This is a genomic window from Rhodococcus sp. SB1D, from assembly GCF_048573875.1.
GTDB lineage: Bacteria > Actinomycetota > Actinomycetes > Mycobacteriales > Mycobacteriaceae > Rhodococcus_F > Rhodococcus_F qingshengii.
This window is the reverse complement of sequence record NZ_JBMAIQ010000009.1, coordinates 169,741-225,527: the sequence shown is the minus strand read 5'-3', so window position 1 is coordinate 225,527 and position 55,787 is coordinate 169,741. Positions and strand designations below refer to the sequence as shown.

Annotated in this window: 58 protein-coding genes (2 of these 58 only partly in view); 26 read left to right on the top strand and 32 right to left on the bottom strand. The window is 62.5% G+C overall.

Annotated elements, in window-relative coordinates:
• On the top strand, nucleotides 1-160 hold the 3' portion of the coding sequence (locus ACN50D_RS20820; protein WP_007726759.1) for a hypothetical protein. The gene continues 284 nt to the left of window position 1, outside the view; only the last 160 of its 444 coding nucleotides appear in the window; its start codon lies off the left edge, out of view; the stop codon is at nucleotides 158-160.
• 4 nt (nucleotides 161-164) lie between these two features.
• Here ACN50D_RS20820 and ACN50D_RS20815 read toward each other — a convergent pair whose 3' ends face one another.
• A complete protein-coding gene (locus ACN50D_RS20815) occupies nucleotides 165-878 on the bottom strand; it encodes a lysoplasmalogenase (protein WP_003944391.1) in 714 nt (237 codons plus the stop codon).
• A gap of 49 nt (nucleotides 879-927) precedes the next feature.
• Nucleotides 928-1,608 carry a lysophospholipid acyltransferase family protein gene (locus ACN50D_RS20810; RefSeq protein ID WP_212633971.1) on the bottom strand — a complete coding sequence of 227 codons (681 nt, stop codon included), beginning with the start codon at nucleotides 1,606-1,608 and terminating at the stop codon, nucleotides 928-930.
• A 63-nt stretch (nucleotides 1,609-1,671) separates the two neighbouring features.
• On the opposite strand from ACN50D_RS20810, the gene ACN50D_RS20805 reads away from it, so the two are divergent.
• Genes ACN50D_RS20805 through ACN50D_RS20795 form a run of 3 tightly spaced genes read left to right on the top strand, consistent with a single transcriptional unit; the run spans nucleotide 1,672 to nucleotide 3,992 of the window.
• Nucleotides 1,672-2,235, top strand: coding sequence for a TetR/AcrR family transcriptional regulator (locus ACN50D_RS20805; RefSeq protein ID WP_212633970.1), 564 nt, complete (start codon nucleotides 1,672-1,674; stop codon nucleotides 2,233-2,235).
• Nucleotides 2,236-2,268: 33 nt separating this feature from the next.
• The gene (locus ACN50D_RS20800) at nucleotides 2,269-2,712 is read left to right on the top strand and encodes a MarR family winged helix-turn-helix transcriptional regulator (RefSeq protein WP_003944339.1); all 444 of its coding nucleotides are present in this window, start codon (nucleotides 2,269-2,271) and stop codon (nucleotides 2,710-2,712) included.
• A gap of 23 nt (nucleotides 2,713-2,735) precedes the next feature.
• Nucleotides 2,736-3,992 carry an MFS transporter gene (locus tag ACN50D_RS20795; RefSeq protein ID WP_212633969.1) on the top strand — a complete coding sequence of 419 codons (1,257 nt, stop codon included), beginning with the start codon at nucleotides 2,736-2,738 and terminating at the stop codon, nucleotides 3,990-3,992.
• 51 nt (nucleotides 3,993-4,043) lie between these two features.
• Here the strand turns inward: ACN50D_RS20795 and pyrE are convergent, their stop codons facing one another.
• The 5 genes from pyrE to clpB all read right to left on the bottom strand — a co-directional run bounded on the left by pyrE (nucleotide 4,044) and on the right by clpB (nucleotide 10,212).
• Nucleotides 4,044-4,577, bottom strand: a complete 534-nt coding sequence (gene pyrE / locus ACN50D_RS20790) for an orotate phosphoribosyltransferase (RefSeq protein ID WP_003944385.1) — start codon at nucleotides 4,575-4,577, stop codon at nucleotides 4,044-4,046.
• 98 nt (nucleotides 4,578-4,675) lie between these two features.
• Nucleotides 4,676-5,476, bottom strand: a complete 801-nt coding sequence (locus tag ACN50D_RS20785) for an SDR family NAD(P)-dependent oxidoreductase (RefSeq protein ID WP_037131478.1) — start codon at nucleotides 5,474-5,476, stop codon at nucleotides 4,676-4,678.
• Between the two features lie 46 nt (nucleotides 5,477-5,522).
• Complete coding sequence (locus ACN50D_RS20780; protein ID WP_075835187.1) at nucleotides 5,523-6,425, bottom strand: hypothetical protein; 903 nt, start codon at nucleotides 6,423-6,425, stop codon at nucleotides 5,523-5,525.
• A gap of 86 nt (nucleotides 6,426-6,511) precedes the next feature.
• Nucleotides 6,512-7,501 carry a hypothetical protein gene (locus tag ACN50D_RS20775; protein WP_212633968.1) on the bottom strand — a complete coding sequence of 330 codons (990 nt, stop codon included), beginning with the start codon at nucleotides 7,499-7,501 and terminating at the stop codon, nucleotides 6,512-6,514.
• 158 nt (nucleotides 7,502-7,659) lie between these two features.
• Nucleotides 7,660-10,212, bottom strand: a complete 2,553-nt coding sequence (gene clpB, locus ACN50D_RS20770) for an ATP-dependent chaperone ClpB (RefSeq protein WP_007726750.1) — start codon at nucleotides 10,210-10,212, stop codon at nucleotides 7,660-7,662.
• A 182-nt stretch (nucleotides 10,213-10,394) separates the two neighbouring features.
• Here clpB and ACN50D_RS20765 point away from each other — a divergent pair, with 182 nt between their 5' ends.
• On the top strand, nucleotides 10,395-11,591 hold the full coding sequence (locus tag ACN50D_RS20765; RefSeq protein ID WP_208689781.1) for an FAD-binding oxidoreductase: 1,197 nt from the start codon (nucleotides 10,395-10,397) through the stop codon (nucleotides 11,589-11,591).
• A gap of 16 nt (nucleotides 11,592-11,607) precedes the next feature.
• Nucleotides 11,608-12,354 (top strand): FAD-binding oxidoreductase, encoded by a 747-nt coding sequence (locus ACN50D_RS20760; RefSeq protein WP_003944435.1) that lies wholly within the window; start codon nucleotides 11,608-11,610, stop codon nucleotides 12,352-12,354.
• Between the two features lie 3 nt (nucleotides 12,355-12,357).
• Here ACN50D_RS20760 and ACN50D_RS20755 read toward each other — a convergent pair whose 3' ends face one another.
• Complete coding sequence (locus ACN50D_RS20755; RefSeq protein WP_003944359.1) at nucleotides 12,358-13,518, bottom strand: globin domain-containing protein; 1,161 nt, start codon at nucleotides 13,516-13,518, stop codon at nucleotides 12,358-12,360.
• A 235-nt stretch (nucleotides 13,519-13,753) separates the two neighbouring features.
• Here ACN50D_RS20755 and ACN50D_RS20750 point away from each other — a divergent pair, with 235 nt between their 5' ends.
• A complete protein-coding gene (locus ACN50D_RS20750) occupies nucleotides 13,754-14,941 on the top strand; it encodes a nitric oxide synthase oxygenase (protein ID WP_042924169.1) in 1,188 nt (395 codons plus the stop codon).
• Between the two features lie 6 nt (nucleotides 14,942-14,947).
• Here the strand turns inward: ACN50D_RS20750 and ACN50D_RS20745 are convergent, their stop codons facing one another.
• A complete protein-coding gene (locus ACN50D_RS20745) occupies nucleotides 14,948-16,333 on the bottom strand; it encodes a CitMHS family transporter (protein ID WP_003944372.1) in 1,386 nt (461 codons plus the stop codon).
• A gap of 93 nt (nucleotides 16,334-16,426) precedes the next feature.
• Entirely contained in the window at nucleotides 16,427-17,479 is a 1,053-nt protein-coding gene (locus tag ACN50D_RS20740; protein ID WP_058038573.1) for a Bug family tripartite tricarboxylate transporter substrate binding protein, read from the bottom strand.
• A gap of 112 nt (nucleotides 17,480-17,591) precedes the next feature.
• Here ACN50D_RS20740 and ACN50D_RS20735 point away from each other — a divergent pair, with 112 nt between their 5' ends.
• Nucleotides 17,592-19,244 (top strand): sensor histidine kinase, encoded by a 1,653-nt coding sequence (locus ACN50D_RS20735; protein ID WP_230359592.1) that lies wholly within the window; start codon nucleotides 17,592-17,594, stop codon nucleotides 19,242-19,244.
• Nucleotides 19,241-19,924 (top strand): response regulator, encoded by a 684-nt coding sequence (locus ACN50D_RS20730; protein ID WP_003944308.1) that lies wholly within the window; start codon nucleotides 19,241-19,243, stop codon nucleotides 19,922-19,924. The genes ACN50D_RS20735 and ACN50D_RS20730 overlap by 4 nt, the downstream gene beginning before the upstream one ends.
• A 24-nt stretch (nucleotides 19,925-19,948) precedes the next feature.
• Here the strand turns inward: ACN50D_RS20730 and ACN50D_RS20725 are convergent, their stop codons facing one another.
• Nucleotides 19,949-21,523 carry an AMP-binding protein gene (locus ACN50D_RS20725; RefSeq protein WP_039972740.1) on the bottom strand — a complete coding sequence of 525 codons (1,575 nt, stop codon included), beginning with the start codon at nucleotides 21,521-21,523 and terminating at the stop codon, nucleotides 19,949-19,951.
• A 222-nt stretch (nucleotides 21,524-21,745) separates the two neighbouring features.
• Between ACN50D_RS20725 and ACN50D_RS20720 the strand changes: the two genes are divergently transcribed.
• The 5 genes from ACN50D_RS20720 (at nucleotide 21,746) to ACN50D_RS20700 (ending at nucleotide 26,830) form a co-directional block, all read left to right on the top strand.
• A complete protein-coding gene (locus tag ACN50D_RS20720) occupies nucleotides 21,746-22,291 on the top strand; it encodes a hypothetical protein (RefSeq protein ID WP_007726737.1) in 546 nt (181 codons plus the stop codon).
• Nucleotides 22,292-22,417: 126 nt separating this feature from the next.
• A complete protein-coding gene (locus ACN50D_RS20715; RefSeq protein WP_058038551.1) occupies nucleotides 22,418-23,614 on the top strand; it encodes a Rieske 2Fe-2S domain-containing protein in 1,197 nt (398 codons plus the stop codon).
• Between the two features lie 51 nt (nucleotides 23,615-23,665).
• On the top strand, nucleotides 23,666-24,847 hold the full coding sequence (locus ACN50D_RS20710) for an acyl-CoA dehydrogenase family protein (protein WP_003944352.1): 1,182 nt from the start codon (nucleotides 23,666-23,668) through the stop codon (nucleotides 24,845-24,847).
• A gap of 39 nt (nucleotides 24,848-24,886) precedes the next feature.
• Entirely contained in the window at nucleotides 24,887-25,798 is a 912-nt protein-coding gene (gene bphC, locus ACN50D_RS20705) for a biphenyl-2,3-diol 1,2-dioxygenase (RefSeq protein ID WP_007726736.1), read from the top strand.
• Between the two features lie 249 nt (nucleotides 25,799-26,047).
• Complete coding sequence (locus ACN50D_RS20700) at nucleotides 26,048-26,830, top strand: IclR family transcriptional regulator (protein ID WP_207624488.1); 783 nt, start codon at nucleotides 26,048-26,050, stop codon at nucleotides 26,828-26,830.
• A 1-nt stretch (nucleotide 26,831) separates the two neighbouring features.
• Here ACN50D_RS20700 and ACN50D_RS20695 read toward each other — a convergent pair whose 3' ends face one another.
• Nucleotides 26,832-27,533 (bottom strand): PadR family transcriptional regulator, encoded by a 702-nt coding sequence (locus tag ACN50D_RS20695; RefSeq protein WP_003944324.1) that lies wholly within the window; start codon nucleotides 27,531-27,533, stop codon nucleotides 26,832-26,834.
• A gap of 240 nt (nucleotides 27,534-27,773) precedes the next feature.
• Between ACN50D_RS20695 and ACN50D_RS20690 the strand changes: the two genes are divergently transcribed.
• The 3 genes from ACN50D_RS20690 (at nucleotide 27,774) to ACN50D_RS20680 (ending at nucleotide 29,018) form a co-directional block, all read left to right on the top strand.
• Nucleotides 27,774-28,274: a flavin reductase family protein gene (locus ACN50D_RS20690; RefSeq protein ID WP_007726733.1), complete on the top strand. Its 501-nt coding sequence runs from the start codon at nucleotides 27,774-27,776 to the stop codon at nucleotides 28,272-28,274.
• Nucleotides 28,275-28,386: 112 nt separating this feature from the next.
• Nucleotides 28,387-28,773 (top strand): nuclear transport factor 2 family protein, encoded by a 387-nt coding sequence (locus ACN50D_RS20685; protein ID WP_003944423.1) that lies wholly within the window; start codon nucleotides 28,387-28,389, stop codon nucleotides 28,771-28,773.
• On the top strand, nucleotides 28,773-29,018 hold the full coding sequence (locus ACN50D_RS20680) for a hypothetical protein (RefSeq protein WP_007726731.1): 246 nt from the start codon (nucleotides 28,773-28,775) through the stop codon (nucleotides 29,016-29,018). The genes ACN50D_RS20685 and ACN50D_RS20680 overlap by 1 nt, the downstream gene beginning before the upstream one ends.
• Here the strand turns inward: ACN50D_RS20680 and ACN50D_RS20675 are convergent.
• The gene (locus ACN50D_RS20675) at nucleotides 28,991-29,476 is read right to left on the bottom strand and encodes a flavodoxin family protein (RefSeq protein ID WP_003944338.1); all 486 of its coding nucleotides are present in this window, start codon (nucleotides 29,474-29,476) and stop codon (nucleotides 28,991-28,993) included. The two genes, ACN50D_RS20680 and ACN50D_RS20675, sit on opposite strands and share 28 nt — an antisense overlap.
• A gap of 118 nt (nucleotides 29,477-29,594) precedes the next feature.
• Between ACN50D_RS20675 and ACN50D_RS20670 the strand changes: the two genes are divergently transcribed.
• Both ACN50D_RS20670 and ACN50D_RS20665 read left to right on the top strand, forming a co-directional pair.
• Complete coding sequence (locus ACN50D_RS20670) at nucleotides 29,595-30,029, top strand: nucleotidyltransferase domain-containing protein (protein WP_037131485.1); 435 nt, start codon at nucleotides 29,595-29,597, stop codon at nucleotides 30,027-30,029.
• A complete protein-coding gene (locus tag ACN50D_RS20665; protein ID WP_212633967.1) occupies nucleotides 30,026-30,655 on the top strand; it encodes a uridine kinase in 630 nt (209 codons plus the stop codon). The genes ACN50D_RS20670 and ACN50D_RS20665 overlap by 4 nt, the downstream gene beginning before the upstream one ends.
• Nucleotides 30,656-30,680: 25 nt before the next feature.
• Here ACN50D_RS20665 and ACN50D_RS20660 read toward each other — a convergent pair whose 3' ends face one another.
• Entirely contained in the window at nucleotides 30,681-31,301 is a 621-nt protein-coding gene (locus ACN50D_RS20660) for a TetR/AcrR family transcriptional regulator (RefSeq protein ID WP_212633966.1), read from the bottom strand.
• Nucleotides 31,302-31,392: 91 nt separating this feature from the next.
• Between ACN50D_RS20660 and ACN50D_RS20655 the strand changes: the two genes are divergently transcribed.
• Both ACN50D_RS20655 and ACN50D_RS20650 read left to right on the top strand, forming a co-directional pair.
• On the top strand, nucleotides 31,393-32,763 hold the full coding sequence (locus ACN50D_RS20655; RefSeq protein ID WP_080726744.1) for a cytochrome P450: 1,371 nt from the start codon (nucleotides 31,393-31,395) through the stop codon (nucleotides 32,761-32,763).
• Between the two features lie 72 nt (nucleotides 32,764-32,835).
• Nucleotides 32,836-33,078 carry a hypothetical protein gene (locus ACN50D_RS20650; RefSeq protein ID WP_064114255.1) on the top strand — a complete coding sequence of 81 codons (243 nt, stop codon included), beginning with the start codon at nucleotides 32,836-32,838 and terminating at the stop codon, nucleotides 33,076-33,078.
• Between the two features lie 57 nt (nucleotides 33,079-33,135).
• Here the strand turns inward: ACN50D_RS20650 and ACN50D_RS20645 are convergent, their stop codons facing one another.
• Entirely contained in the window at nucleotides 33,136-34,407 is a 1,272-nt protein-coding gene (locus ACN50D_RS20645) for an EAL domain-containing protein (RefSeq protein WP_192712065.1), read from the bottom strand.
• A 236-nt stretch (nucleotides 34,408-34,643) separates the two neighbouring features.
• Complete coding sequence (locus ACN50D_RS20640) at nucleotides 34,644-34,955, bottom strand: STAS domain-containing protein (protein ID WP_228401988.1); 312 nt, start codon at nucleotides 34,953-34,955, stop codon at nucleotides 34,644-34,646.
• A gap of 423 nt (nucleotides 34,956-35,378) precedes the next feature.
• On the opposite strand from ACN50D_RS20640, the gene ACN50D_RS20635 reads away from it, so the two are divergent.
• Nucleotides 35,379-36,812: an FAD-dependent oxidoreductase gene (locus ACN50D_RS20635; RefSeq protein ID WP_212633965.1), complete on the top strand. Its 1,434-nt coding sequence runs from the start codon at nucleotides 35,379-35,381 to the stop codon at nucleotides 36,810-36,812.
• Between the two features lie 21 nt (nucleotides 36,813-36,833).
• On the opposite strand, the gene ACN50D_RS20630 is transcribed toward ACN50D_RS20635, so the two are convergent.
• The 5 genes from ACN50D_RS20630 to ACN50D_RS20610 all read right to left on the bottom strand — a co-directional run bounded on the left by ACN50D_RS20630 (nucleotide 36,834) and on the right by ACN50D_RS20610 (nucleotide 41,137).
• A complete protein-coding gene (locus tag ACN50D_RS20630) occupies nucleotides 36,834-37,484 on the bottom strand; it encodes a hypothetical protein (protein ID WP_003944437.1) in 651 nt (216 codons plus the stop codon).
• Nucleotides 37,481-37,783 carry a hypothetical protein gene (locus ACN50D_RS20625; protein WP_212633964.1) on the bottom strand — a complete coding sequence of 101 codons (303 nt, stop codon included), beginning with the start codon at nucleotides 37,781-37,783 and terminating at the stop codon, nucleotides 37,481-37,483. The genes ACN50D_RS20630 and ACN50D_RS20625 overlap by 4 nt, the downstream gene beginning before the upstream one ends.
• A 99-nt stretch (nucleotides 37,784-37,882) precedes the next feature.
• Nucleotides 37,883-38,713: a mycofactocin-coupled SDR family oxidoreductase gene (locus tag ACN50D_RS20620; protein ID WP_007726714.1), complete on the bottom strand. Its 831-nt coding sequence runs from the start codon at nucleotides 38,711-38,713 to the stop codon at nucleotides 37,883-37,885.
• A gap of 4 nt (nucleotides 38,714-38,717) precedes the next feature.
• On the bottom strand, nucleotides 38,718-39,515 hold the full coding sequence (locus ACN50D_RS20615) for a mycofactocin-coupled SDR family oxidoreductase (RefSeq protein WP_064074637.1): 798 nt from the start codon (nucleotides 39,513-39,515) through the stop codon (nucleotides 38,718-38,720).
• Nucleotides 39,512-41,137 carry a flavin-containing monooxygenase gene (locus ACN50D_RS20610; RefSeq protein ID WP_212633963.1) on the bottom strand — a complete coding sequence of 542 codons (1,626 nt, stop codon included), beginning with the start codon at nucleotides 41,135-41,137 and terminating at the stop codon, nucleotides 39,512-39,514. Before ACN50D_RS20610 ends, ACN50D_RS20615 begins: the two co-directional genes overlap by 4 nt.
• Nucleotides 41,138-41,344: 207 nt before the next feature.
• Here ACN50D_RS20610 and ACN50D_RS20605 point away from each other — a divergent pair, with 207 nt between their 5' ends.
• Nucleotides 41,345-41,785: a hypothetical protein gene (locus ACN50D_RS20605; protein ID WP_212633962.1), complete on the top strand. Its 441-nt coding sequence runs from the start codon at nucleotides 41,345-41,347 to the stop codon at nucleotides 41,783-41,785.
• A 7-nt stretch (nucleotides 41,786-41,792) separates the two neighbouring features.
• On the opposite strand, the gene ACN50D_RS20600 is transcribed toward ACN50D_RS20605, so the two are convergent.
• The gene (locus tag ACN50D_RS20600; protein ID WP_212633961.1) at nucleotides 41,793-42,452 is read right to left on the bottom strand and encodes a response regulator; all 660 of its coding nucleotides are present in this window, start codon (nucleotides 42,450-42,452) and stop codon (nucleotides 41,793-41,795) included.
• A 176-nt stretch (nucleotides 42,453-42,628) separates the two neighbouring features.
• Here ACN50D_RS20600 and ACN50D_RS20595 point away from each other — a divergent pair, with 176 nt between their 5' ends.
• Nucleotides 42,629-43,090: a hypothetical protein gene (locus tag ACN50D_RS20595; RefSeq protein WP_007726708.1), complete on the top strand. Its 462-nt coding sequence runs from the start codon at nucleotides 42,629-42,631 to the stop codon at nucleotides 43,088-43,090.
• Between the two features lie 91 nt (nucleotides 43,091-43,181).
• On the opposite strand, the gene ACN50D_RS20590 is transcribed toward ACN50D_RS20595, so the two are convergent.
• The 9 genes from ACN50D_RS20590 to dnaK all read right to left on the bottom strand — a co-directional run bounded on the left by ACN50D_RS20590 (nucleotide 43,182) and on the right by dnaK (nucleotide 53,510).
• Nucleotides 43,182-44,357, bottom strand: a complete 1,176-nt coding sequence (locus ACN50D_RS20590; RefSeq protein WP_212633960.1) for an NADH:flavin oxidoreductase — start codon at nucleotides 44,355-44,357, stop codon at nucleotides 43,182-43,184.
• A gap of 132 nt (nucleotides 44,358-44,489) precedes the next feature.
• Entirely contained in the window at nucleotides 44,490-45,209 is a 720-nt protein-coding gene (locus tag ACN50D_RS20585; protein ID WP_003944438.1) for an ABC transporter ATP-binding protein, read from the bottom strand.
• On the bottom strand, nucleotides 45,209-47,059 hold the full coding sequence (locus ACN50D_RS20580; protein WP_212633991.1) for an ABC transporter permease subunit: 1,851 nt from the start codon (nucleotides 47,057-47,059) through the stop codon (nucleotides 45,209-45,211). The genes ACN50D_RS20585 and ACN50D_RS20580 overlap by 1 nt, the downstream gene beginning before the upstream one ends.
• Before the next feature lies 1 nt (nucleotide 47,060).
• Nucleotides 47,061-47,918, bottom strand: coding sequence for a branched-chain amino acid ABC transporter permease (locus ACN50D_RS20575; protein WP_007726703.1), 858 nt, complete (start codon nucleotides 47,916-47,918; stop codon nucleotides 47,061-47,063).
• Entirely contained in the window at nucleotides 47,915-49,129 is a 1,215-nt protein-coding gene (locus ACN50D_RS20570) for an ABC transporter substrate-binding protein (protein ID WP_007726702.1), read from the bottom strand. Before ACN50D_RS20570 ends, ACN50D_RS20575 begins: the two co-directional genes overlap by 4 nt.
• A 332-nt stretch (nucleotides 49,130-49,461) precedes the next feature.
• Nucleotides 49,462-49,872: a heat shock protein transcriptional repressor HspR gene (locus ACN50D_RS20565; protein ID WP_003944355.1), complete on the bottom strand. Its 411-nt coding sequence runs from the start codon at nucleotides 49,870-49,872 to the stop codon at nucleotides 49,462-49,464.
• On the bottom strand, nucleotides 49,869-51,041 hold the full coding sequence (dnaJ, locus tag ACN50D_RS20560; RefSeq protein ID WP_003944329.1) for a molecular chaperone DnaJ: 1,173 nt from the start codon (nucleotides 51,039-51,041) through the stop codon (nucleotides 49,869-49,871). Before dnaJ ends, ACN50D_RS20565 begins: the two co-directional genes overlap by 4 nt.
• 22 nt (nucleotides 51,042-51,063) lie before the next feature.
• The gene (grpE, locus tag ACN50D_RS20555) at nucleotides 51,064-51,660 is read right to left on the bottom strand and encodes a nucleotide exchange factor GrpE (protein ID WP_003944430.1); all 597 of its coding nucleotides are present in this window, start codon (nucleotides 51,658-51,660) and stop codon (nucleotides 51,064-51,066) included.
• The gene (dnaK, locus tag ACN50D_RS20550) at nucleotides 51,657-53,510 is read right to left on the bottom strand and encodes a molecular chaperone DnaK (RefSeq protein WP_003944365.1); all 1,854 of its coding nucleotides are present in this window, start codon (nucleotides 53,508-53,510) and stop codon (nucleotides 51,657-51,659) included. Before dnaK ends, grpE begins: the two co-directional genes overlap by 4 nt.
• Before the next feature lie 262 nt (nucleotides 53,511-53,772).
• Here dnaK and ACN50D_RS20545 point away from each other — a divergent pair, with 262 nt between their 5' ends.
• Entirely contained in the window at nucleotides 53,773-54,348 is a 576-nt protein-coding gene (locus tag ACN50D_RS20545) for a hypothetical protein (RefSeq protein ID WP_039972689.1), read from the top strand.
• Nucleotides 54,345-55,349: a TIGR03617 family F420-dependent LLM class oxidoreductase gene (locus ACN50D_RS20540; protein ID WP_070162097.1), complete on the top strand. Its 1,005-nt coding sequence runs from the start codon at nucleotides 54,345-54,347 to the stop codon at nucleotides 55,347-55,349. Before ACN50D_RS20545 ends, ACN50D_RS20540 begins: the two co-directional genes overlap by 4 nt.
• Before the next feature lie 19 nt (nucleotides 55,350-55,368).
• Here the strand turns inward: ACN50D_RS20540 and ACN50D_RS20535 are convergent, their stop codons facing one another.
• Nucleotides 55,369-55,787: the 3' portion of an FMN-dependent NADH-azoreductase gene (locus ACN50D_RS20535; protein WP_054187124.1), read on the bottom strand. 226 nt of this gene lie beyond the right edge of the window; 419 of the gene's 645 nt are visible here — the last part of the coding sequence; its start codon lies off the right edge, out of view — the gene reads right to left on this strand; the stop codon is at nucleotides 55,369-55,371.

Genomic DNA, 55,787 nt, shown 5'->3' with positions numbered 1-55,787 from the left:
CAAGCTCGCACTCCACCTCACGGTTCCAGGTTCCGATTCGTACTCGGGCCGGATCGAGTACGAGATCCGACCCGAGTACAAAGACAAGATCACTCCCGGATCCACGGTCACCGTCATGGTGGACCCGAAGAACCGAGACCGAATCATGCTGTGCCCGTGAAGGACTAGACGCTCTTCTTGCGTCCCAGCGCCAACATGCCCTCCACCAGCATCAGCTGCGCTCCCGCGTACGACGCCAGGATCACTCCCTCGGCAGCAGCGCGGCCGGCGGTCCCGCGGATGAACAGACGACGCACCACGATCAGTCCGTCCGATGCGGTGAAGAGCACTCCGCCCAATCCGAGCCAGGAGCGTCGATCCTTGTTCGGGACGACCACGTCGAGCACGGCGTTGGACTGCGGTGCCAGAGCGGGGTCTGCCGACAACGTCGAGGTGGTTCCCAACATCAATCCATACCCGGTGAGCGGCGTCGACACGCTCGGGGCCTTGGCACGGAGCAGTCCGGACGCCGTCGACCAACCGCTGATGCGGGGCCGCAGGGCAGCGCGGGTCGGCCGAGCGCCGCGGCGCAGCAGGAGCGCCGAGTAACTGGCCTGCATCACCGCGAACGAGGACGCGCCCTTGATCAGACGAGCATCGTTGTCCGGGTCGATCATGAACACGTCGCCGACAGTTGCAGCGGCGAGACCGGCCAGAAGCAGTGCGGTATCGGCAGTTTCCGTCTCCGAGCGCTTGCGCAGCACTCGGGCGGCCAGAGCGGGTGCGATCAACGGCTTCGCGATCTGCTGAACCCGCTCGTTACCGACTACTGCCCCGACCACTGTCGCTGCCGTCGCCGCCGCAAAAACTGCGTGCTCGATGCCCCACTTGCCCGCCATCACAATCCTCCTGTTGGTTACACGTCCAACAGCGACCGTACTGGGTCACTCAGGCGGCATCGCCGGATTTGACGTCCGCGCCGTAGACATCGACGTATTCCTGCCCCGACTGGTCACAGAGCACTGCCATCAATTCGTCCGTCGCCGCACGCACGACGGCCTGGTAGCCACGAAGTTCGCGGTACCGAGAGAAGTCGATCGGCTCCCCTACCGTGATCCGGACCTTGCTGAAGCGCCACATCCGCGTACCCGGCGGGTTGACTGCGTCGCCGCCGTGTACGACGACGGGAATGACCGGCGCCCCGGTTTCCAATGCAACTCGAATCGCTCCGGTCTTTCGCTTGTACAGGCAACCGTCGGGTGATCGTGTTCCCTCGGGGTAGATCCCCCAGACACCACCCTTGTCGAGAATCCCGATGGCCGTGTCCAACGCCGCACGGGAGGCGTCGGCGCCGCTACGGTCGATCGGCACCTGACCGGCCCCACCGAAGAACCAGCGCTGCATCGCGCCCTTCACACCGGTCCCGGTGAAATATTCACTCTTCGCGACGAAGGTGATGCGTCGGCGCACCATGAGAACCAGGAAGAACGAGTCGACGACTGCCCGATGGTTGCCGGCGAGAATCACCGGCCCTTTCTTGGGGATGTGGTGCTGACCCTCGATCGTCGGCCGCCCGAACAGCCAGAGGACCGGGCCGATCAGGACGTATTTGAACAGCCAATAGAGCACAGGGCATCACCTTTTCCGTCTAGTAGACAGTGTCTACGACAAGAATAGTAGACACTGTCTTCCATGACTGTCAGCAGCCTTCGCGAAACACTCGTCGCCACCGGCGTCGAGATTCTCGATGCCGACGGCGCCACAGAACTGACGCTACGGGAGATAGCGCGTCGGGCGGGCGTGTCGCACGGCGCCCCGCGGAGATACTTTCCGACCCACAACAGCCTGCTAGCCGCAATTGCCTCACACGGCCTGCGCGATCTCGCCGACAGACTCGATCCCGTCCTCGCCGGCAAACAATCCGCTCGTAGCCGATTGATCTCGGCAGCAATCGAATACGTGTCATTCGCCCAGGAGCGACCGGCGATGTTCGAGTTGATGTTTCGCCACGACCTCCTCGAGGGCGCAGGCAGCAACCTCCGAGAGTCTTCTCTCCCACTCTTCACCGCCCTGCAATCCCTGACCGAAGAGGCCGACGCCTCCGATCCCACCACATCTGCGTTGAACATCTGGACCGGAACCCACGGCATCGCAGTGCTGGCGGCAAATCGAAGCCTCGCACTCGTCGCACCCGACCTCGATGTGCCGTCGCTGGTAGCCACCGCCGTGACGGACCACCTTCCACGGACTCGTTGATTTACATAGTTAACCTATGCAATAATGTTCTTCGTGACAGACGAAGAACAGCAACTGCACGAACTACTCGTCGACCTCGTGAGCAATACGCACCGCTTCGCGAAGCTGGCAGGCTCCTTCGCGTCCGATCAGTACCCACGCGCCTGGCTGCGCGCACTCTCGTTACTCGAGGAATACGGCGAAATGCGGATCAGCGACTTCGCTCGACTCGACAGAAGCTCGCAGCCCTCTGCCACTGCACTACTGCGCAAACTCGGCGAGAACGGTTACGTCGAACGCCGCGCCGACCCCGAGGACGCCCGGGCAGTTCGAGTGGCCATGACGGACAAGGGCCGAAAGATCTTGAACGACGGTCGAAACGAGATCGCCGACGCTCTAGTCCCCCACTTCGTCGAACTCGGGCCCGAGCAGATCAAGAAACTGGCCGACGGATTGGCCGAATTGCGGTCCATCATCAAGACTTCCGATCCCAGCTGAAACACCCACCACTGAAAAAGGAGGTGGCCGTGAGCAACACGACCGCGACATCAACGCACCAGAACGAGGCTCCGCCGAGCCTCCTGAAACAACCGAAAGCGGTGTGGGCGGTAGCCTTTGCCAGCATCATCGCCTTCATGGGCATCGGATTGGTCGATCCGATCCTCAAACCGATCGGCGAACAACTCGACGCCACACCGTCGCAGGTTTCGCTGCTGTTCACCAGCTACATGCTCGTCACCGGCGTGGCCATGCTCATCACCGGTGTGGTGTCCAGCCGCATCGGCGCCAAGAAAACACTTCTTGCAGGCCTTGCCATCATCATCGTGTTCGCTTCTCTGGCAGGCGCTTCCAGCACCATCGGCCAGATCGTCGGATTCCGTGCGGGCTGGGGACTCGGCAATGCACTGTTCATCGCAACGGCGCTCGCGGCAATCGTCGGCGCGGCCAGCGGCGGCGTGGCACGGGCGATCATCCTGTACGAGGCTGCATTGGGCATCGGTATCGCAGTCGGACCGCTGGTCGGCGGAGTTCTCGGTGACATCAGCTGGCGCGCACCTTTCTTCGGCGTCGCAGCCCTGATGGCGGTCGCCTTCATTCTCATCGTGGTGATGCTTCCGAGCGCACCCAAGCCCGAACACCACACGTCCATCGCCGCGCCCTTCCAGGCGTTGCGGCACCGCGGGCTACTCACCGTTGCCATCACCGCGCTGCTCTACAACTACGGATTCTTCACGCTGCTCGCGTACACGCCGTTCCCCCTCGACATGGGGGCGTACCCGATCGGATTCATCTTCTTCGGTTGGGGCCTGATGCTGGCGATCTCGTCGGTTTTCCTCGCCCCTCGCCTGCAACGACGCTTCGGCACCCTGCCGATGATGATGCTGGCACTGACCCTGTTCGCACTCGACCTGGGCATGATGGCGCTCTTCACCGAGAACAAGATCGTCTTGATCGTCGGTGTCGTCCTCGCCGGTTTGTTCCTCGGCGTGAACAACACACTCATCACCGAAACCGTCATGATCTCAGCTCCCGTGGAGCGGTCGACCGCCTCGGCTGCTTACAGCTTCGTTCGATTCGTCGGCGGCGCCGCTGCTCCGTGGGTAGCCGGCAAGCTCGGCGAATCCAACGTCCACATGCCGTTCTGGGTCGGCGCGGTGCTCACCCTCGCCGCCGTATTCGTCCTGTCTAGCGGACGTAAGGTTCTCGCTCACGTCGACGACCACGATCCCGCGCCGCACAGCGTCGACGAAGCACTCGCCGTCACCGTAGGCGACTGACCCCTGTGAGTGGTTGAGGAGCGCAGGGACTCCTTAACCACTCACGGGGCGTCAGCTCAGGTTCAGATCTTCCAGGCCCAGCAGCGAGCGGTACTCGACGCCCTCGGCACCGATCACCGCATCCGCACCCGTCGCGCGATCGACGACCGTAGCGACTCCGACCACGGTGGCCCCTGCCTCGCGCAGGGCCTTCACTGCTGTCAACGGCGAATTGCCCGTCGTGGTCGTGTCCTCGACAACCAGGACACGCTTGCCGACGATGTCCGGGCCCTCGATCTGGCGCTGCATCCCGTGGGCCTTCGCGGCCTTGCGGACGACAAACGCATCGATCGGTCGGCCGGGAGCGTGCATCACCGCCATGGCAACCGGATCGGCGCCCATCGTCAAACCGCCGACGGCGTCGAAATCCCAGTCCGCGACCAGTTCACGCAGCAGCGAGCCGATCAGCGGCGCTGCCTTGTGGTGAAGTGTCGCGCGGCGAAGGTCGACGTAGTAATCGGCTTCCTTGCCCGAGGACAACGTCACCTTTCCGTGTACAACAGCCAATTCGCGCACCAGCGCAGCCAAATCCTCACGATCGCTCATGAGTGCTCAGCCTACCGACCACTACCTTGTGTTCGGCTTCTGCCTCTGGGCTACGTCCGGCTTCCGCCTCTGGGCTACGTCCGGCTTCCGCCTCTGGGCTACGTCCGCCCGCGGCCTCGTCCGACGATGTTGGTCAGCCGGCGAACCAGCCCCTTGGGAACGAGACGCCCGGCCGTCGTGAGGACCTTGTACTGGAATCCCGGAATACTGATGACCTTGTCGTCACCGAGATCCTTCATCGACGCCGCAACCACCTGGTCGACGCTCAGCCACATCGGCTTGGGGATCGTGGACATCTCGATGCCCGCGCGCTCGTGGAACTCGGTGCGAATGAAGCCCGGGCACAGCGCCTGCACGCGCACTCCCGTCCCGGCCAACCCGCCGGACAGCCCTTCGGTGAACGAGATGACATAGGCCTTGCTTGCCGAATACGTCGAACCCCGCCCGGACAGCAGGCCCGCGACGCTCGCCACGTTGACAATCGTTCCGTGCGCCGACGCGATCATGCTGGGCAGCGCCGCACGGGTCAGCCGCATCACGGCGGTGACGTTGACGTCGAGTTGAGACTGAAGGAGCGCCGGATCGGCGGTCCAGAACTCGCCGGAGGTACCGAATCCGGCGTTGTTCACCAACACCTCGACGCCCTTCTCCAAACGAAGCGCGACCGTGTCGCGTCCGGCCTCCGATGCGAGATCGGCAACCAGAATCTCCGACTCGGTGCCGAACATCGTCTTCAACTCGGACGCGAGGTCGTGCAATCTGACCTCGTCACGTGCGACGAGAACCAGGTCGTATCCGAGGGAGGCGTATTTCTTGGCGAAACCGGCGCCGAGACCAGAGGTGGGTCCGGTCACCAGGGCAACGGGACGCACAGGGCGATCCGAGTGGGAAGTCGACATACCGGCCACGCTAGTGGTTATCGCGCCTGGACGGGAACCTTAAAGGTCAGTCGACCGGGCGAATTGTGCCCGAGCGCTGCGACGCCGGGCGCTGAGCCGGCTTGTCAGCCGCCTCGGGCTTGCGCAGCGATTGATCCGGACGTGGCGCAGATTCCCGCGGTGCGGGCTCACGCGGTGCGGACTCACGCGGTGCGGACTCACGCGGGGCAAATTCACGCGGCGGAGCGTCACGGGGCGGCTGCTCTTGACGCGAACGGGGCTGTTCTACCGGATCCGGAGTTGGGCGAGACTTCTCGGCGCCCGGCCGCGGGCGGCTCGGATCGTGATCGACCTCGAGTTCGTTGGGATCGGTGACGGGAGGCAGGACATGCAGAATGCCGGACAGGCGCGCAACCGACTCGATTGCCGCGTCCCAGTCCCGGCCGTTACTGGTCACCGGAAGTGAACCGAGCGTCCACTGCCCTTCGCTCCACAGCATGCTGATCGACGGCGGAACCGATTCGGTGAACGCCACCATGCGCTGATCACAGACACGACGTGCGATCTCGAGATCGGTCGCGAAGACGACTCGTGAACCGATCGCACCCAACAGGTTCAGGTCGCCGTCCTTGGGCGGAGCCGTCGACTTCAACCGAAGATCGATGTCGACGTCCGACCCGATCTCGCGGCGAACGGCCACGATGGTTGCGGTCTCTTCCAGGTCGAACAGCACGAACTGTTCTCCGCGACGGCGGCCGCGGACGACGTCGGTAGCAGTGAGGTAGTCCTGCTTGGCCATGACCGCGCGGTGCCATTCGCCTGCCAGCTGATCGTCAGTGGCCGTGTACGTGTAACCCTGCGCCTTGGCCCAGATCTGACGCACTCGCCCGGATTGATCTCGCCTCGTCCTGTCGACGTACAGAAGCGCACCCGCGCCTGCGAGTGCAATTGCTGCCAGTCCGAACCACATTCCAGTCATCACCCTCCAGGGTAGCGACTCGCGGCCTCAACCTCCCGCGACACCCTGGTGGACTCGCCCGATGTGTCGTGAACGACTCAGTTGCCGAACTTCGGCAGCGACGTACTCAGAATCGTGTTGGCGGTCATCGTGCCGTTCTCCACCGGCGTTCCGTCCACGACGATGTTGTCTCCCGGTTGCAGATCGGCGATGGTGGCGCGGTTGAGCGCGATGAGCGTGGTGTCCGCGGTGGTCAGAATCGTCACCTGCGAACCCCCGATCGAATCGATGACCAACGTGCCGCCGTCGTTCGACTTCACGGTGCCGACGGCTCCCCCGGCGTCACCGATGACTTCGCCGAGCCCGCCTGGAAGCTGGCTGAGCGGAGAATCCGTCGTCGGAGTCGGCGCCGTGGTGCTGGCCTTCGGCGGTGTCGTGGTCGGCGCCTGCGTCGTGGTGGTCGGAGGAACGAAAGCGGTCTGGGTGCCCTTGTCGTTCGAGCCGAACGCCGAGAACGCGATGATCGCGATCACGGCGACCAGGATCCCGACCACACCGGCGGCCACCCACGTCGCGAGCTTGCGCTTCTTACCGCCGCCCGACGATCCATCGTCGATGAACGGCTGTTCCGGCGGAACTCCACCGCCACCACCGGCAACCGGATACTGCTGTGTATTTCCGTACTGCTGCGTGTTCCCGTACTGATCCGGGTTCCCGTACTGCTGAGCGGTGTACGGCGGATAGGCCTGCGTCGCACCAGGCGGCGGCGCCTGCGGATCGAACTGCGGGTTGTAGGCAGGGAACGCCTGAGTGGGATTCGGCTGCTGCCCCTGCTGCCCCAAGTACTCCGTGTTCTGATCCGGTCCGCCGTAGGGATACTGCTGTGCCCCCGGATACTGCTGTGCCCCCGGATACTGCTGTGCCCCCGGCGGCTGACCGAAATACTCCGTCGGCTGGTTCGGATTCTGGCCGGACACCGTCCCGTACTGCTCCGTCGGCTGGTCGGGCGTACGCCCCCACACCTCGGTCGCCTCGGGATCCTCACGGCGCGGCCCACCCGAGTTACGCGGATCGTTCTGATCGGTCATGCCTGGCTCACCTTCGGTTGGGACGAAAGAGCGTCGGAGTCGTTCGGAGAGGCGCGGGTGCACTCGTCCCCGGTTCGAGCATCCAGCCATCCAGGGTAGAACAAAATGCGAATGCCCCGCCGATCCAAGTGGATCGACGGGGCATTCCGCTTACCGAATCAGGAGAGAACCAACTGATCCGCGTCCTCGCTGACACCGACGTGCACGGTGTCGCCGTCCTGGACCTTGCCGGCCAGGAGCAGCTTGGCGAGCTGGTCGCCGATCGACTGCTGAACGAGTCGACGCAATGGCCGAGCGCCGTACAGCGGGTCGTAGCCGCGCACTGCGAGCCACATCCGAGCCGCACCGTTCACCTCGAGGGTGAGACGACGCGCAGCCAGACGCTTCTGCAACTGCTCGAGCTGGATGTCCACGATGTGCTCCAACTGCTCCTCGGAGAGCGAGTCGAAGATGACCACGTCGTCGAGACGGTTGATGAACTCCGGCTTGAACGCGTGGCGTACCGCATCCATGACCTGCTCCCGCGTGCCACCGGATCCCAGGTTGGAGGTCAGGATCAAGATGGTGTTGCGGAAGTCCACCGTGCGGCCTTGACCGTCGGTCAGTCGGCCTTCGTCGAGCACTGCGAGCAAGACGTCGAACACGTCGGGGTGTGCCTTCTCGACCTCGTCGAAGAGGACCACCGAGTACGGGCGTCGTCGAACTGCTTCGGTGAGCTGGCCACCGGCTTCGTAGCCGACGTATCCCGGAGGAGCACCGACGAGTCGGGCCACCGAGTGCTTCTCACCGTATTCGCTCATGTCGATGCGGATCATCGCGCGCTCGTCGTCGAAGAGGAAGTCCGCCAAGGCTTTGGCGAGCTCCGTCTTACCGACGCCGGTCGGGCCGAGGAACAGGAAGGAACCGGTGGGCCGATTGGGGTCGGCGACACCTGCTCGGGCGCGGCGAACCGCATCCGAGACGGCGACGACGGCGTCGGTCTGGCCGACGACGCGCTTGCCGAGTTCGGACTCCATGCGGAGCAGCTTCTCGGTTTCGCCTTCCATCATCCGGCCGGCGGGGATTCCGGTCCAGGCTGCGACCACGTCTGCGACGTCGTCAGGCCCGACCTCTTCCTTGAGCATCACGTCACCGTCGGAGGCAGCTCCGGAAGCGGCTGCTGCCTCTTCCAGTTCCTTCTCGAGCGCCGGGATACGGCCGTAGCGCAACTCGGCTGCCTTGCCCAGATCGCCGTCACGCTCAGCGCGTTCGGACTCTCCTCGCAGGGTTTCGAGCTGTTCCTTCAGCACGCGCACCGAGTCGATGGCCTGCTTTTCGTTCTGCCAGCGGGTGCTGAGCTGATTGAGCTTTTCGCGGTCGTCCGCGAGTTCCTGACGCAGCTTCTCGAGCCGCGCCTTGGACGCGTCGTCGGTTTCCTTCTCGAGTGCCACTTCTTCGATTTCGAGTCGGCGAACCGTGCGTTCCACCTCGTCGATCTCGACGGGACGCGAGTCGATCTCCATACGAAGTCGCGATGCGGCTTCGTCCACGAGGTCGATGGCCTTGTCCGGCAGGAACCGCGACGTGATGTAGCGGTCCGACAGCGCGGCAGCCGCCACCAACGCGGAGTCGGTGATGCGCACGCCGTGGTGCACCTCGTAGCGCTCCTTGAGGCCGCGCAGGATACCGATGGTGTCCTCGACCGAGGGCTCACCGACGAGCACCTGCTGGAAACGACGCTCGAGTGCTGCGTCCTTCTCGATGTACTTGCGGTACTCCTCGAGTGTGGTCGCACCGACCAGCCGTAGCTCACCACGGGCGAGCATCGGCTTGATCATGTTGCCTGCGTCCATCGCGGATTCACCGGTGGCTCCGGCGCCGACGATGGTGTGCAACTCGTCGATGAAGGTGATGACCTGTCCGGCACTGTTCTTGATGTCGTCGAGGACAGCCTTGAGGCGTTCTTCGAATTCACCGCGGAACTTGGCACCGGCGACCATGGACCCGAGATCCAGGGACACGACGGTCTTGCCTCGCAGGGATTCCGGGACGTCACCCGCGACGATGCGTTGGGCAAGGCCCTCCACGATCGCGGTCTTGCCGACGCCGGGCTCACCGATGAGTACCGGGTTGTTCTTGGTACGACGCGAGAGCACCTGCACGACACGGCGAATCTCGGTGTCGCGACCGATCACCGGGTCGAGCTTGCCGCTACGTGCAGCTTCGGTGAGGTCGGTGGAGTACTTTTCCAGCGCTTGGTAGGTGCCTTCGGGCTCCGGGCTGGTGACGCGAGCGCTGCCGCGGACGGTGGTGAAGGCTTCACGCAATGCGTCCTGGGTAGCGCCATGACGTACGAGCAACTGTGCGACGTCGGAGTCCCCGCCGGCCAGTCCGTAGAGGACGTGCTCGGTGGAGACGTATTCGTCGTCCATCTCGGTGGCGAGGTGCTGAGCAGCAGTGAGTGCCGCGAGTGCCTCACGCCCGAGTTGCGGGGTGGAGCTTGCGCCGGTTGTCTTGGGTAGGCGATCGACGATTGCCTGTGCTTCACGGTGTACGACCGTGGGGTCGACGCCTACAGCTTTGAGTAGTGGGGCAGCGATGCCGTCGGTCTGGTCGAGCAATGCGACCAGCAGATGGGCAGGCCGGATATCGGGGTTACCCGCCGACGACGCCGACTGCAGTGCAGCCGTCATCGCAGCCTGGGTCTTGGTTGTTGGTGTGAACGAGTCCACTTGTCACCTTTCTGGCGAAGTCGAACGGGAAGAGCCGCGACCGGTTGGTATTGCGACTGTGTCAATATGCTCAACGCGGACAAACTTGAGTCTATTCCGCTCAAGTTTGTTTTCGCCAGGCCGAGTTGGTTTCGTAGGTCACATTTTCAGCCGTACTAGAATTGTGGCGAGAGTTGCAGCTGGTGCGAAAGGGGGATGGATTGGATCCGACAGTGATCGCCCGTCTGCAATCCAGCCTCGATTCTCTGACCGACGACGAAGAGAGCCGTGCGCACTTCTCGGCAGTGTTCTACACCGGCCTCTTTGCGGAACATCCTCTGTACCGCTCATTGTTCCCCGCCGGGATGGAATCGCAGGGCCACCGTTTCTTCAGAGCCATCGAGTTCGTCGTGAAGAATCTGCCCCAGCATCGCCGAATCCGGAAGTTCCTCACCCAACTCGGCCGCGACCACCGTCGCTACGGCGTCGAGCGTGAGCACTACGAGGCCGCCGGCGTCGCTCTGAAGCGCGCGGTTCGGTCGATGTACGGCACGAGCGCGCACAGCCGCTACAAGTGGACGCCGGAGCTGGACGAGGCCTGGTCTCAGTTCACCGACCTCGTCGTCGGCACGATGGCCGACGGCGCCGAATCCGATACGACCCCGGCGCTCTGGGGCGCAACCGTGGTCAGCCACGAACGAGTCCTCGACGATCTGGCGATTGTGCGCCTCGAAGCCGACCCACCCATTCCGTACGGGGCGGGGCAATACGTAGGTGTTCAGATTCCCCAGCGCCCGAAAATGTGGAGGTATTACTCACCGGCGATTCCGACCAACCCTTTCGGTCAGCTCGAGTTCCACATCCGCAAGGTGTCGGGAGGATGGGTCAGCCCCGCGATCGTCAGCGAGACCAACGTCGGTGACCGCTGGGTCATGTCCACTCCCCTCGGCGGTCTCGAGGTCGATTTCACCAGCGACCGTGACGTTCTCATGATCGGATCCGGCACCGGCATCGCTCCACTGCGGGCACAGGTGATGGAAATGTCTCAACGCGCGCACAACCCGCGCGTGCACCTGTTCGTCGGCGGCCGCTATCCGTGCGATCTCTACGACCTCGAAACGCTCTGGCACATCTCGCTCAGCAACCCGTGGTTGACCGTCGTACCGGTTTCCGAAGAACCCGAAAACCCTTGGTGGCACAACGGACCGGTGCTGGAGCCACCCTTCGGAATGCACAGCCGACTGATCGGACCGATCGGAAAAGTGGTCTCGCAGTTCGGCTCGTGGGCCGACCGTCAGGTGCAGATCTCGGGGTCACCGTCGATGATCAAGACCACCGTCTACGCCTTGCGTGCCGGCGGAACTCCGCTCGACCAGATCCGGCACGACCCGCTCTACTGACTGCAGGAGAACTTTCATGGCCCAGCGAACCTGGTCGAGCACAGTCGTCGAACATCACCGTCTCCGTGAGGATCTGGCGGTTGTTCGTCTTGTCGGCGACGTCGTCCCGTTCCGACCCGGCCAGTACGTCGACGTCAGCGTCCCGCAGAATTCGCGGTTGCTCCGTCGACTCTCCCCCGCACTGCCTCCCTCACACGACGGGAAGTTGGAGTTTCACGTCAAGACGGTTCCCGGTGGTTGGGTCAGCGGTTCGATAGTCAAGGACACCCAGCCTGGTGACGTCTGGCAGATCCTCGACCCGCGCGGCAACCTGTCCGTCGACGAGAACGGCCCCACCGTCATCATGGTCGCGGGCGGAACCGGTTTGGCCCCACTCCGGTCGATCATTCTCGATCTGGCTCAGACCCCGAACCCGCCGCAGGTGTACCTCTTCTTCGGTGGCCGAACGCTTCGTGATCTCTACGCTGCGGACATGCTGTGGCTGCTCGCCGACCAGTTTCCGTGGTTGCAGCCCATTCCTGTCGTCGAAGATCTCTCCGACGGCGGCCCGCCCGACGGATGGTTCGACCGGTTGAACGTCGACATCGGATTCGGCGACGATCATCTCATCGAAGGCACGCTCGCCGACGTCGTCGCGTCGTACGGTGCGTTCACCGAACATCAGGTCCTGGTGTGCGGATCGGCGGCCATGGTTCGGTCGACGCGTGATCGATTGATCGAGGCCGGAACGCCGGCCGAGGTCATTCAGTTCGATCCGTACTGACGGTCAGTACGTCGGGTCGTTGCGAACGGTGTCGACGTCGATGCCCACTGCGCGAAGCCTGAATTTGGTGCTGTTGACCATGGATTCGCTGCCGACGACCTGGATGTCGTAGCCCGCCCAGTCCCCGAACGAGGTCACGACCTTACCGACCTTGCCGACGATGCGCCGCTTCATGCCGATCGGCGGCAGTGGCTCCGCTTCGGTGTGCCACCACGGATTCTCGTCTTCTTCGGAGACCGGGATGATCGTGAGCCACGGGTACTTCTCGGCCAGCTTCCACAGATGTGGAAGGTCGTAGAGATCGCACGGATGCTGTCCGGAGTAGAACAGTTGGACCTTGCGGGTGTTGCCGCGTCGGATCAGTTCGAGGATCTGAGCGCGAAGAGGCGCGACACCTGTTCCCGACGCGATCATCAAAAGGTCCTTGGAGTTCTCCGGAATCCCCAAGGCGCCGATGGGCGAACCGACCACCCAGGTGTCACCGACAGCGGTCTGGTTCACCATGACCGGGCTGACCCACCCGCCGGTGACCTGGCGGATGTGGAACTCGAGGATTCCGGTCCCGTCGTACGGCGTGGCCGGAGAGAGGTAGCGCCACATCCGTGGCCTCGCGGCGACCTGCACGCTGACGTACTGACCGGCGCGGTACTCCATCGTCTGGTCGAGTTGCAGCCGCACGACGGCGACGCCCTTGATGACCGGGCGGCATTCGATGACCGTGGCACTCCACGCGGGCGGACCGTCTTCCGCGTTGGCGGCATCCATCATCGCCGCCGAGATGATCGCGAGCGCGTTACGCCACGCGCTGTCGACCTCGTCGGTCCACATTTCGGCGCCACCGAAGGTCTCGAGTGCTTCGATCAAGGCATTGCCGACTGCCGTGTAGTGCTCGTCGGTGACGCCGTACTTGCGGTGATCGCGGCCGAGCTGCGCGAGGTACTCGAGTATCGCGTCGGACTCGTCGAGGCGTTCGACGACGTGAGCGATAGCGCTGACAAGCCGGTCACGCTGCACATCCATCGCTGCCGGAAAGAACTCCCGGGTTTCGGGCGATCGAGCGAACAGGATCGAATAGAAGGTACGGGCGAGCCGTTCCGGACCATCTTCTACCGCAGCGACGGATTTGAAGCTCGACCGGACCAGAGAGATTGCTTGCGAATCCACGCTCATCCTCGTCCCGACTAGACGCGGCAAGACCCGCCGCGGAATTTCGTCTGCAGCTTATGTCACAAATGTCTGACTCGTAAATCATTCTGGACAAGTGTCACAATGCGACCCCATTTCGCGGTGTGACCGTCCCTTTCTTATTCTTGCGTGCAAGATAAACAAGAGCTTCGACACTCTCGATCGCCGAGCTAACGTTCAGCGAAATCTCAACCAGCCAAACAGGAGTCGTGCCGTGGATTTTGTTCGACAGGACGAATTGCCCACCGATAGCGGGCTTACGTCCCAGATCGCCTCCACTACCCCGACGCTGACCGAGCTTCAACGTCGGGAACTCGAGTGCGTCGAATTTTTCGACTCTCCGGAACTGGGACACCTCCCGACGTCTCGGCGGCGTGAGGCCTTGCGTGAACTCCATCGGACCGGCACCTACACGCACACAGCGGAGGAATTGCTCGTCGGCGCCAAACTCGCGTGGCGAAACCACGCCAGGTGCGTCGGTCGCGCGCATTGGCGGACCCTCAAACTCATCGACGCGCGCGATGCCGTCACGGCTTCCGCTCTCGCCGAAGCATGCTGGGAGCACCTGCGACTGTCGACCAACGGCGGCGCTCTGCAGTCGGTCGTGACGGTCGGGCCACTCCCCCGCGAGGACGGTCAGGAGTACCGAATCCTCAGCCCGCAACTGATCCGCTACGCCGGCTACCGGCAGCCTGACGGCACCATCCTGGGCGACCCGTGGCACGTCGATCTGACTGCTCAGGTCACCGCGATGGGGTGGAAGGGCGCCGGTACGCCGTTCGACGTTCTCCCCGTACTGATTTCGGTCCCCGACGAACCCCTGCAGTACTTCGACGTCCCGACCGACCTGGTTCTCGAGGTCGAGATCGAGCACCCCGAATACAGCTGGTTCGCTGATCTGGGGCTTAAATGGCATGCCGTCCCTGCGGTCTCGGACATGAACCTCGACATCGGCGGAATCGTCTATCCCTGCACGCCGTTCAGCGGTTGGTACGTCAGCACCGAGGTAGGCGCACGCAACTTCAGCGACACCGATCGCTACAACATGTTGCCCACCATCGGAGCGATGATGGAGCTCGACATGAGCCACGACCGCACGCTCTGGAAGGACCGCGCACTGGTCGAACTGAACCGTGCAGTTATCCACAGCTACCGCAAGGCCGGCGTCATCATGGTCGACCATCACACTGTCGCAAAGCAATTCATCGATCACATCGCGCGTGAGGACAAGGCCGGGCGCAAGTGCCCGACCGACTGGTCATGGGTGAATCCGCCCATGTCCAGCTCGCTCACGCCGACGTTCCACCGCCTGTACGACGAGCCCGATCTCGACATCCGGCCCAATTTCGTGACAAAAAAGAAGAAGGGCACCGACCAAGGCCGGTGCCCCTTCCACAACTGATCGCGCTCAGAAGGGGATCTGCCCCAATCCGACGCCGACCACGAGCATCGTGATCGAGATCAGGCCCGCTCGCCACAGAACCTTCTTGTGGTGATCCGCCAGAGAAACACCGGCGAGTGTGACCAGTAGCAGGATCGCCGGGACCAGCGGGCTCTGCATGTGCACGGCCTGCCCGGTGATCGAGGCGCGCGCCATCTCCACCGGCTCGATGCCGTACTGCGCTGCAGTCTCGGACAGCACCGGCAGCACACCGAAGTAGAACGCGTCGTTGGTCATGAAGAACGTGAGCGGGATACTCAGGACGCCCGTGATGACGGCGAGGTGCGGGCCCATCGCGTCGGGGATGACCTGAAGCAGCCACTCTGCCATCGCCTCGACCATGCCGGTTCCCTGGAAAACGCCGGTCAGCACCGCTGCTGCCAGCACCATCGCGACCACCGAGACGATGCTCGACGAATGGCGTGCGATTGCTTCACCCTGATCCTTGACCGCCGGGAAGTTCACCGCGAGGGCGATCGACGACGCGATCATGAACAGCACCGGGATGGGCAGGATGTCCATCACGAGTACGACGAGAAGGATCGTCGTCAGCGCAGCGTTGAACCAGAGCAATTTCGGCCGCAAGGTGTCCCGCTTGGGGTCGAGGCCGTCGATGAATCGTCCGGTGTCGCCGCCGTCGTCCTCGGAGTCGTTCGAGCCGCCGGTGCCGGCGCTACCGGTGCTGGAACTTCCACCGTTTCCGACCTTTTCGAGGATGCGCTCAGAAGTCAGGACCAAAGTCCCGATCCTGCGGCGCTCCATGATCCCGAGGTGAATCGCGAATCCGAGCACCATGATCAGGCCGACGATCAACGACGGCACCATCGGCACGAACACGTCGGAGGGCGAGAGTCCCAGCGCGCTCGCGGCCCGGACGGTCGGGCCGCCCCACGGAATGATGTTCATCGTCGCGTTGGACAGGCCGGCGATCACCGTCAGAACGACGGGACTGACACCGAGTTTGAGGTAGAGCGGAAGCAGCGCCGAGGTCACGATGATGAAGGTCGTCGAACCGTCTCCGTCCAGCGAGACCACCATCGCGAGCACTGCGGTTCCGACCACGAGCCTCATCGGATCGTCTCGCACCATCCGCAGGATGAGCTTGACCAGCGGATCGAAGAGGCCGACGTCGATCATGATTCCGAAGAAGATGATCGCGAAGAACAACAGCGCCGCGGTGGGTGCGAGCGACTTGATGCCGTCGGTGATCATGTCGCCGATTCCGAGGCCGGCCCCGGCAAGTAGTCCGAAGGCCACCGGAACCAGAGTCAGTCCCACCACCGGGGTCGCGCGTTTGGTGAGGATCAGGAACATGAACACCGCAACCATGAGAAAGCCGAGTGTGACGAGCATGATGAACTCCTTTAGTGCTGAATTGCCGAGAAAAACGGCACGGCAAATCGAGCCGGTGACCTTCGTGGAGGTGAAACGAAACTTCGGTAGTGCTCAGTTGATGCCGGGCGGATCGAGTGTTGCGTCGACGAACCGGGATTGATCGGTGAGGAATGCGGAGAACTCGGGTTCGGTGAGAACTGCACTGTTCCAACCGTTTCGGCGAGACAGCTCGTTCCAGCGCGGGCTTGCCGCCAGATCCCGCACCAAATTCTGCAAGTGCTGACGCTGATCGTCCGTCAGGCCCGGCGGCGCCATGAGGCCGCGCCAATTGGTGAATGTGACGTCGACGCCAGACTCCGCCATCGTGGGCGCATCCACCGCCGGGGTACGGGCCGGCGAGCTGACCGCAAGGACCCGAACCGTGCCTGCCGCAATCTGATCGAGGTACTCACCGATACCGGTGGCGGCTACGTCGACCTGCCTCGTGAGCAGTGCGGGAAGCAGTTCGCCGCCGCCGTCGTAGATGCGGTACGGGGAGCGCGACGGATCGACGCCGACCGCCCGTGCGAACAGAAGGCGGAACAACCCGTCCGGTCCACCTTCACTCGAACCACCGCCGATCGAGATCGACGACGGATCCGCCACCCAGGCCTGCGTCAGATCGGCGAGAGTTTTGTACGGTGAATCTGCTGGAACCAGTAGCGCTTCCGGTTCTTCGACGAGTCTCGCAATCGGTGTCACGTCGGCAAGTGTGTGCTCGGACGGCAGTATCTCGAGCGAACCGAGAACTCCGAGCCCCATGACCATGAGTAGGTCGGGATTCCCGCTTTCGAGAGCCAACCGGTTGAGTCCGACGATGCCACCCGATCCGGGCAGCACAACGACGTCGGCGTCGACGGTCCCTTCGTCGGCCAGTGCTTGCACCATGGTCCGGGCGGTCAGGTCGTAACCACCACCGGCCACCGAGGGCACCAGCACGCGCAGTTCTTCGGAACTCTCACCCGCTCGGCCACCGGCGAAGAAGGACTCGACCGGAGTGCATCCGGTCGAGAGCACGAGAGTCATCGCGCAGGCACCGAGCAGGGCGATATGCCTGCTCAGCCGCTTCGATGTGCTCATGGCTTCGTCCTTGTCTGCCGGTACCGATGTGTGAACAGGTTTCATACTGACGCACTTTGTGACTGGGGTCACCATTGGGAAAGCAAATTGATTTGTGCTCATTGTGCTCACGAACGGCCGCTTTCCCGGCATCGAACTGAAGGCTAGGGTCTGGCTGGTGTCCTCAGGAAACGAGCAGGCGGAGCGAGAGAGCAAGTCGTCTCTGTTTGCCCGGCTGTTTCGCCGCCGGCACACTCTGGCGACACAACTTCTCGAACTGCAACTTCTGATCGTCGTTGCAGTTCTCGTGTGCGTCACCGCCCTCTCCCTCGCGCAGTCGTCCGCGAGTTTCCAACGCGAGGAGGGACGTCGCGCACTCTCGGCAGCGGAATCGCTCGCAGCCAATCCGGCAGTACGCGAGCTACTCCCCCAGGCGCAGACCCGCCTCCGCTCCGGACTACAAGGTTCGGTCGACTCGGTACGCGCCATCTCGGGCGTCACCTACGTCTCGCTTGCCGACGCCGACGGCAGTGTCGTCATTTCGACGCGTCCCGGTGATGTCGGCATCGACGCACGTCAGACGGAGGATCGGTCGTGGACGGGTTTGGTCGACACGCCCTCCGGCAAGGCCGTGGAGGCGCACGTTCCGATTCTCGGCAGCGAAGGAGCGATTACCGGAACCGCGATCGTCGGCATCGAGTACCCCTCGATCTGGACACGGCTGCTGCAGTCTGCACCGAATCTCCTGGTATACCTCGCGGTGGCATCCCTTCTCGGCGGCGTCGGGTCGATCCTGTTGGCCCGCAGGGTAAAACGGCAAACCCTCGGCATGGAAGCCGGCGAGATCCTGGACCTGGTTCGCCAACGTGAAGCAATGCTGCGCGGTCTCAAGGAAGGCGTCATCGCATTCGACGCGCAGGGAAAGGTGGTGCTGATGAGCGACAGTGCCCACCAACTCCTCGACATCCCACGCGGCAGCGCCGGTAGATCGGTGCGGGACCTCGGTCTCGACGACCGCCTCCAGAGTGTACTGACCTCCGGCACAACCGAATCCGATCAGTTGGTTCTTGTCGGCGATCGCCTGCTCGTCCTCAACACCGTCTTGATCGAATCGAAAGGCCGCACCATCGGGTCGGTCACCACTTTCCGCGACCGCACCGAATTGCGCTCCGTGGAAGAAGAACTCGACGTGACCAAAACCAGCACCGACGCACTACGCGCCCACATCCACGAGTTCGACAATCAACTGCACACCATCTCCGGCCTCATCCAGCTCGGCGAATACGACGAGGTGGTCGGCTACGTCGAGGGTCTGACCATGGAGCGCGCGCAGGTCAGCGCGACCGTGACCGAGAAGATCGCCGACGTCGGCACCGCCGCACTCGTGATCGCCAAGATAGGTGCTGCTGCACAGGGGTTGGTCACGGTCGAGCTGGCGGCGGACACGCATCTGGAACCGGTGGACCGCAGACTCGGACGAGATCTCGTGACAGTGGTCGGAAACCTCGTCGACAATGCCGTCGACGCCGTCGGTGAGATGCCGGAAGCCGCGCGCCGCAAGGTTCGGTTGTCGATTCGGGGCCGTGGCACAGCGGTCGAAGTGCGGGTCGAGGACGCCGGCCCCGGTATCGCGCCGGAGAATCGCGACAGGGTGTTCGGCCAGGGTTGGAGCACCAAGGGACAATCGAGCGACGGACACGGTTTCGGTTTGGCGCTGGTGCGCCTGACGTGTCGTCGGCGGGGCGGCGACGTCACCGTGAGCACTCGTTCGGCAGAGGACATCGAGTGGACTGTCTTCAGCGCGGTCCTACACGACGGAGAGGGCGCATGATCCGGGTACTGGTGGTCGACGACGACTTCATGGTGGCGAAGGTGCACAGCGGATTCGTCTCACGGATAGACGGTTTCGAAGTGTGCGGCGTTGCCCATTCGGCCGAGACCGCGCTGGCCGCAGTCGGTGAGTTGCAACCCGACCTGGTGCTTCTCGACGTCCACCTGCCTGGCACCACCGGACTCGATCTGATCGCCCCGTTTCGCGAGCTGGCACCGGAGCTGGATGTTCTTGTCATCACTAGTGAGCGCGAGGCCGGCTCGGTCAAGAAAGCGCTGCGCAGCGGCGTCGTGCATTACCTGATGAAGCCCTTCACGTTCGAGGTTCTCCGTGAGCGTCTCGAGCGTTACCGATCGACATACGCAAACCTCGACAGCTCCGGCGAAGCAGAACAGGAGGCGGTGGACGAGGCTTTCGGCGTGGCAGGTGGCGCGACAACGGCGTCGTCCCTCAAGGGTCTACCGAAAGGACTCAGTCCTGAGACCCTTCAGCTGGTCGAGGCAGCACTACGAGACGAAACCGAACCCGCCTCGGCCACAGACATTTCCGAGAGGGTCGGCATCTCACGCGCGAGCGCGAGGCGCTACCTCGAATACCTCTACGAAACCGGGCGGTCCACCACTTCGCTGAAATACGGAGTGGTGGGCCGCCCGGAACGTCGTTACGTCTGGAAACGCTGACCCTTCGCTACACGACGCTGGTTCCTAGACCGCGCGGGCGCTGGTCTCCCAGTACCGCGCGCGCAGCGCCTTCTTGTCCAGCTTGCCCAGCGGTGTCAGCGGGAGTGATTCCACGAAGTCGATGCTCTTGGGAGCGTGAACCGAACCCTTGGCTGCCTTCACCTTGTCGACCAGTTCCTCGGTGTCGACGGTCAGTCCGGCACGAAGTACGACACAGGCCTTGACGGCTTCGCCCCACTTGTCGTCCGGCACACCGACTACCGCCACCGACGCGACGGACGGATGCGCCGAGATCACGTCTTCGATTTCGCGGGGGAACACGTTGAAACCACCGGTCACGATCATGTCCTTCTTGCGATCGACGATGGACATGAACCCGTCCTTGTCCTTGCGCGCGATGTCGCCGGTGTGCAGCCAACCACCCCGGAACGCCTCGGCGGTTTCGGCCGGCTTCTTCCAGTAGCCCTTCATGATCAGCGGGCCACGGACGCAGATCTCACCGAGTTCTCCCTGCGGCACCTCGTTGAGGTCGTCGTCGAGCAACCGGACGTCGAGCCACGGCACCGGACGCCCACACGTGGCGAGGCGGGCCGGATCGTCGGCGAGGTGTTCTTCCTTGCGCAGCACCGAAATAGTCATGCCGCACTCGGTCTGACCGTAGAACTGGAAGAAGATCTGACCGAACTTCTTGATGCCCTCCTGCAATCTGGCGGGAGACATCGCGGACGCTCCGTAAAACAGCGTCTGCAAACTCGAGACGTCCCGCTTGGGCAGATCGGGGTGGTCCATGAGCATGTAGATCATGGTGGGCACCAACATGGTTGCCGTGATCTTGTGCTTCTCGATCGCTTCGAGCACAGCACCTGGCTCGAAGGCAGGCAGGACGATCAACGCACCGCCGCGCAGCAAGGTCGGGATGAAGAACGCTGCACCTGCGTGTGAGAGTGGCGTGCAGATGAGGAAGCGGTTGTCCTCGGGCCACTGCCACTCCGACATCTGGATCTGATTGAGCGCAGCACCCGAACGGAAGGATCCGACAACACCTTTGGGCTTGCCGGTCGTTCCACCGGTGTACACCATGCTGCTGGCGTCTTCGGCGTCGACGTGCGCTGCCTTCAGCGGCGCGGGCTCGAACGTGGCAGCCAGCGCGAGGATGTCGATTCCCACCTCGGACGGCCCCATCGAGAGCACGTTGGTCAACGAGGGTGACGACGCCTTCAACTCGGCGGCGCGCTCTTCGAAGGCATTGGGATCGAAGATCAGCGTCTCGATCTCGGCGTCGTCGACGATGTACTTGTGGTCGTCGAGCGATCCCATCGGGTTCAAGGCGCTCGCCCGGCAGCCGGTGATCATGGTCGCGCCCATACTGATCAGAACCTCGGGGCGATTCTTCGACAGCATCGCGGTGCTGGTGCCCTGAGTGATTCCCAAAGACGCGAGCGCCTGGGCGAAGCAGCTGATCTGATCGCGCATCTGACCGCCGGTGAGGATCACGTCGCCGAGGTACAGCGCGGGCTTGTCGTGATTGCGTTCCAGAGCGGTGATGAGCAGGTCCGGACCGTATACCGGTCGGTGCAGGTCAGCGAACTCGTCTGTCATCTGGTCTTCCTTCTGCTCGGCGCGTGCAGTCATCGAGATGTGCTCCCGGTCACGGATACGATATCCAGAATTGCACAAAACTGGAACAGGTTCCACCTCTTCGATCGAATCCGAGAATGCTCCCGATCAGCGGGAAGCCCGTCGTCACCCGCGTGAGCGGTGGTTAGCGTCGATGTACCCACCGAGACGACAGCGTCTCGGTCGCGTCCAACGGAGAGTGTCATGACTACCAACCTCGGTACCGCCCACTTCACGGCAACTGCTCCGCGTACTGCCACCACGCTCCTCTCCGATTTCGACTCGTTGTACGGCACCGTGCGCTCGGCACCCGACGGGGCCGTCGTCGAGCAGGACGTCGTGTTCTTCGGACGCCCCGATCCCGGCGCACTGCTCACCGGATCCGTGAGGGCGTTGAGTTCGACACTCGAGCGGATCACCGAATACCACGACCAGACCGGACATCTGGTGGCCGAGGTCTTCGTCCGGGAAGTCCCGACAGCGGGCACCGGAACCGATTCCGTTGCCGCCCTTGCTGATTTCGCTGCTCGTCGTTACGGCTCGGCGTCACTACGACGCTTCCGCGGACGTTCCACCGCGACTTCCACGGGAGCAGATCTGCACTGCTCCGTGACAGTGCTCGCGACGTACGAGAAGGACCACGAGAGCGTGGCCGACGTAGCTCTGGTCGCCACCGATCCCGCTGGGGTCGTCACTGCCCGGGCCTGGGCGACTTACGCGATCGACGATGTGGCGACACTCGCGAGCTGAATCTCTGCAGGTCACCGAGTAGGCGTTCCATCCAGCGGGAACTGCCGTATCTCCAGCGGACGCTTCGTCGTTGTATGAGACGGATCACATCACTGGAGCGTCGCAAGACGCGGCTCGGAGGAAGACATGGCACTCGGAACCGGCCCACTCACCACTACGGACACCCCGACGCAGACGGGCGCCGGCGAGGAAATTCGAGAAATCGAAGCGGCAGCGCCTCCCGCACGGTTCGCACGTGGATGGCACTGCCTCGGACTGAGCAATACCTATCGCGACGGTCAGCCCCACCAGATCGAGGCATTCGGCACCAGCCTTGTCGTCTTCGCCGACAGCAAGGGCGACATCAAGATTCTCGACGCATACTGCCGCCACATGGGTGGCAACCTTGCTCACGGAACCGTCAAGGGCGATTCGATCGCCTGCCCGTTCCACGACTGGCGTTGGGGCGGTAACGGAAAATGTACGGCGATCCCCTACGCACGACGCGTTCCGCCGCTGGCCAAGACGCGGGCATGGATCACTCTCGAGAAGAACGGTCAGCTGTTCGTCTGGCACGATCCCCAGGGAAATCCCCCGCCCGCCGAGGTCACGATCCCCGACATCGAGGGCTTCGGAAGCGATGAGTGGAGCGCCTGGAGCTGGAACACGCTCACCATCGAAGGCTCTCATTGCCGCGAAATCGTGGACAACGTCGTGGACATGGCCCACTTCTTCTACGTTCACTACTCGTTCCCCAAGTACTTCAAGAACATCTTCGAAGGTCATGTCGCGAGCCAGTACATGGAATCGGTGGGACGTGAGGACGTCATCAGCGGCACCAACTACGGCGATCCCAACGCTGTGCTCCGTTCGGATGCTTCATATTTCGGACCGTCGTACATGATCGACTGGATCAAGAGCGAAGCCAACGGGCAGATCATCGAGACCGTCCTGATCAACTGCCACTACCCGATCTCGAACAATGCGTTCGTCCTGCAGTACGGCGCGATGGTCAAGAAGCTACCCGGTATGGACGACGAGTCCACTGCCGCGATGGCCGCGCAGTTCACCGAGGGCGTCGAGATGGGATTCCTTCAGGACGTGGAGATCTGGAAGAACAAAGCTCCGATCGACAACCCCCTGCTCTCCGAGGAGGACGGCCCGGTTTACCAGTTGCGTCGCTGGTACAACCAGTTCTACACCGACGTCGAGAATGTCACGGAAGACATGACGAAGCGCTTCGAATTCGAGATCGACACCACCCGCGCAGTGGAGAGCTGGAAGCGGGAAGTCGCCGAAAACGTTGCCGCACGCGACGCCCAGGCACTCGAGACAACCTCCTGATCCGCAGTCGAAAACACTGCTGAGACAAACAGACTGGATGCAAGGAACAACATGACGTACGAAGTGCTCGAACAGATCAACGCGATGGCCGACGACATCTTCGCCGAAGGCATCGAGGCCGAGCGGATCGGCCGGGTGGCCGACGACACCGCCAAGAAGATGAAGGCAATCGGTTCCATCCGCATGCTGCAGCCCAAGGAGCATGGCGGCATGGAGGCGCATCCGCGCGAATTCGCCGAAACCGTCATGCGGATGGCTTCACTGAACCCGTCGGCCGGCTGGGTCCACGGGATCGTCGGAGTTCACCCGTGGCAACTCGCGTTCGCGGATCCCAAGGTGCAGCAGGAGATCTGGGGATCCGATCCCGACACCTGGATGGCATCGCCGTACATGCCCGGCGGAATGTGTATCCCCACCGACGGCGGCTACAAGTTCTCCGGCCGCTGGCAGTTCTCCTCCGGTACCGACCATTGCGACTGGGCATTCCTCGGCGCGATGGCGTGTGACAAGGACGGCAACATGGAGATGCCGCCGCGCATGCTCCATGTGATCATTCCGCGCACCGACTACGAGATCATCGAAGACTCGTGGGATGTCATGGGACTTCGCGGCACCGGCTCCAAGGATCTCGTAGTCAAGGATGCGTATGTCCCCGATTACCGCGTCATGGACTGCGACGAGGTCATCGACGGCACGGCAGTGCGCAAGTACGGGCGCACCGAGACGCTGTACCTCATGCCGTGGTCGAACATTTTCCCCCTCGGAATCACCGCCGCCACGATCGGCATCTGCGAGGGAATGCTCTTCCACGCCAACGAGTACCAAGCCGATCGCATCAACGCGCAGGGCACGGCGATCAAGGACGACCCGTACACCTTGTTCGCCATCGGTCAGGCAACCGCCGACATCCGGGCTGCGCGCGACACCCTGCTTGCCAACGTCGACCGCATGTGGGATCGAGTGGACGCTGGCAAGGAAGTGACCTTCGAGCAGCGCGCGGAGGGACGTCAGACTCAGGTACAGGCCGCCTGGCGCGCCGTCAACGCAATCGATCAGGTCTACCCACGCTGCGGTGGCAACGCATTGCGGATGGACAAGCCGCTTCAGCGATTCTGGCGCGATGCTCATGCTGGACAGCATCACGCAATTCACGTGCCGAGCACCGTTTTCCACGCCGCATCACTGAGCCGTCTCGGCGCAGACCCGCAGGGTCCGCTGCGGGCGATGATCTGATCAGACTTCGACACAAGAAATCGACAGGAAAAAGACACGATGACACGCACTGACATCAAGGGACTTGGCTACGTCAAGATCTCGACCAACGACATGGCACGTTGGCGCACTTTCGCTTTCGACGTTCTCGGCTTCGCCAAGGGCAGTGGGCCGGACGAGAACGCGCTCTACCTACGACTCGACGAGCGTGCTGCTCGCATCGTCGTCGTCGAGGGTGAGCGCGACGAGATCGTCAACATCGGTTGGGAGGTCGCCGACCACGCCGCACTGCGCCGCGTTCAAGAAGCACTCGAAAAGAACGGCACCGAGGTCGAGCAGCTTTCGCTCGCCGAAGCAGATGCTCGACGGGTCGAAGAGGTCATCGCCTTCACCGATCCCGGCGGAGCAGCCATCGAGGTCTTCCACGGAGCGATCCTCGACCACAGCCCCGTGGTGACGCCCTTCGGCGCTCGATTCGTCACCGGCTCACAGGGTCTCGGCCACGTCGTACTCCCCGTCATGGACAGTGCTGCGAGCTTCGACTTCTACACCGAGGTGCTCGGCTTCTACCCTCGCGGCGCCTTCCGCCTGCCGGCCCCGCCTGAATTCGGGCCGCTGCGAATCCGTTTCATGGGCGTCAACGAGCGTCACCACAGCTTGGCCCTGTGCCCGGCACCGCACGGCGGCGCACCCGGCCTGATTCACATCATGGTCGAGGTGGACACCCTCGACGCCGTCGGCCAGGCACTCGACCGCGTGATGAAGGACGGATTCTCCGTGTCGTCGACCCTGGGTCGTCACACCAACGACAAGATGATCTCCTTCTACGTCCGCGCACCCGGCGGCTGGGACATCGAGTTCGGCACCGAGGGCGCGAGGGTGGATCAGGACTCGTACTCCTCCGAGGAGATCACCGCTGACAGCTACTGGGGCCACGACTGGTCCGGAAGCGAACCACTGGCAGCTATGTAGTACCGCCGGCGGCGATCAATACCTGCCGGTGGCGATCAATACCTGCCGGTGGCGATGTAATACCTGCCAGTAGTTAAACGACGAGGGGGTTTGCGCGAGCATTCGCGCAAACCCCCTCGTCGTTTCCACCGCGACGCGCCCGAAAACAGACCGGTGATCCACTTCACAAATCCGTAACTCTATGACACTATTTCTAATTGAAATAGCCAGTTCACTGGTTGTGGAGCTCTAAGAGAAGTGAGGTACACGATGACACTGCAGGCTGTGGATGCTTTAGGCGCCGATTCGGCCCCGACAGCAATTCTCGATCGCGTCTCGCTGGTTCTCGACGCCTTCGACGGTCCCGGCAGGTTGACGCTCGCTCAAGTCGTTCGGAGCACAGGCCTTCCCCGCTCGTCTGCCCACCGCATGCTCGAACGTCTCGTCTCGATGCGTTGGCTGCGTCGCGACGGCCGTGACTACGAACTCGGTATGCGCCTCGTCGAACTGGGATCGCTCGCGGTTCATCAGGACCGCCTCCACGCTGCAGCCATGCCCCTTCTCCATGAGCTCTACCGAGTCACCGGATTCGTGGTTCACCTCGGTATCCTCGACGGGCCCGATGTGGTCTACATGGAGAAGATCGGCGGACGCCTCGCCGCCGCAGTGCCGACGCGTGTCGGTGGTCGACGCCGCGCCGAGACCACTGCGATCGGTCAGGCACTGCTCGCGTTCGGTTCGCCGAAGTCCCCGGGCTACGCACTGCCCCACCTCGCCAGAATCCGCGAGTCCGGGGTGGCCTTCGAATCCGGAAACGGCCTACCGGGATTCAGCTGTCTTGCGGCACCGATCGGCCCCATCGGCCGCGCCGTCGCCGCGGTATCCATCTGCGCGCCGTCGAAGGCCCTCCGCCTCGACCACGTCAGCGCAGCGCCGGTCCGTATGGCGGCCGCTGCCATTTGGCGAGGCATCGACGGCGGATCGCTGAGCGTCACTCCGACTTTGCAACGTCGTCATCTGCTGCGCAACATGCCGACCGCAGCCGGGGCCTGACTCAGATACTCGAACCGTTGCCGGTGAGCCCGGCTTGCTCGAGCGCCAACACGTACTCCTCGACGTTCTTCCATTTGCCAGGCGTCGAGGGCAACGGTGATCCCAGTCGGTCGTGCTCGGCGACGTTCGCGAACTCGGCGGTCGCACGATCGATGTCGTCGAGCAGTTCGCGAGCAAGTTCGATCTCGGCTCGGAAGTACCGTTCCGACCATCGCAACGTCATGACCGGGAACGACCAGGCCGGCTCGTTCTCGGCATGATCTGCGTGGAGTTTCGCGCGTCGAATCTGCTCTTCGACATTGGCGATGTGGGCTTCCACCAGCGCCTTCAGTCGCTCGGGCTCGTTGAGGTGTCCCATCCACAGACGCAACATCACACCGTGCTTGAGCACCGGAACTTCCACCGGTGCCTCCCGTGACCACGTCCGGACGGCGTCGGTTCCTGACTGAGTAATGGAGTAAAGGCGCTTGCCTCGCACCCCTGGTTCGGAGACGACCCGGGACTCCACGAACCCGATGCTTTCGAGCTTCTTCAGTTCTGCGTACACCTGGCTGATGGACGGGCTCCAATAGAAGAAGCCGACACTCCAGTCAGCCCACTTCTTCAAATCGTTTCCGGTCAGCTCCTCCCCGAACGTCAGCATCCCGAGCACTGCCCAGCTGGTAGCGGGAAGTCCTCGGGACACGTCATCAGGTTCGGACATGCCCGAAGTCTAACAATCACTGGTCATTTGCTGGTTTCGTAGAATCCGAACGGACCGCTGAGCGGGATCAAATTTGCTCGAAACCCCTCCACCTGCCACTCGGTCGGTCCTGACCCGTGCCGAGAAGCCATTGCTGCCATTGAGTGGGACTGCCGCTGGATTACGGCCGCGGCGCCACACATCGTTGCTTCTGAAGCTGTTTGCAGAGTTTTGAACAAAAGATTTGAACAAGGAGACGACATGACCGTGGAAAACGCCGAGCCGCCAGTTCTGGACGGACGCACACTTCGCAACGTGATGAGCAATTTCTGCACCGGCGTCACCGTCATCACCGCTCACGACGGAAATTCACCCCTCGGTTTCACCTGCCAGTCCCTGGTCTCGGTATCGCTTGATCCCCCGTTGCTCTCGTTCTGCCCGGCGAAGACGTCGACAAGTTGGCCGAAGCTTCGCGAAACGGGAACTCTCTGCATCAATGTTCTCGCCCACGATCAGCAGGACATGTGTTCGGCGTTCGCTCGCGGCGGGACGGACAAGTTCCTCGGCGTCGAGTGGGATGCCGCCGGCAACGGTGCTCCGGCGCTGAGCGGCGCGCTCGCCCGCATCGAAGCAACGGTCGAGCAGGAGCACGACGCCGGTGATCACACCATCGTCGTCGCGCGCATCACCGATCTGAACGTGCTGCGCCACGACGGTCCGCTTCTGTTCTACCGCGGCGGATTCGGACGCTTCGACGCCTGAGTGCTCAGGCTGTCCCGCTGCGTGGGAGATGCCGGCGCCGAATCGAGCCCGCACCGATAGCGTCCGAAGTAGTTGTCAGACCCTGAACTTCTCGACTGATCGGACTAACTCGATGACCACTCTCGAACCAGACACCACGGCCGCGATCACGGCGACGGTTACCACCTACCTCGACGCCGTGGCTCGCGGATCGTCAGCGGACATCGCTGCCCTCTACGCCGAGAACGCGACGCTCGAAGACCCGGTCGGCAGCGAACCCCGCGTCGGCAAGGCCGCGATCACCGAGTTCTACGGCGCTCTCGAGGGCGGTTCGCAAGAGACGGAACTGCTTACCTTGCGGGTGAGCGGATCCAGCGCGGCCTTCCACTTCCGCGTCGTCACACCGGTGGGCGATCAGGTCTACGAGGTCGAACCGATCGACGTCATGACTTTCGACGAGGACGCCAAGATCACGAGCATGCGCGCCTTCTGGTCACCGGCCGATCTGATTGCACGCTGATGCGTCAGGTCAGTTGCCGCAACTGCGGAAATCGCGTCCTCGTCGAGAAGTACAGCGAAGCGCACACCAGCGTCCAATGGCTCGAAGAGTCGCAGGAAGTGTGCCCGGAGTTGGGTCGCGCGAACAGCCGTGCCAACGCTCAACGGACGTGTGGCGCTCTGCGCCAGACGATCAACGACCTTGCCGACGCCGGTGAGCTGGAGATGAGCCTGCGCAGCTACCCGGTGCCGGGCAAGCTGTCCTGAACGCTTCCGCGTAGCATTTCGGCGAACATGCGCGCCGATTCCAGGTCGTCGGCGTTCGGCCGCCCCTTCCGGATACCGCCGAACGGCTTGAACGGGAGATAGGTATCCCACGCACGGGACGAGAAGGCTGCGACCACATCGAAGCCCTTCTGTTCGAGCAACTGAACCAGTGGACGCGAGAAGCGATGAATCCCCTTGTCAGGAAAACCACTGGTGGCGAAGACAAAAGCCTTGGATCGCCGTTCTTCGGGGAGTGCCTCGACGAACGAGCGTAAATCTGCGTGGTACGAGCGTAGGTAGATGCCGGAGCCGAACCCCACGAGGTCGTAGTCGGCGAGCTGCGCGGCGTCGATGTCACCGGGCTCGACCACGCGAGCATCGAGAACTTCTCCGATGACGTCGGCGATCAGCTTCGTATTGCCATGGGAGACAGAGGTACACACGATGATTGCTTTCATCGGCTGAGTTCTCTCATTTTGGACATACGCATCCCTCCCATGGCTTGTCACCGACAGTTCCAGGATAGAGGTCCCGGCGAAGCTACGGACAATGGTGGAGATGGGGAATGCTGCCGGTATGTCAGCACGATTGAAGGGGCGAAGACGTGCGGTGAACGCGCTGCTCGTCGACGTCGAACGATGGGCCGCTGAGCACGATGACGTCAAAGCTGTAGCGCTGGTCGGGTCCTACGCGCGCGGCGCGGAGCGTATGGCGAGTGATCTTGATCTGATGATCCTGGCCGACGACGCGAACGCGCTCGCAAATGAAGACTGGTTCGACCGGCTCCGCCCCGACGCGCGATTCATCAGAGCCGCCAACTGGGGGCCAGTCCGAGAACGACGCTTCCGCCTACGGTCCGGTCTTCTCGTCGAACTGAATTTCGCGAGCGAGAGCTGGGCCGACCTTCCGCTCGACGCGGGCACTCGACGCGTCCTCGAAGACGGCCACCGAATCCTGTACGACACCGGGCCTCTTCGCGTCGCTACGAGCGCGGGAAGAACTGCTCGATGAGCACCAAGACGGTCTTCGAGACCTTGGCCGCCGAAATAAACGCGCTGCGCGGCTCTCCCGTCGTCGCGATCGACGGCGTCGACGGGAGCGGCAAGACGACATTCACGAAAAGTCTTGCAGCACAGCTGAATGAACGCCCCGCCATTGTGATTCACGTCGACGACTTCCTCAATCCCCCGGAGATTCGCCATCGCAGAGGTCGGCTGTCACCGGAAGGCTTCTGGCTCGACAGCTACGACTACGACGCCCTCGAGCGTCATGTTCTCGCCCCTCTGAGACCGGGAGGTAACCGCGAGTACCGACCACGACGGGACAGCGACGCGTACTTGCATGCAGCCGACGGAGCCGTAGTCCTCGTCGAGGGACTCTTTCTGCATCGGGACGAATTTGCTTCCCGATGGGACTATTCGATCTTTCTCGACGTGCCCTTCGAGATCACCGCCGAGCGAATGAACCTTCGCGACGGAACGAACGCGGATCCGGAACACCCGTCGATGAACCGTTATGTCGGCGGCCAACGTCTGTACTTCGCGGCTGCAGAGCCCTGGACCCGCGCGGACAGTGTCATCGACAATTCAGACCCGAAACTGCCTCGAATCACGACACATGCCGCCCACTGGAGTTAGCAGTCCGCATCGCCGGCCCCGCGTTTCATCGGTGCGCTGTGGATGTGAATTGGAAGGTTGCGGCATCCACGATCTCAGTGGGCGTGATGTCGATTTCGCCGTTGAGCCAGGCCGTCACCAATTCGGCCAGGCCGCCCACGAACAGTAATCCGTTGATCTCACCCTGATGGGGAGGCCAAGCTCGATCGCCGTACAAGAGCGCAGCCTCGTCGGCCACCATCTGCGCGAACCCACGCAGCGCTCCCCGCCGGTGAGTGCGCAGCGGCTCGTAAGCCACCGACTCGACCATCGCGACACGCCCTTTTCGAGGATCGTCCGTCAGGATGTTGACGAACGAAGCAATGGCGCTCCGCACGCGCTCCTCCCGTGTCCCCTCGGTCGTTCGGAGTGCAGCCATTCCGGCCACGCGCACCTCGTCGACGATTCCGTCGAAAACCTGCTGGAGGAGTTCGTCCCTGCTGGCGAAACTCTCGTAGAAATATCGCTCTGTCAGCTTCGCATGCGCACAGATGGCGGTCATGGTGGCACCCTGCCTGCCCGCGGCCGCAAACACGTCCAGTCCTGCTGCGAGCAAGCTTTCACGCCGAAGCGCGGCCCGCTGCTCACCACTCAGACCGGCATATCGACGGGGTGTGGGAGAAGCCATGAGTCGATCTTGACAGACGACGCGACTGTGACGCAGACTACCCCCATCTGACAGGCGCCACTGTCAGATGCAAACGGAAGGCAGGTACGTGATGTCGAAAATCCTGGCCGCTCCACCCATCCGGTCGCAGTTGCGTCCCATCTCAGGCAATTCGGGACTACCCGGAATAGGGCAAACTTTCGAATACATCCGCGACCCTCTCGCTCTGATGCAAAAACGCTGGGATCGTTACGGCGAGGTCTCGTGGTTCTCGATGGCCGGTAGACGGTGGGTCGCAGCCCTCGGGCCCGACGCATGCCAAGAAGTTCTCCAGAACAAAGACCGCGCTTTTGTCAACAGCGACGGTTGGTCAGTGCTCATCGGCCCCTTCTTTCACGGGGGTCTGATGCTTCTCGACTCCGAAGAGCACCTACGACAACGACGCATCATGCAACAAGCCTTCACGAGATCGCGTCTCGAAAAGACCGTGGACGTGCTGAATCCCGCGATCGCCTCCGCGCTCGACGCCTGGACTCCGTCCGATGGGTTCCGCGCCTACACCGCCCTCAAAGCTCTCACACTCAACCTGGCGACCGACATCTTCATGGGCGGCGCGGAAGGGACCACTGAAAGCGAAATCGACTCTGTGAAAAAAGCTTTCGTCGATTGCGTGCAAGCTGCAACCTCGGTGATCCGTTATCGAGTTCCCGGCACCAGATGGAAGCGCGGCCTCGACGGGCGCCGAACCCTCGAAAACTTCTTCCGCCGCTACCTACCTGCGCGCCGTTCACGCGAAACCGACGACCTGTTTTCCGTTCTCTGTCACATCGAATCAGACACCGGACAGCGCTTCAGCGACGGCGAGGTGATCGATCACATGATCTTCCTGCTGATGGCCGCACATGACACCTCCACCATCACCATCTCGACAATGATGCAATATCTCGGCCAGAATCCGCAGTGGCAGAACAGATGTCGGGCGGAATCACTCGCACTGAGTACGTCGACGCCGAGCTATGCCGAACTCGACCAACTCGCCGGCTTGGACCTGGTGATGAAAGAATGCCTCCGACTCGTCGCTCCCGTGCCGGTCATGGCTCGCCGAGCGGTGTGTGACACCCAGATACAGGACCACTTCGTACCCGCTGGGACCTACGTGTCAGTGGTGCCACATTTCACTCACCACATGCCGCAGTACTGGCCCGACCCCGAACATTTCGATCCCGAACGTTTCGCGGACCACCGACGTGAAGACAAGGTGCACCGGTATGCCTGGGAACCGTTCGGTGGAGGCGTGCACAAATGCCTCGGCATGCACTTCGCCGGCGTCGAAATCAAAGCGATCATGCACCACCTGCTCACACGCTTCGATTGGCAGGTCGCGCCCGGCTACACCGCCCCTCTCAACTACATGTCCTTGCCGTTCCCCTCCGACGGACAGCCGATCGATCTGAAACCACTCACGACTTCTCATGACCGGTAGCGACCGAACCGACGTCAGGATCAACTCGCACATGACTACCGGCACAGACGCTTTCGAAATCCAGAGGAAAACATGAGCACTCGGCCTGCCCGAAACCGGCATGCACGCGCTGCTCCGAAACCAGAGGTCGTCGCAGCGGCGGAGTTCCTACTCGCAGAATCCGACGCCCATGTCTTCCGTCGCCGCTATCTCGAACTGCTCACCCACACCACAGCACCGGATGGCGCAACCGTCACGGACTACACGGTCGCCGAAAGGTATCTACTCAACTCTGCAGCAAAGAGACGTGCTGCGCGGCGCCCGGCCAATCCTTAGCCACGATCGCCGGTCGGGCAGCGCTCGCGGCGAACGTCGAGAACCTCGGCACCGGTTTCACGAATTCGTCGTGGGGTAACGACGAAGAATAGAGTGCGCTGCCTGGGTGACGGCGGTGCGATCGTAGGTTTGCACGAAGTCGAAGGTCCGCTCGAGATCTGGACCGTTGTCATGAAGATCTCGCGCCGACAGCATCGCCGCATGGTGCGGTCCCAGAGTGACGACCGTCCACTCGTTGACGAGATCATCACCCGGGTCGAGCGGCGCGTGTTGAACTTTACCGTCGAGCATCACGGACAGTCCGACACCGTAGACACCGGCAAACCCTACGGTGTCGGCGAGGTGACGCCACCGTGCTGTTGTGGATGCGGTGAAATGCTCGGCTTGTTGAAAGGTGCCCAGAACAAGCATCGAGGAACCCGATGTGGCGGCTTGCGCTTCGAGGGACTTGCTCAGTTGGATCAACAGACGCTTGGTACCGCGCCGGATCCGGCTGTGAGCAGACACGATCGAGTAGGGAGTGCCCACCTCGGGGATGGGATCACTCCACACCGGACTGTCGGGCATCGCGACGACCGGTTCGGACAACAGTGAACTCGGATCGTCGACTGCGGGATACAACTCACCCGTTCCGTATGTGGCTCCGATGGTGATTGCGGCAAGACGGGACGATTCCGAGTCGACACCCTCGGCAAGGATAATCGCGTTCGATCGCTCGACGTAGGCGCCGAGCGCGTGCACCGTCGTTCCCACTTCGAAATATGCTGCCTTGGAAAGCAATTCAGCGGAAGTGATAATGATGTCGGGTTCGACCAAAGACAGAAGTGTCGCCGAGTGCCTGTCGATGCCGACACCGTCGAGTGCAATCAGACGACCGCCCGCGCGGGCTTCTCTGATCACTGCCAGAGAGTTGTGGGGATCGGCAAGCACCGATGCGCTGTCAACCGTGATGACGATCCGTTGCAGATTTCTCGTCGCTCCTTCGATACCAGGAGCGTTCAGAGCTGCTCGGGAAGCCGAGTCGACTGCCACCAGCAACGGCAGGCGATCCGCGACGGTGCATGCGAGTGCAGTACGGGACATGGCCAGTTTGTGACTGTCGAATTCCGAGCGTTGCTGCATCAATTGCGAGGCGCGACGGAGGGCATGCGCCGAACACAGAGAGGAATTGTCAGGCCCACGCAATTGCAACTCGGCGCCTGCAAGTGCGTGGTCGTCGAGGCGGCGTATCGGTGCGAACTGCATGCTTACTTCCAGACCAATCACATCGGAGAACTGGGTGATCGGAGAATTCGACGATGTCGAACCGTTGCTGGTGTCATACGCCATGGTGTGGCTCTTCACTACGAGTCGGGACCACCAAGCGTTCATGCGGCCGGACGCGTCGATGGCAGCGCCGGCTGCTCGACACCGAACGAGACTACCGCAAATCTCGGCGCAACCCGGTGACGACAACCTGATCCCGCGCCGCAAAGTGCACATCGACACGCAGATCAGACCAGATACCAAGTCAACGCGTATCGAGCACTGCTCACTTCACATCGTTCGTGGGAGTCGTTTCCGGCTCAAGCACCGAGAGCATCAGCAGTCGACGTGGCAACGCCCGCAATGAGTTCGGAGGCGCCGAGAGCCTGAAAGATCATGGAGACCGCTCGCGTCGGGGCAAACAAGCGAATGCGGTTGTTGCCACGCCCCGCAGCATCGACAACGGCATTCGCCACTCCGGACGACATGAAGGTCACGCCGGAGAGATCGACGTGAATATCGGTTCCGACCAGGAGAAGTCGGTCGAGCGCGTGCACCAATTCCACCCGCTGACCCATGTCCAATTCTCCGGCAAGTCTCAGTACCGCATACGAAGGGGTGTAGCTTTCCACATCGATACTGTACCGATGCCCTTCTCGGCCGGCGCTGTCAAAGAGATCGAGAACATTTGCAGCTGAAGAACGTTCGTTGATCGTAGTCATGAAAGCCTCTTGTCTGGACTCGGCGTGCCCCACCGCTCGAATCAGCGATGAATCACTGTGCGTCGGATAACCAACCGTGTCGGTCACTGCGTTCCAGACGAACTCTGCCACCGGCAGGTTTCGCCGACACAACCACATCTATAACGCTAGGGTCTCGAAAACGTCACAGCGCGATATCGCACTTTTGGCGCCACCCCCGACGCACTGAACCGCTACCTCGCCTGGCCCCCGACGTGCCTGCGGGGCGACGTCTCTGCGGCGTCGACCACTGGCTTTCTCGCTCATCGGGAAGGTGGGTTCGCCGCACCACCATTCCGCAATACCTTCTGTGACATGGATAACATTGTCGACGTACTCGTCATCGGATCGGGCGCTGCCGGATCGGCCGCAGCGCTCCAAGCGCACGCCGACGGCGCATCGGTCGTGATTCTGGAAAAGAGCGGACCTGATTCCGCGGGCGGCAACACTCGACTGTCCGGCAGTGGATGGTTCGTCAACCAGGACCCCGCCGCCGCCCGAACCTTCCTGCGTTCGTTGAACGGGGAGTTCCCCGTTGCCGAGGACGTCATCGATGCCTGGGCCGAGAACACTCACGGACTGTCCGACTGGATCCGCAGTCTGGGTGCAACTGTAGCGATGACCGGCGATTTCCATTCCGCGGCAGAGTTCGCCGAACTTGACGGAAGTTCTTGTTACGCAGGGATGGACACCGTCGAAGGGAAGATGGGCAATGAACTTCTCTACCGGTTCCTCGTCTCCGCTCTCGCTGAACGCGGCGTCACAACACTATTCGACACCGAAGCCACCGGACTGCTGACGGATGAATCCGGAGCGGTGACCGGAGTCGAGATCCGTTCGGGTGAAAAGACTTCGCAGATCCAGGCACGCCGGGGCGTCATCCTTGCCACCGGAGGATTCGAAGCAAATCCGACGATGGTGCGCGACTACTTGTGTCTGGAGAATCCGAAGATCTGGGGCTCACCATCGGCAACCGGCGACGGTCACCGCATGGCACAGGCCGTGGGCGCCGATCTGTGGCACATGAACAACATGATGACCATTACGGGAATTCCCGGCGACCTCGAAAATCCGACTGGATTCTTCCTCGCACTGTGGAACGCGCACAACTATGTGTTCCTCAGCCGGGAAGGTAGACGCTTCACCGACGAGTCAGCCGAAATGCGGCATGGTCATGTGTTCAGAGAGGGTTCTTACCAACACTTTCCGGTGCAACCGATGAACGTCGTCTTCGACGAGACGATGAGGTTGGCCGGACAGCTGAGCCCCGGCCGCGACGCACTGCCCGTCGGCCACAGGGTTCTCGACGAAGGGTACGAGTGGAGCTCGGACAATCAAGCCGAGATCGACAAGGGATGGATCCTCAAGGCGGACACGCTCGCCGAACTCGCCGAGAAACTCGGACTGGACCCAACAGTCGTGGAAACGAGCGTGCGACGCTACAACGAGGCGTGCGCGGACGGCATCGACCATTCGTTCGGCCGCAATCCCGAAACTTTGGCCCCGGTGGCCACCGCTCCGTTCTACGCCGTCTCCGGGTCGCCACTGCTGGGATGGAGTAGCGGTGGGCCGCGCCGCGACGGTCATTCCCGCGTACTCGATACTGCCCGCAATCCAATTCCTGGCCTCTACGCCGCGGGCGCGGTCAGTTCCACCTACAGCGCGGCGAAGGACGGCGGATTCCACATTGCCGACGCCTTCGCATTCGGCCGTGTCGCCGGGGCCCATGCCGCCGCGCGTAAAGCTTGATATCGCCGGCCTTTCGACTGACTAGCCACGCACGATTACGTGGCTGGTCAGTTGTGGTCGATCGTCACGCAGATGAATCCTCTGCGCCGGATGAAACCGGGATTCGTACCGGGACGCTATCGCCTCGGCCGTCCCGTAATAGCTCACATCGCGCGGACGTCCCTTCGCACGCCGCAAGGACTCGTCGAAGCTTGCTTCAACCCAGATTCGTAGGTCGAACTGATCTCGCATCAGTCCGCGAAAAAGCAGCACTCCCTCGACGATCACAATGGCGCGATCCGGGACTCGTGGCTTCGACACCACCGATTCGTCTGTCTCCGGATCAGTCGAGACGTAGGAAATTTCGGTAACTTCGGCCAACCGTAGCGGCACCATCACACGGCTACTCAGGTTCGAATAGTCGTACGCATCCTCGAGATACCCACGCACCGTGTCAGGATCTTTGTTCCGTACCGCTTTCGCAGTCGAGAACTCGTCCCCATGGATCATGATGAAGTCATGGCCCGACTTCGAGATACCGGCAGCCAACTCGTCCGCGATCGTCGATTTTCCGGAAGCCTCGATTCCCGAGATCCCGACAAAAGTGCGTCCGGCCCGATCTTCGTGGCAGCGCACGACGTGCTCGACTAGAGAACCCGAATCATCCGCGCCGAAGGTCTTCTGCCGATTCACACCCGAGCAGCCTTGACCTCGTCGAAGAACGCGATGACGGCTGCCTCGTTCTCCAGCGGAACAGTCAGCGATGCCCGTGGACCCGCTACCGCGATCGAGTCGTCGGCGAGCCTGTTCCCGATGGTGAGTTTCAGTCCCGACTTCGACGGTTTCGCCTTCACCGCAATGTGTTCGACATGCCAACGAGCCACTTCGCTCGTGCTCGCGGCGGTGCGGTCGAAGACCTCCACCGTGCGGTGGTCGAGGACCATCACGATGTTGATCCCGACGGTGACTTCCAGATAGCGCCGTTCCGCCACGGTGTACGCCTTTCGGTTAGGTGAAACCGACGCTACACACCGTGGCGGAACTCAGCGTGTCAAAACCTCAGCTGTTCAAGATTTCAGCTGTTCGAAACCTCAGCGGGACGAACTTCCTGCATCCACCGGCAGGGCGACCGACGTGATGTAGCGAGCCTCGTCGGAAGACAGGAACAGAGCAGCGTTCGCTACGTCCACCGGTTCGATCCACGGAATGGCGAGCATGTTCATCGTCATCGCTGCGGCAGCAAATTCTTCGCGCGTCGGGTTCTCGAGATCGGGGCGGAACTTGCCGCGCACCAACGGGTTTTGAATCATGAGGGTGTCGACGTTGGTGGGATGGACCGTATTGACGCGTACGTTGTGCGGAGCCAGTTCCTTTGCCAGCGAACGCATCAGACCAACGACTCCATGCTTGGCTGCGGTGTAGTGCGCGACTCCGACCAGCCCCCGAAGTCCGGCGATGGAGCTTGTGAGTGTCATCGATCCCCCGCCCCGCGCGATCAAGTGCGGAGCAGCGACGGTCGTGGTGTGCCACACGCCGGTCAGATTGACGTCCAGCATGGTCTGCCACATCGTTTCCGACATGGTCAGGGCCCCGTCGGAGGACGTGATACCAGCTGTAGCGCAGACGATGTCGAGACCACCGAGCGTTCCGACGGCCGAGTCCACGGCACTGCGTAGTGCCTCGAGATCCCGAACGTCCACTACCGCAGATTCGACCTTTCGCCCCAGCGCCCGGATCTGCGCCACTGTCTCATCGAGATCGGCCTCCGTCGCGGGCGGCGTGACTGTGGTTTCCACCGAAGTGCACACGTCGACCGCGATGATGTCCGCGCCCTCTTCGGCAAAACGCACGGCCTGAGCCCGCCCGATTCCTCGTGCCGCACCCGTGATCAGCGCGATCTTGCCTTCCAATCGAGAAGTCATCAATTCACACTTTCTGGGTCAGGCCGGCGTCGACAACCAACTGACAGCCGGTCATGTAGCGGGACTCCGCGGATGCAAGAAACAGGACCGCATTACTGACGTCCACCGGATCGACCCAGGGAACGGGCAGCAAGTTGCGAGCGCTGAGCACTGCAGCAGCGTCTGCTTCGGTGGGATTCTCGATGTCCGGGCACAGGTTCGCGAACACTCGCTCGTTGATGATCATCGGGGTACGTACCGAACCCGGATGCACGGAGTTGACGCGGATACTCTGCGCCCCCAACTCGTTGGCCAGCGTTCTGGCCAGGCCCACCACGGAGTGCTTGGCTGCGCTGTAATGACTTGCTCCGGCAATACCTTTGATTCCCGCTGTCGAGCTGACCAGAACGACGGATCCACCGTCGCCGAAGTGCGGAACGCAGGCCTTGACGGTGTGCCACGCCCCGGTCAGATTGACGTCCAGCGAGCGGTTCCACACTGCAGGATCGATGGTCCACGACGGTCCCGGCGTGTCGTACACACCTGCATTCGCGACCACGACGTCCAACCCGCCGAGTTCGGTAACGCACTCGGCCACGACGGCGGCCAGACCGTCGAAGTCCCGAATATCCGCCACACCGGTGACCGCGACACCGCCTCGATCACGCACTGCCTGAGCGGTTTCCGCCAACCCCGATTGCGCCTGTTCGACATCCAACGCGATCACGGACGCGCCTTCCTCGGCGAGCCGCTCACAGTGTGAGCGTCCCATTCCGCCGGCAGCACCCGTCACGAGCACCCGCTTGCCCTCCAGCCGGCTCATGCGTGCACCGCGCTGTTCAGCTCGAAGCCTCGGTATCCCGCTGCTGCCACGTCTGCACAGATGTCGGAATAGACACCGAAGCCTCCGATGAAGGGCATGAATATCCTCGGCTTTCCCGGGATGTTGGCTCCCATGTACCAGGAGTTCGCGGATGGGAACAATGTTGCCGACGCCCGGCGTGAGCACTCCTCGAGCCAGTTGTCCACGGCTTCGGCACTCGGCTCGATGGTGTCGATGCCCGCCGAATCGAGGTGGTTGATCGCGTCGGCGATCCAGTCGACGTGCTGTTCGGCAGCGAGAATCATGTTGGACAGCACACTCGGGCTGCCCGGCCCGGTGACGATGAACAGGTTCGGGAAGCCGTGAACTCCCAAACCAAGATAGGTTCTCGGACCCGCATGCCAGTTCTCTCGCAAGGTCTCGCCGTTGCGGCCACGGATCTCGATGCGATCGAGTGCCCCGGTCATCGCATCGAAACCGGTGGCGAACACCAATGCGTCGAGTTCGTAGTGCGAGTCGGTCGTCTTGATCCCGGCCTCGTCGATTGCCTCGATCGGTGCGCTCTTGAGATCGACCAGGCTCACGTTGTCACGGTTGTAGCTCTGGTAGTAGTCGGTGTCCGTCACGATCCGCTTGGTCCCGATGGGGTGGTCGTTCGGGATCAGCAGGTCGGCGATGGCCTGATCTTCGACCACCGATCTGATCTTGGCCTCGGCAAATGCGGCCGCCGTCGCGTTGGCGTCGATGTTGCTGGTCTGGTCTGCGAAGGTTTTGGCGAACAGAACACCGCCGAGCTTCCACCGCTCCTCGTAGGCCGCGTTCCTCTCGGCCTCGGACACCTCGAGCGCGCTGCGAGGATCCGAAACGAACGGAGATCCACCGCCACTGCGCTTGGACAGCGCTCGACGCTCGGCGTAGTCGGCCTTGATCTCTGCGCGTCGTTTGTCATCGAGAGGCGTGTTTCCCGCCGGCACACTGTAATTCGCGGACCGCTGGAACACGAAGAGGTGATCGGCCTGCTCGGCGATCAACGGAACGGACTGGATGCCCGACGATCCGGTGCCGATCACTCCCACTCGCTTGCCGGTGAAATCGACGCCCTCGTGCGGCCAGAAGCCGGTGTGGAAGACCTCACCGCCGAAAGTCTCGCGACCTGCAATGTTCGGAACGTTCGCGGTCGAGAGGCTGCCCGTGGCGCACATCACGAACCGCGAGGTGACGTCATGACCACCGTCGGTGTGCACTCGCCACGTCGACGAGTCCTCGTCGAACTGTGCGCTCAGGACACGGGTATCGAAAGTGAACCCACTGCGTAGGTCGAAGCGATCGGCGACGTGATCGAGGTAGGACAGGATCTCCGGCTGCGCGGCGTACTTCTCGCTCCAGTCCCAATCCTGTTGCAACTCTTCGGAGAACGAGTAGGAGTAGTCGAAACTCTCGACATCGCAGCGTGCGCCCGGGTAGCGGTTGAAGTACCACGTGCCGCCCACTCCGGAGCCCGCCTCGAAGCCGTGGACACGCAGCCCCTGCTCGCGAAGTCGGTGCATGGCGTACATGCCGGCGACGCCGGCGCCGATGACTACGACGTCGAGTGGTGCGGTGGAGAAGTCAGGATCGGTCATGGTGGCCACGCTACGAGTGGGTTGAATGGTAGAGGAACAGGTTCTCCCGCTGGGTGGGCGGAGAGCGCTGTGTCCACCGATCGGGGGACAGCGATGTCGTCCAGCACTCGGACCCGTAGGTGGACAGACCCGAAGGGATTTCGGGGCCATAGTTGTCTCATCACAGAAACACACGGTCACCGAGACCGACAAATCGAGGAGAACATGATGAGCACCAACACAATTCGACCCGAATCACTTTCCTTCTCCGGCCTCAGCATGGCAGCTCTGGTTGCCCGCTCCGCCGGTGCGAACACGGTGAAGTCGATGACCGACACATCCGTCACGACGGCGATGATCAGCAATTCGGGTCGCGGGGCCCTGTATCTGGTCGACGCATCCAACCCGAACGGCGACTGGGTCGTCCCGCCGGCGGACTACATCCTCCCCAACATGAACGTGAACGTTGTGGCCACGAGCAAGAACCAGAACGACTTCCCCATCGTGCTCACGTACCGCTCCGACGACGGTGGAGTGTTTGTCTTCAGTGCTACCAACTCGAAGACCAGGGCGGATGCCGGAGGTACGTACGCCCCCGACAGCCACGACGTCACGGTGACGATGACCTCGGGTTACCCGGCCATGAACGTCACGTACGTGCTTCGGTGACGCTTGCTCACTCCAACAATCCCTGCCGCATTGCAGCGGCGACGGCGGCGCCTCGATCGTTGACTCCGAGTTTCTCGTAGAGGCGCTGCACGTGAGTTTTGACGGTGGAGGGCGCAAGAAAGAGTTGTGAGGCGATGACCGGGATGCTGGCGCCCTGCGCGATCAATCCGAGAACCTCACGTTCGCGGGCGCTGAGCGTCGGACCGGACGGTTCACTACGACGCCGAACCTCTCCTACCAATCCGGCGGCGATACTGGGCGGCAACACATCTCGTCCCGCAGCACAGTCGAGCACGGCGCTCACGATCTCGGCGCGAGTGGATTCCTTCGGCAGGAATCCGGCAGCACCGGCTTGCAGGGCCTGGTACACGACAGACGATTCGTCGTGAGCGCTGAGCAGAAGCACACGCGTCGGAAGCTCGTCTCGAACGACTGCGGCGGCGACCTGAGTTCCATCCAGGTGCGGCATCCGGAAGTCGAGCAGCGCGACCTGCGGGCGTAGTTCGCGGATCATTGCGAGCGCTGCTGCGCCGTCGTCGGCCTCGCCCAGGACGTCGATGCTGTCACCGCCGGTCAGAGCCCGAACCACGCCCTCACGGAACAGTGGGTGGTCGTCGCCGACCACCACGGAAACCTTGCCGGCCAGCGGCTTCGTGCCTTCGCGCATTGCTCACTTTCTCACGCCCGTACCAGCAATGCGAGCACTTACGCCTCCCCCGATCGGGGGACAAGAGATTCAACCCCGCCACGGCCCCGTCGGCGGACATACAGCAGCACTCCTTCGCGACAAGATTGATTCATCGCCGAGAACGGCAACCACACACCATCCCAGGAGCAGACATCATGCGTACCAACACCACTCGCTTCGTAGCAGTCACCGCAATCGCCCTCGCTGTCGGCGGAACCGCACTGGGAACCGCAGCGATCGCCAACGCCGGCACCATGCCCACCGACGGCCCGACGGTTGCCATGACCATCACCAACAACACCGACAACCCGATGCTGCTGGACAGCGCGTCCAACCCCTACGGACAGTGGATCAACGGCCCCCGCTCCTACCTGGCCCCGCACACCACCGAGATCGTCACCGCCTACAGCAGCGATCCCCGCGGTATCGGTGTCGACGTCACCTACAACGTCGCCGACGGCGTCCAGACGGTCATGGCTGCCAACAACTACGTCGGCAACCCCACCCTCGACGGGACTCGCATCATCGGCGACCCGACGCACGTCATCCTCACCGACTACATGGCCACCGGCTACCCCACGATGAACGCCTCCTACGACGTCTTCACGCAGAACTGAACCAAGCGTTGATGCAACCACGAACTTGATCCGCTACGGCCCACGACCCGGTATCCGCATGGATGTCGGGACGTGGTGTGCGCTGACCAGCTCAGACGCGTTCGACCAACACGCAGCGGGCGCCACTGAAGATCGTGGGCATGCACTTGTTGCAGTGGATGCACAGTGATTGGGTATCGGATTCGGCCGCGATCCGATTGATTAGATGCGGTTCTCTGAGCAGCGCCCGTGCCATGGCGACGAACTCGAACCCTTCCGCCATTGCGGTATCCATGCCCGCTTTGTCCGTGACACCCCCGAGCAGCACGAGCGGCAACTTCACCGCAGCACGAATCTGCCGAGCCTCTTCCAGCATGAACAACGGCTTGTACGGATAGGTATGCAACATGCTCTTCCCCACCAACTGCACACCGAGTCGAACAGGTTGCGGCATCGCGGCGGCGAACTCGCGGATCGGCGCATCGCCCTTGAACAGGTACATCGGGTTGAGCAGTGAACTGCCCATCGTCAACTCGAGCGCGTCGACGCTTCCGGATGCTTCGAGCCACTGCGCCACCTGGATTGCTTCGTCCACCCAGAATCCGCCTGGCACACCGTCGTCCATGTTCAGCTTGGCCAAGATCGCGATCTTGTCACTAACGGCATCGCGCACACTGCGTGCAGTTTCGAGTACGACGCGAGCCCGGTTCTCCAGCGATCCGCCGTAGGAGTCCTTACGACGGTTGAGTTTCGGGCTCAGGAACGAGCTCGCGAAATAGTTGTGACCGAAGTGGATCTCGACGGCGTCGAATCCTGCCTCGACGGCAAGTCGCGCAGCGCTCCCGTGCGCCGCCGCAATTCTGGTGATGTCCGCTGTCGTGGCAGTGCGAATCATCCTCATGCTCAACGGATTGAACGAACTCGACGGTGCCAGCGCGGGCAGTCCGGTCGACTTCTGATTCGCCACGGGACCGGCATGGCCGAGCTGCGCCGACGCAGCAGCACCTTCGGCGTGAATGGCATCGGTGAGCCGCCGAAGCCCGGGGAGGGCATCGGGCCGCATCCAGAGCTGGCCGTATTCGGTGCGCCCTTCCGGTGCGACGGCGCAATACGCGACGGTGGACATCCCGACTCCGCCGGCGGCTGGGCGACGATGGAACTCGATCAGCTCGTCGGTGACCAGGGCGTCGGGAGTTTTGCCTTCGAATGTCGCGGACTTGATGATTCGATTTCGAAGGGTCACCGGGCCGAGCTTCGCCGGGGCGAGCACGTCGGGAGCAGTGGTCATCGAGTTTGCCTCTCGCGGGAGTTGTTTGCAGGACGGTAGATCGATGGCCCCGAGCCGGCTAGGGCCCGTGCCACGGAGCGGGAAACGGCTTCAGCCCGGCCGAGGAGGCCGGGCTGAAGTCGTCATTGCCGTTCAGACGCGTCCGAAGTACGCATCCTTGAGCACTGCCAGGTCGTCGATGTCCTTGGCATCGGCGTCGAGAACCACCTTGCCGATGTCGAGGACCGTCACATGATCGGCGACGCTCATCGCGGCCTCGACTGCCTGCTCGACCAGTAGAACAGCCAGGCCGGTTTCCTTGAGTTGTTGGACGCGGTCCATCACCTCACCGACGATCACGGGAGCGAGACCGCCCGAAGGTTCGTCGAGAAGGAGCAACCTAGGCTGCGCCATCAGCGCTGCGCCGATCGCGAGCATCTGCTGCTGACCGCCCGACATGGAACCGGCGGGAAGCGAACGCTTCTCCCCCAGGATCGGGAACATCTCGTACATCGATTCGACGGATTCCATAAGCTCGCCGCGCTTTGCCTTGCGGGTGTACCCGCCCAGCAGGAGGTTCTGCTCGACGGTCTGCTTGTGGAAGACCCGCTTGCCCTCCTGCACGTACGCCATCCCCTGTCGTACCCGTTTGTGCGCGGGGACTCCGGTGATGTCGGCGCCGTCCATCTCGACGGTTCCGGAGGCCACCTTGTTGAGGCCGGACAGGGCACGGAGCGTGCTCGTCTTGCCTGCGCCGTTGCGTCCGAGCAGGGCGGTCACCTGACCGGGATAGACGTCGAACGAGACATCCCAGACGACGCGCAGATCGCCGTACCCGGTCTGCAAGTTTCGGACCTTCAGAATCGGTTCCATCACTTCACCTCACTGGTCTGATGGTCTACCGCGCCGATTTCTTCGAGAAGTGCTTCTTCGTCACCGGACTTGACTCCGAGGTACTCGCTCAACACGCGTGGGTGATGTTCGATGGTTGCCGCATCGCCGGTGGCGATCACCTGCCCTTGCGCCAGCACGACTATCTCGTCGGCCAGCGAGAGGACGAGGCGGAAGTTGTGCTCCACCAACACCACTGTCGCCCCGGCATCTCGCAGTACCCGGATCAGATCTGCCAGGCGTTCGAGTTCGTCCTCGTCGAGTCCGGATGCCACCTCGTCGAAGAGGACGACCCTCGGTTCGGCGATGACGGCGCGAGCAACCTCGAGCATGCGACGCATCCCCAGGGGCAGCGACGTCGCGATCTCGTTGCGCAAGTGCGACATCCCCACGAGTTCGAGGACACGCTCGGCCTCGACGATGTCGGCCTTCGCGATCCTGCGGAAGCTGGGCAGGCGAAGCACAGCCGACGCCATCGACGCTCGGTGCACCGAATAACGTCCGGATGCAACAGCTTCCAGAACCGTGATGTTTTCCGGAATCGTCGGAGTTTGGAACGTGCGCGCCACACCCACGCGCGCCACCTTGTGCGGCGACGACTGCGAGACCACCGTGTCACCGATCGTGATCACGCCCGCATCTGCGGTGTAGAAGCCGCAGATCATGTTGAGCATGGTCGTCTTACCCGAACCGTTGGGCCCGATCAACGCGGTGACCTTACCGGCCTCGGCGGTCAGGGTTGCCGCATTGAGCGCCTGGTTGCCACCGAACGCTTTGGACACTCCGTCGACCACCAACCGTGCTCCGTTGATCGGCGCCAGTTCCGGTGTCCCACCGCTGTTTTCCTTTGCGGTGACTACGCCCAGGCCGGCCTTGCGATCGAGTTTCGAGACGATCGCTCGCCCGACCTTGGTCAAACCCCCGGAGAGAAGCACACCGCCGATGATCAGGAAGCCGCCGTAGAAGATCAGCGAATACTCCTGGAACGCCGTCGACTGGTTGGGACCGAGCTGCATGATCGCGGCACCGACCACGGCGCCGTACACACTTGCCGCACCGCCGAGGATCGACGCCGCCAGAACTGCTGTGGCAAAGGTGAACCCGAAGGCTTCCGGCGAGATGAACAGGTCGGTGTTGGCGAACAGCGCACCCGCCAGACCGGCGGGGAACGCACCGATGGCATAACCGAGCAGCTTCATCCGGAACACCGATACACCCTGCGACGACGCCAGAACCGGCGACTGCTTGAGCGTGCGGAACGCGATGCCGTGCCGCGAGACCACCAGGTTACGCATCACCGCGAACCAGAGCACGGTCACGACGACGACCACCATGTAGTACTGCTGGGTGTCGAGTTCGGAACCGAAGAACGTCGGCGGCTCCATACCGGTGAGGCCGTTTCGGCCGCCGGTCTTGCCACCGAAGATCGCCAGTACGTCAGGTACCAGCAGAACCAGGAAGAACGACGTCATCGCCAGGGACCAGTTGCCCAGGCGCAGACCGGGAACACCGGTCAGGATTCCGACCGCCAGTGCCACTGCTCCGGAGGCAGCAAGCTGAAGCAGAATGTCGGTGTGACCTGCCTGGGACATCAGACCCGCGGTGTAGGCACCGGCCGCGTACATCGCTGCCTGGCCGAGTGCCAGTTCACCAGCAAAGCCGAGGCTCAAGTTCAGGCCACTGACCACAAGTGCCAGGATGCAGGCCAATTGAATCTGACGTGATGTCGACAGGTCGAGTCCCATCACGGGCAGCAGCAGGATCACCACGGCCAGGACGAGTGGGATGATCCAGCTCGGTAGGGAACGGGAAGTCCGCCACGCACTTACCATCTCACACCACCCGTTCTCGGACATTGCCGAACAGTCCAGCCGGTTTGACCATCAAGATGACGATCAGCACCGTGAAGACGGCGATATTGCTGTACTGACTTCCCGCCCACAGGGCGGTGAACGATTCCACCAGGCCGACGGTCAGACCGCCGATCAAAGCGCCAGGCAGAGAGCCGAACCCGCCGATCGCCAACGCCACGAATCCCTTGAGGGCCAACGCTGCACCCAACGTCGCAACTGCAAACGTCTTGGGGCCGACGAAGAGTCCGAGGACACCGGCCAAGGCACCCGAGAAGGCAAACGCTCCCAGTGCCAACCGTCGTACGTTGACTCCTCGCAGCATCGCCGCTTCACGATCCTCGGAGATGCCGATCAGAGCCAGACCCGTCATCGTTTTCTTCGAGACGTAACTCAACCCGACGACCAGTGCGATCGCCGCAACCAGCAGAGCGATCTCGACCGGGTAGGTACGGCCGCCGAGCAGGGTGATCGGTTCGTTCGATCCGAAGAACGGAACCGTGAGAGGTTCACTACCCCAGATCAATTGAGTGGCGCCGTTGAGCAGAGTTGCGACACCCAACGTCGTGACCAACTGGTTCTGGTGATCGGCCACCGGTCTGATCGCGACGATCTCCTCGACCGAGGCGAGGAGCATCACGGTCACGGTAGCCATGACGGCCACCACGAGAACGGGGAGTTTCAGGGTCACCAGACCCGTGTAGGCGACAAAGGTGCCCACCATCATCAGCTGAGCTTGAGCGAAGTTGAATGTGTTGGAGGAAACGAAAACGATGTTGTACCCGATGGCAACCAGCACGTAGACCGCGCCGAGCGCCAATCCGGACCACAGAATGGTCATGACGCAGCCGGGTTTCCGAACTGACCGTTGAGGATCTTCGTCGGACTGATGAACTTCAGCTCGCTGGTGTCCGGGTTCGGGCCGTGGTTGTCGGAGCTGAAGTTGTAGCGCGAGAGGAATGCGGTCTTGGCATTCTCCTGGACCTCAGTGGTTTCCAGTGCTTCGGCGAGCTTCTTCGGATCGGTCGAACTGCCGACCTTCTCCGCTGCCGCCGCGACGAGGGGGAATGCGTCGTAGTTGTCCGCGAGGATCAGCGTCGACGGGATGGAGCCCAGCGAAGCCATCGTGTCCACCATCGTGTTGACGAGTGCGTTGTTCGGATCGAACACCGTGCTGCTGAACACCTGCGTCACCAGGTTCTTCACCTGCGGGGTGCCGAGCACACCGGCCGGCGGATCATTCGCGATCAGGTTGGTGGCAGACACCGAGGTGTTTCCGACCAGCGGCACGTCCCAGCCGAGTCGCTCGAGGCTTTGCAACACGTATCCGAGAGGAGCGCCGTACGCATCCAAGGCGATTGCCGCGGCACCCGAATTCTTGAGCGACTGCAACTGCGCCGTCATGTCCAAAGCGGCGGCGTCGTACTCCTCGTTACCGGCGGCCTTCAGACCTGCGGATTGCAAAGCACTGGTCATTTCTTCGCCGAACAGCTCACCGTAAGCGGTGCTGCCGTGCAAGACTCCGACGCTGCTGTAACCCTTGGACTTCGCGTACTCGGAAATTCCGCGAGCGGTATCGGTCGCACCCGGAGCCAGATCGAAGTTGAGCGGGAACTTCGAGGGGTCCGTCGAATCGGGCGAGGGAGCCATGCTCATCGAGAGAATGTTGTTCTGCTTGAGGATCGGCAGAACCGCAGCCGCGATCGACGACGGACCCGAGTTCAGGTAGAGGTCAGGCTTGTTCCCCGAATTGATGGCTTCGCGCAGCTTGGTGACGGCGATGGTTGCGTCACCCGCGTCGTCCACCGTAGTGAGCTCGATCTGACGGCCACCGATCCCCCCGGCTTCGTTCTGGACCTGAACGCCCGCCTTGGTGGCGAGCAGCGAGGTCTGCGAATTAGCCGCGAGGACTCCCTGTGCACTGATCCCGCCGGTCAGCAGCACACGGTAGGGCGAGTCCGCACCTCCGTCGGACTCCGAAGAACCACTGCACCCTGCAAGAGCCAGAGCCGTCACGGCAACTGCCGCAACAAGAATGGGCCGACGATTCATGTCTGCACTCCTAGAACACATGTATGCACCGAACGTCAGGCGAATACCTGACGAAAGAATGATCGGCCGGTGGACGTGCCTGATTTCGAGCACCAGCCAACCAAGCACCCGCTTGATGATCTAGCAAGCAGTTGCTTGGGATGGAGCATAGAATGTGATCTGGATAACGTCAAACGCTGAAAAGTGGAGTCATGGAAGCGGACGCTATGCACATTGAGGCGGCGTCGACAGATCTCTTCCCGCTGGGTGGAAACGCCGAAACGGCTCCACGCCCTGGCGGATTCGACGAAATGAATCCGACAGGGCGTGGAGCCGTTTGTGTAAAGGTCCGACTATCGCTGGTTGCGGGGCTTCCAGACCACCAACGCGTTGTTGCGCGGAATCGGCACGAGATCCCGGCGATAGCCCGCATGGACTTTCGCGATCTCCTCGGCCAATTCGCGGACGCGATGCTGCAGAGCCTCGACCTGGTTGGTCAGTTCGATGATTCGTTTGATTCCGGCAAGGTTGACTCCCTCGTCCTGCGAAAGCCGTTGTACTTCACGAAGAAGCGCAACATCGCGCGGGGAGTAGCGTCGTCCGCCACCGGTGGTTCGATGCGGGGTGACCAACCCGAGTCGGTCGTAGTTACGCAAAGTCTGCGCGTGCATTCCGGCCAACTCGGCTGCCACCGAGATCACGAAGATCTGAGCGTCAGGATCGACCGTCGCATCCCATTGATTCTGCGGTCGCTCTGTCATCATGCACCGGCCCACCCGGCCCGTGGATCGAACCCGCTCGCCTTCTCGGCTTCGAGATAGGTTTTCAGCGCTTCGATCGCCGGGTCGTCCAACTTCTGCGGAACGGATACCTTGACCGTGACCAGAAGGTCACCGGCACCGTCCGGCCGCTTGGGGATACCGCGTCCGCGAACTCGCAGAATGCGTCCGTCCACCGTTCCAGCCGGAACCTTCACTCCGACACGGCCTTCCAAAGTCGGCACGGACAGTGTCGTTCCCAGCACCAGCTCGCCGTAGCTCACCGGAACCGTCAGTGTCAGGTCGTCGCCGTTGCGTCCGAAGACACTGTCCGGCTTGACGCGGATGTTGACGAACAGGTCGCCGGCCGGAGCGCCGCGGAGTCCCGCTTCGCCCTTGCCCTTGAGTCTGATCTTCTGACCGTCGCTCACACCGGCAGGCACGCGAACCGTGATGGTCCGTGTGCGATTGGTGACTCCGCTACCGTGGCAGTCTTCACACGGCGAGTCGATGATCGAGCCGGTTCCCCGGCAATCGTCACACGGCTCACTGAATCCGAAGGCGCCCTGGTTCCGGCTGACCACGCCGGTTCCGTTGCAATGTGGGCACACTCGCGGGCTGGTGCCTGGCTTTGCGCCGCTGCCGTGACACGTGGTGCACGACGTAGGGCTGGTCAGACGAAGAGGGACGGTGACACCGAGCGCTGCTTCACGAAAGGCGAGCGTCGTCTCGGTCTCGAGATCCTTGCCTCGACGCGGGCGGTTGGGCGCAGCTGTTCGCTGGCCCGCTCCCCCGCGGTTGAACAATCCGCCGAAGATGTCTCCGAGACCCGAGTCCTGCCCACCGGCCCCGCCGCCGAACAGGTCGTTGATGTCGAAACCACCAGCGCCGGGGTTGAATCCGCCGCCGCCCTGCGCGCGGGGGCCGAAGCCGCCGCTGGCAAAGAGGCGCCGAGCCTCGTCGTACTCCTTGCGCTTGTCCGGATCAGACAGAACGGCATGAGCTTCACTGACGGACTTGAAACGCTCTTCGGCCTTCGCATCGTCAGGGTTGGCGTCGGGATGAAGATCCCGAGCCAGCTTGCGATACGCCTTCTTGATTTCGTCGGCCGTCGCGGTGGACGAGACGCCCAGCTCCTTGTAGAAGTCCTTCTCGATCCACTCCCGTTGACTCACTGGGCGTCTCCTCCTCTCACTCTTACTTCGCTTCTTGTTCTGAACCGTCTGCAGGCTTGTCGCCTACCCGGTCCGTCACGGCCACCATTGCGGTCCGAAGGACCCGGTCGCCGAGCTTGTATCCCTTGCGCATGACCGTCCCGAGTACGGGGTCGTGGCCTTCGCCTTCATGTTGCACCGCTTCGTGGAGTGCGGGATCGAAATCGTCACCCTCGCTGCCGAAGTCGGTCAAACCCAGACCCGTCAGGGTCGTGTTGAGTTTGTCTGCGAGTGCACGCAGTGGACCCGATTCGAGGTCACCGTGTGCCCGAGCGCGATCCAGGTCGTCGAGAATTCCGATGAGCTCGGTGATGACCGAAGCCCGCGCGGTTTCCTTGATGACCTGCTTGTCACGCTCGACGCGACGACGGTAGTTGGTGAACTCCGCCTGAAGTCGCTGCAGATCCGCAGTCCGTTCGGCGAGCTGATCGGTGGCGGATGCTTCCTCCACGATCGACTCTGCTTCCTGAACTACCCCTGTGTCTTCCGAGTCGAGCGGCGGCAGGGATTCCCCCGCCGCCTCTCCCTGTGCACCGGTCTCGGGGTCGACCGGGTTGTTCTCGGGGTTGTCCGAGGTCACTTCTTGTCCGAGTCGGTGGGCTCGTCGACAACCTCGGCGTCGACGACGTCGTCGTCATTGCCTGCGCCGTCGGTGTTTCCGGCCTCGTTTGCAGCGGAAGCCTCGTAGATGGCCTGGCCCAGAGCCTGCGACTCGGTGCCCAGCTTCTCCACTGCGGTCTTCACTGCAGCGATGTCGGTGCCTGCCAGGGCGTCGTTGACGTCCTTGACCGCTGCCTCGACCTTGGTCAGGATCTCCTCGGAGACCTTGCCCGCGTTCTCACCTTCACGCTGCTCCTTGACGAACTTCTCCGTCTGGTGGACCAGCGACTCGGCCTGGTTGCGAACCTCTGCCTCTTCGCGACGGGCCTTGTCTTCCTCGGCGTGAGCCTCGGCGTCCTTGACCATGCGCTCGATCTCTTCCTTGGACAGACCGGAGCCGTCCTGGATCTTGATCGTGTTTTCCTTGCCGGTGCCCTTGTCCTTCGCCGTCACGTGCACGATGCCGTTGGCGTCGATGTCGAAGGTGACCTCGATCTGCGGAACGCCACGCGGGGCGGGCGGCAGATCGGTGAGCTCGAAGGAGCCGAGCAGCTTGTTGTGCGAAGCGATTTCGCGCTCACCCTGGAAGACCTGGATCTGCACCGAAGGCTGGTTGTCGTCAGCGGTGGTGAAGGTCTCGGAACGCTTCGTGGGGATCGTGGTGTTGCGCTCGATGAGCTTGGTCATCACGCCACCCTTGGTTTCGATGCCGAGGGAAAGCGGCGTGACGTCGAGGAGCAGAACGTCCTTGACCTCACCCTTGAGCACACCGGCCTGGAGTGCGGCGCCGACGGCGACGACCTCGTCCGGGTTGACGCCCTTGTTGGGCTCACGGCCACCGGTCAGTTCACGAACCAGATCGGAGACGGCCGGCATACGGGTGGAGCCACCGACGAGCACGACATGGTCGATGTCCTTGACGGCGATTCCACTGTCCTTGATCACTGCCTGGAACGGCGCACGAGTGCGATCGAGCAGGTCCGAGGTGATCTTCTGGAACTCGCTGCGGGTGAGCTGCTCGTCCAGGAAGAGCGGGTTCTTGTCCGCGTCGACCGTGATGTACGGGAGGTTGATGGAGGTGCTCTGCGAGCTGGAGAGCTCGATCTTCGCCTTCTCCGCAGCCTCACGCAGACGCTGCAGGGCCATCTTGTCCTTGGTCAGATCGATGCCGTTCTGAGCCTTGAACTTGTCGACCAGCCAAGCGACGACGCGCTCGTCCCAGTCGTCGCCACCGAGGTGGTTGTCACCGGAGGTTGCGCGAACCTCGACGACACCGTCGCCGATTTCGAGCAGGGAGACGTCGAAGGTGCCGCCACCGAGGTCGAAGACCAGAATGGTCTGCTCGGTGTCACCCTTGTCGAGTCCGTATGCCAGTGCAGCCGCGGTGGGCTCGTTGACGATACGAAGGACGTTGAGGCCGGCGATCTGGCCGGCTTCCTTGGTTGCCTGACGCTGTGCGTCCTCGAAGTACGCGGGGACGGTGATGACGGCGTCGGTGATGTCTTCGCCGAGGTAAGCCTCCGCGTCACGCTTGAGCTTCATGAGCGTGCGGGCGCTGATTTCCTGCGGCGTGTACTTCTTGCCGTCGATTTCCACGTTCCAGTCAGTGCCGATGTGGCGCTTGACGGAGCGGAGGGTGCGGTCGACGTTCGTGACTGCCTGGTTCTTCGCGGGCTGACCGACGAGAACCTCGCCGTTCTTGGCAAATGCGACCACCGAGGGGGTGGTACGTGAGCCTTCGGCGTTGGCGACCACTACGGGCTCGCCGCCCTCCAGCACTGCAACTACCGAGTTGGTCGTACCGAGATCGATACCGACTGCACGAGCCATAGTGTTCCTACCTTTCGTTCTGCGGTTCTCTGCCCGAGTGGTTGATCTCGAACATGACCGCGAGTTTTTCGCTTGGTGAGCGTCCTCCGCTCAAGTTTGCCTCCGACCGTGGCCGGGAGTCAACTTGAAGTTGAGCCGAGGGCGCTCAAGCTTGTCGAAATGGTCAACTACAGCCCACGTAGATTTGTTCCCGCCTTCCCCGAAAAGCCGGAAAAGTGCGCCACATCACTTCCGTATCTCTCCGAATGGCTACGATCGGCCGGTGACCGATCCCGACAATTCTCCCGCGCGACCTCCTCGCCCGTCACCTCCACGCCCGGCACCCGAGCGACCCGACGTCTCGGTTCGGCCGCTCCGACCTGCAGCGAGCGACGAGACACCCAAAGCCGTGACATTGTCTACCTCTGCCTGGATCGGCTCGTTCGTCGTCCTGGCCGGAATCGCCGGAGTGGTAGTCACCAGCCTCGACGACGTCCGGTCGGCTCTCGAAGAATCGACTGCGCGCGACAATCCCGGATACTCGTCCACCGACATCTCCGATGCCGTGACCGTCGTACTCGCGGGCAGCGGCGGCGGCGCTCTCGTCCTGGTCCTGCTCGCACTCATGAGCCTTCAACTCCTCCGCGCACGCAAGAACGCCGGGCGGGTGATGACGGCGATCGTGGGAGTCGTGAGCATCGCGGCCGGACTCGGCTTCATGTCTCTGGTCGACGGCGCAGCAGACATCGGCGCCGGAGTTCTGAGATGGGGCCCGATTCTCTACTGCGCCCTGGTCGCGGTGGCGGCGATCGCTCCGTTCGCTCCCGGTGTCAGCACCTGGCTGCGGGGACGCCGATGAAGGTTCACGTACAACTGGACTCCGCGCCGGGCGCGGGCGCTGCTCGTAGCCGTGAACTCGCGGAGACCGGCGCCGGTGGCCTGTTCACGTTCGAGGGACCACACGACGTGTTCTTCCCGCTCGTCGAAGCAGCATCGGCCGTCGACCTCGACCTGATGACCAACGTCGCCATCGCATTCCCCCGCAGTCCCATGCATCTGGCGCATTCGGCCAACGACCTGCAGTTGCTCAGTCGCGGCCACTTTCGACTGGGTCTCGGATCGCAGATCAAACCGCACATCGAAAAACGCTACAGCGCAACGTGGTCGCGTCCGGCGGCCCGCATGAAGGAGACGGTCGCAGCGGTCAAGGCGATCTTCACTGCGTGGGAGAACACCTCGACGCTGAACTTCCGCGGCGAGTTCTTCACCCACACGTTGATGCCTCCGACGTTCGATCCCGGCCCCAACCCCTATGGGCCGCCGCCCATCCTGATGGGTGCGCTCGGACCGGTGATGACCAGGACGGCTGCCGAGGTGGCCGACGGACTACTGGTCATGCCGTTCCACACGCAACGTCATTTCCTCGAACGAACACTTCCGGCCGTCGATGCAGGTCTTCGCGAATCCGGCCGCACCCGAGACGAATTCACGATCATCCCGCAGGTCATCGTCGGCGTCGGCCGCGGCGAGGATCAACTTGCCGCGGCCGCCAGAGGCGTCCGAGCCCTGCTCTCGTTCTACGGTTCGACGCCCGCATACCGTCCGGTGCTCGACGTCGAAGGGTGGGGCGAGGTCCAACCGGAACTCAATGCCCTGTCGAAGCGAGGTGGCTACACCGAGATGGCGTCGCTGATCACCGATCCGATGCTGACCACACTCGCCGTCGTCGGCACTCCCGAAGAGTGCGCCACCGAGATTCGGCGGCGGTTCGGCGAACATGCCGACGAAGTGTGCTGCTATTTCCCCGGTTACGACGTAGAACCGTCAGACGTGGCGTCGATGATCTCGTCTCTCACCTGAACCCGGTCGAACTTCTTGATCAGGCCCCCAAGGTACGGGCCAGCTCGGTCAACGACTCCCGGGCAGCACGCAGGCTCGCGTCACCCTGCTCGATCAGAGGTGCCATCGCCGGAATACGTTGCGCCAAAGTCAGTTCCGCGGTGATGACGGAGACATCCATTCCCATCGACACCCCGAGCACCTGAACGAGTGGCGGGACGGTGTGATCGTTGGCCTCGTTTCCCGAGCCCGGCGCATAGGTGTTTCCGCGGCTGGAGACGATCACCACCGGCTTAGCTGCCAGAGGCTGAGTACGCGTGTCGAAAGGCACCGTAGTCCCCAGGACGTGTACGTAGTCGATCCACGCCTTCAACGTGGACGGGATCGACCAGTTGTACATCGGCGCACCGATCACGACGACGTCTGCAGCGGTAAGTTGCTCGATGACCCGAGCCTGGA

Bases quoted from the DNA above. Each gene is read 5' to 3' on its own strand.
- ACN50D_RS20590 (WP_212633960.1), bottom strand. From the start codon at position 44,357: ATGACCACTGCTCCCGACGTGCTCGCCCCGGCGAAGCTCGGCCCGGTG.
- dnaK (WP_003944365.1), bottom strand. From the start codon at position 53,510: ATGGCTCGTGCAGTCGGTATCGATCTCGGTACGACCAACTCGGTAGTT.
- ACN50D_RS20805 (WP_212633970.1), top strand. From the start codon at position 1,672: ATGACTGTCAGCAGCCTTCGCGAAACACTCGTCGCCACCGGCGTCGAG.
- ACN50D_RS20670 (WP_037131485.1), top strand. From the start codon at position 29,595: ATGTCAGCACGATTGAAGGGGCGAAGACGTGCGGTGAACGCGCTGCTC.
- ACN50D_RS20815 (WP_003944391.1), bottom strand. From the start codon at position 878: ATGGCGGGCAAGTGGGGCATCGAGCACGCAGTTTTTGCGGCGGCGACG.
- ACN50D_RS20710 (WP_003944352.1), top strand. From the start codon at position 23,666: ATGACGTACGAAGTGCTCGAACAGATCAACGCGATGGCCGACGACATC.
- ACN50D_RS20690 (WP_007726733.1), top strand. From the start codon at position 27,774: ATGACCGTGGAAAACGCCGAGCCGCCAGTTCTGGACGGACGCACACTT.
- ACN50D_RS20605 (WP_212633962.1), top strand. From the start codon at position 41,345: ATGAGCACCAACACAATTCGACCCGAATCACTTTCCTTCTCCGGCCTC.
- ACN50D_RS20655 (WP_080726744.1), top strand. From the start codon at position 31,393: ATGTCGAAAATCCTGGCCGCTCCACCCATCCGGTCGCAGTTGCGTCCC.
- ACN50D_RS20700 (WP_207624488.1), top strand. From the start codon at position 26,048: ATGACACTGCAGGCTGTGGATGCTTTAGGCGCCGATTCGGCCCCGACA.
- ACN50D_RS20720 (WP_007726737.1), top strand. From the start codon at position 21,746: ATGACTACCAACCTCGGTACCGCCCACTTCACGGCAACTGCTCCGCGT.
- ACN50D_RS20780 (WP_075835187.1), bottom strand. From the start codon at position 6,425: ATGTGGTTCGGACTGGCAGCAATTGCACTCGCAGGCGCGGGTGCGCTT.
- ACN50D_RS20775 (WP_212633968.1), bottom strand. From the start codon at position 7,501: ATGACCGATCAGAACGATCCGCGTAACTCGGGTGGGCCGCGCCGTGAG.
- ACN50D_RS20575 (WP_007726703.1), bottom strand. From the start codon at position 47,918: ATGACCATTCTGTGGTCCGGATTGGCGCTCGGCGCGGTCTACGTGCTG.
- ACN50D_RS20695 (WP_003944324.1), bottom strand. From the start codon at position 27,533: ATGTCCGAACCTGATGACGTGTCCCGAGGACTTCCCGCTACCAGCTGG.
- ACN50D_RS20635 (WP_212633965.1), top strand. From the start codon at position 35,379: ATGGATAACATTGTCGACGTACTCGTCATCGGATCGGGCGCTGCCGGA.
- ACN50D_RS20595 (WP_007726708.1), top strand. From the start codon at position 42,629: ATGCGTACCAACACCACTCGCTTCGTAGCAGTCACCGCAATCGCCCTC.
- ACN50D_RS20540 (WP_070162097.1), top strand. From the start codon at position 54,345: ATGAAGGTTCACGTACAACTGGACTCCGCGCCGGGCGCGGGCGCTGCT.
- ACN50D_RS20615 (WP_064074637.1), bottom strand. From the start codon at position 39,515: ATGAGCCGGCTGGAGGGCAAGCGGGTGCTCGTGACGGGTGCTGCCGGC.
- ACN50D_RS20675 (WP_003944338.1), bottom strand. From the start codon at position 29,476: ATGAAAGCAATCATCGTGTGTACCTCTGTCTCCCATGGCAATACGAAG.
- ACN50D_RS20745 (WP_003944372.1), bottom strand. From the start codon at position 16,333: ATGCTCGTCACACTCGGCTTTCTCATGGTTGCGGTGTTCATGTTCCTG.
- ACN50D_RS20760 (WP_003944435.1), top strand. From the start codon at position 11,608: ATGGCCCAGCGAACCTGGTCGAGCACAGTCGTCGAACATCACCGTCTC.
- ACN50D_RS20580 (WP_212633991.1), bottom strand. From the start codon at position 47,059: ATGGTAAGTGCGTGGCGGACTTCCCGTTCCCTACCGAGCTGGATCATC.
- ACN50D_RS20740 (WP_058038573.1), bottom strand. From the start codon at position 17,479: ATGAAACCTGTTCACACATCGGTACCGGCAGACAAGGACGAAGCCATG.
- ACN50D_RS20715 (WP_058038551.1), top strand. From the start codon at position 22,418: ATGGCACTCGGAACCGGCCCACTCACCACTACGGACACCCCGACGCAG.
- bphC (WP_007726736.1), top strand. From the start codon at position 24,887: ATGACACGCACTGACATCAAGGGACTTGGCTACGTCAAGATCTCGACC.
- ACN50D_RS20585 (WP_003944438.1), bottom strand. From the start codon at position 45,209: ATGGAACCGATTCTGAAGGTCCGAAACTTGCAGACCGGGTACGGCGAT.
- ACN50D_RS20785 (WP_037131478.1), bottom strand. From the start codon at position 5,476: ATGTCGACTTCCCACTCGGATCGCCCTGTGCGTCCCGTTGCCCTGGTG.
- ACN50D_RS20680 (WP_007726731.1), top strand. From the start codon at position 28,773: ATGCGTCAGGTCAGTTGCCGCAACTGCGGAAATCGCGTCCTCGTCGAG.
- ACN50D_RS20570 (WP_007726702.1), bottom strand. From the start codon at position 49,129: ATGAATCGTCGGCCCATTCTTGTTGCGGCAGTTGCCGTGACGGCTCTG.
- pyrE (WP_003944385.1), bottom strand. From the start codon at position 4,577: ATGAGCGATCGTGAGGATTTGGCTGCGCTGGTGCGCGAATTGGCTGTT.
- ACN50D_RS20685 (WP_003944423.1), top strand. From the start codon at position 28,387: ATGACCACTCTCGAACCAGACACCACGGCCGCGATCACGGCGACGGTT.
- ACN50D_RS20600 (WP_212633961.1), bottom strand. From the start codon at position 42,452: ATGCGCGAAGGCACGAAGCCGCTGGCCGGCAAGGTTTCCGTGGTGGTC.
- ACN50D_RS20645 (WP_192712065.1), bottom strand. From the start codon at position 34,407: ATGGCGTATGACACCAGCAACGGTTCGACATCGTCGAATTCTCCGATC.
- ACN50D_RS20650 (WP_064114255.1), top strand. From the start codon at position 32,836: ATGAGCACTCGGCCTGCCCGAAACCGGCATGCACGCGCTGCTCCGAAA.
- ACN50D_RS20620 (WP_007726714.1), bottom strand. From the start codon at position 38,713: ATGACTTCTCGATTGGAAGGCAAGATCGCGCTGATCACGGGTGCGGCA.
- ACN50D_RS20725 (WP_039972740.1), bottom strand. From the start codon at position 21,523: ATGACAGACGAGTTCGCTGACCTGCACCGACCGGTATACGGTCCGGAC.
- ACN50D_RS20665 (WP_212633967.1), top strand. From the start codon at position 30,026: ATGAGCACCAAGACGGTCTTCGAGACCTTGGCCGCCGAAATAAACGCG.
- ACN50D_RS20660 (WP_212633966.1), bottom strand. From the start codon at position 31,301: ATGGCTTCTCCCACACCCCGTCGATATGCCGGTCTGAGTGGTGAGCAG.
- ACN50D_RS20565 (WP_003944355.1), bottom strand. From the start codon at position 49,872: ATGATGACAGAGCGACCGCAGAATCAATGGGATGCGACGGTCGATCCT.
- ACN50D_RS20610 (WP_212633963.1), bottom strand. From the start codon at position 41,137: ATGACCGATCCTGACTTCTCCACCGCACCACTCGACGTCGTAGTCATC.
- ACN50D_RS20730 (WP_003944308.1), top strand. From the start codon at position 19,241: ATGATCCGGGTACTGGTGGTCGACGACGACTTCATGGTGGCGAAGGTG.